The sequence below is a fragment of the Exercitatus varius genome, assembly GCF_029577735.1.
GTDB classification, from domain to species: domain Bacteria; phylum Pseudomonadota; class Gammaproteobacteria; order Enterobacterales; family Pasteurellaceae; genus Exercitatus; species Exercitatus varius.
In genome coordinates this window covers 115343-173013 of the sequence record NZ_JARQTO010000009.1, presented here as the reverse complement: position 1 = coordinate 173013, position 57671 = coordinate 115343, and the positions used below count along the sequence as shown (strand labels likewise).

54 protein-coding genes and 2 tRNA genes (2 of these 56 running past the window's edge) are annotated in these 57671 nt (G+C 46.9%); 32 read left to right on the top strand and 24 right to left on the bottom strand.

Annotation, left to right across the window (positions count from 1 at the left end; translation table 11 throughout):
- The 6 genes from P7M01_RS07885 to P7M01_RS07860 all read right to left on the bottom strand — a co-directional run.
- Nucleotides 1-73: the 5' end (the start) of a YciI family protein gene (locus P7M01_RS07885; RefSeq protein WP_317483482.1), read on the bottom strand. It extends 212 nt beyond the left edge of the window; the window shows 73 of its 285 coding nt (coding positions 1-73); its start codon is at nt 71-73; its stop codon lies off the left edge, out of view.
- Nucleotides 74-98: 25 nt separating this feature from the next.
- Nucleotides 99-542: an acyl-CoA thioester hydrolase YciA gene (yciA, locus tag P7M01_RS07880; protein ID WP_317476153.1), complete on the bottom strand. Its 444-nt coding sequence runs from the start codon at nt 540-542 to the stop codon at nt 99-101.
- A gap of 2 nt (nt 543-544) precedes the next feature.
- Complete coding sequence (locus tag P7M01_RS07875; RefSeq protein WP_317483481.1) at nt 545-1081, bottom strand: septation protein A; 537 nt, start codon at nt 1079-1081, stop codon at nt 545-547.
- Between the two features lies 1 nt (nt 1082).
- On the bottom strand, nt 1083-1850 hold the full coding sequence (locus P7M01_RS07870) for a hypothetical protein (protein ID WP_317483480.1): 768 nt from the start codon (nt 1848-1850) through the stop codon (nt 1083-1085).
- Between the two features lie 184 nt (nt 1851-2034).
- Entirely contained in the window at nt 2035-3711 is a 1677-nt protein-coding gene (recN, locus tag P7M01_RS07865) for a DNA repair protein RecN (protein ID WP_317476150.1), read from the bottom strand.
- Between the two features lie 79 nt (nt 3712-3790).
- Nucleotides 3791-4702: an NAD(+) kinase gene (locus tag P7M01_RS07860; protein ID WP_202935902.1), complete on the bottom strand. Its 912-nt coding sequence runs from the start codon at nt 4700-4702 to the stop codon at nt 3791-3793.
- A 125-nt stretch (nt 4703-4827) separates the two neighbouring features.
- Between P7M01_RS07860 and grpE the strand changes: the two genes are divergently transcribed.
- On the top strand, nt 4828-5427 hold the full coding sequence (gene grpE, locus P7M01_RS07855; protein WP_202935901.1) for a nucleotide exchange factor GrpE: 600 nt from the start codon (nt 4828-4830) through the stop codon (nt 5425-5427).
- Nucleotides 5428-5494: 67 nt separating this feature from the next.
- On the opposite strand, the gene mnmC is transcribed toward grpE, so the two are convergent.
- A complete protein-coding gene (gene mnmC / locus P7M01_RS07850) occupies nt 5495-7531 on the bottom strand; it encodes a bifunctional tRNA (5-methylaminomethyl-2-thiouridine)(34)-methyltransferase MnmD/FAD-dependent 5-carboxymethylaminomethyl-2-thiouridine(34) oxidoreductase MnmC (RefSeq protein WP_317483479.1) in 2037 nt (678 codons plus the stop codon).
- 164 nt (nt 7532-7695) lie between these two features.
- Here mnmC and fabB point away from each other — a divergent pair, with 164 nt between their 5' ends.
- Nucleotides 7696-8916 (top strand): beta-ketoacyl-ACP synthase I, encoded by a 1221-nt coding sequence (gene fabB, locus P7M01_RS07845; RefSeq protein ID WP_317476147.1) that lies wholly within the window; start codon nt 7696-7698, stop codon nt 8914-8916.
- Between the two features lie 109 nt (nt 8917-9025).
- On the top strand, nt 9026-10279 hold the full coding sequence (gene proA / locus P7M01_RS07840) for a glutamate-5-semialdehyde dehydrogenase (RefSeq protein ID WP_317483478.1): 1254 nt from the start codon (nt 9026-9028) through the stop codon (nt 10277-10279).
- Between the two features lie 56 nt (nt 10280-10335).
- Here the strand turns inward: proA and P7M01_RS07835 are convergent.
- Both P7M01_RS07835 and P7M01_RS07830 read right to left on the bottom strand, forming a co-directional pair.
- Nucleotides 10336-10412 (bottom strand) — tRNA-Met (locus P7M01_RS07835).
- A gap of 85 nt (nt 10413-10497) precedes the next feature.
- Nucleotides 10498-10905 (bottom strand): DNA polymerase III subunit psi, encoded by a 408-nt coding sequence (locus P7M01_RS07830; protein ID WP_202935897.1) that lies wholly within the window; start codon nt 10903-10905, stop codon nt 10498-10500.
- Nucleotides 10906-10966: 61 nt separating this feature from the next.
- On the opposite strand from P7M01_RS07830, the gene rsmC reads away from it, so the two are divergent.
- Complete coding sequence (gene rsmC / locus P7M01_RS07825) at nt 10967-11968, top strand: 16S rRNA (guanine(1207)-N(2))-methyltransferase RsmC (RefSeq protein ID WP_317476145.1); 1002 nt, start codon at nt 10967-10969, stop codon at nt 11966-11968.
- A gap of 42 nt (nt 11969-12010) precedes the next feature.
- On the opposite strand, the gene manA is transcribed toward rsmC, so the two are convergent.
- From manA to manX, 5 genes are all read right to left on the bottom strand, one after another.
- A complete protein-coding gene (gene manA / locus P7M01_RS07820) occupies nt 12011-13216 on the bottom strand; it encodes a mannose-6-phosphate isomerase, class I (RefSeq protein WP_317483499.1) in 1206 nt (401 codons plus the stop codon).
- Nucleotides 13217-13229: 13 nt separating this feature from the next.
- Nucleotides 13230-13682 (bottom strand): DUF986 family protein, encoded by a 453-nt coding sequence (locus P7M01_RS07815; protein ID WP_317483477.1) that lies wholly within the window; start codon nt 13680-13682, stop codon nt 13230-13232.
- A gap of 100 nt (nt 13683-13782) precedes the next feature.
- Entirely contained in the window at nt 13783-14619 is an 837-nt protein-coding gene (locus P7M01_RS07810; RefSeq protein ID WP_202935893.1) for a PTS mannose transporter subunit IID, read from the bottom strand.
- A 13-nt stretch (nt 14620-14632) separates the two neighbouring features.
- Complete coding sequence (locus P7M01_RS07805; RefSeq protein WP_317483476.1) at nt 14633-15433, bottom strand: PTS mannose/fructose/sorbose transporter subunit IIC; 801 nt, start codon at nt 15431-15433, stop codon at nt 14633-14635.
- A gap of 10 nt (nt 15434-15443) precedes the next feature.
- Nucleotides 15444-16412, bottom strand: coding sequence for a PTS mannose transporter subunit IIAB (gene manX / locus P7M01_RS07800; RefSeq protein WP_317480425.1), 969 nt, complete (start codon nt 16410-16412; stop codon nt 15444-15446).
- Between the two features lie 252 nt (nt 16413-16664).
- Here manX and P7M01_RS07795 point away from each other — a divergent pair, with 252 nt between their 5' ends.
- From P7M01_RS07795 to P7M01_RS07765, 7 genes are all read left to right on the top strand, one after another.
- Entirely contained in the window at nt 16665-16868 is a 204-nt protein-coding gene (locus P7M01_RS07795; protein WP_202935890.1) for a glycine zipper 2TM domain-containing protein, read from the top strand.
- Between the two features lie 101 nt (nt 16869-16969).
- Nucleotides 16970-18283, top strand: coding sequence for an NCS2 family permease (locus P7M01_RS07790; protein ID WP_317476142.1), 1314 nt, complete (start codon nt 16970-16972; stop codon nt 18281-18283).
- A gap of 18 nt (nt 18284-18301) precedes the next feature.
- Nucleotides 18302-18799 (top strand): hypothetical protein, encoded by a 498-nt coding sequence (locus P7M01_RS07785; RefSeq protein ID WP_202935888.1) that lies wholly within the window; start codon nt 18302-18304, stop codon nt 18797-18799.
- A gap of 319 nt (nt 18800-19118) precedes the next feature.
- Complete coding sequence (gene aceE, locus P7M01_RS07780; protein ID WP_317483475.1) at nt 19119-21779, top strand: pyruvate dehydrogenase (acetyl-transferring), homodimeric type; 2661 nt, start codon at nt 19119-19121, stop codon at nt 21777-21779.
- Nucleotides 21780-21839: 60 nt separating this feature from the next.
- Complete coding sequence (gene aceF / locus P7M01_RS07775; protein ID WP_317483474.1) at nt 21840-23729, top strand: pyruvate dehydrogenase complex dihydrolipoyllysine-residue acetyltransferase; 1890 nt, start codon at nt 21840-21842, stop codon at nt 23727-23729.
- A 58-nt stretch (nt 23730-23787) separates the two neighbouring features.
- The gene (gene lpdA, locus P7M01_RS07770) at nt 23788-25212 is read left to right on the top strand and encodes a dihydrolipoyl dehydrogenase (RefSeq protein WP_202935885.1); all 1425 of its coding nucleotides are present in this window, start codon (nt 23788-23790) and stop codon (nt 25210-25212) included.
- A gap of 229 nt (nt 25213-25441) precedes the next feature.
- Nucleotides 25442-26008, top strand: coding sequence for an NlpC/P60 family protein (locus P7M01_RS07765; protein WP_317483473.1), 567 nt, complete (start codon nt 25442-25444; stop codon nt 26006-26008).
- Nucleotides 26009-26120: 112 nt separating this feature from the next.
- On the opposite strand, the gene P7M01_RS07760 is transcribed toward P7M01_RS07765, so the two are convergent.
- Nucleotides 26121-26558: a LexA family protein gene (locus P7M01_RS07760; protein WP_317476139.1), complete on the bottom strand. Its 438-nt coding sequence runs from the start codon at nt 26556-26558 to the stop codon at nt 26121-26123.
- Between the two features lie 252 nt (nt 26559-26810).
- Here P7M01_RS07760 and sstT point away from each other — a divergent pair, with 252 nt between their 5' ends.
- Genes sstT through P7M01_RS07735 form a run of 5 tightly spaced genes read left to right on the top strand, consistent with a single transcriptional unit; the run spans nt 26811 to nt 31568 of the window.
- The gene (gene sstT / locus P7M01_RS07755) at nt 26811-28055 is read left to right on the top strand and encodes a serine/threonine transporter SstT (RefSeq protein WP_317483472.1); all 1245 of its coding nucleotides are present in this window, start codon (nt 26811-26813) and stop codon (nt 28053-28055) included.
- A gap of 58 nt (nt 28056-28113) precedes the next feature.
- A complete protein-coding gene (modF, locus tag P7M01_RS07750; protein ID WP_317483471.1) occupies nt 28114-29559 on the top strand; it encodes a molybdate ABC transporter ATP-binding protein ModF in 1446 nt (481 codons plus the stop codon).
- A gap of 47 nt (nt 29560-29606) precedes the next feature.
- Nucleotides 29607-30524, top strand: coding sequence for an SPFH domain-containing protein (locus tag P7M01_RS07745; protein ID WP_202935880.1), 918 nt, complete (start codon nt 29607-29609; stop codon nt 30522-30524).
- A gap of 9 nt (nt 30525-30533) precedes the next feature.
- Nucleotides 30534-30980 (top strand): NfeD family protein, encoded by a 447-nt coding sequence (locus P7M01_RS07740; RefSeq protein WP_202935879.1) that lies wholly within the window; start codon nt 30534-30536, stop codon nt 30978-30980.
- A 3-nt stretch (nt 30981-30983) separates the two neighbouring features.
- A complete protein-coding gene (locus P7M01_RS07735) occupies nt 30984-31568 on the top strand; it encodes an NAD(P)H-dependent oxidoreductase (RefSeq protein WP_317483470.1) in 585 nt (194 codons plus the stop codon).
- 107 nt (nt 31569-31675) lie between these two features.
- Here the strand turns inward: P7M01_RS07735 and P7M01_RS07730 are convergent, their stop codons facing one another.
- Nucleotides 31676-33130 carry a leucyl aminopeptidase gene (locus P7M01_RS07730; protein WP_317483469.1) on the bottom strand — a complete coding sequence of 485 codons (1455 nt, stop codon included), beginning with the start codon at nt 33128-33130 and terminating at the stop codon, nt 31676-31678.
- Nucleotides 33131-33274: 144 nt separating this feature from the next.
- Here P7M01_RS07730 and lptF point away from each other — a divergent pair, with 144 nt between their 5' ends.
- The 4 genes from lptF to rarD all read left to right on the top strand — a co-directional run bounded on the left by lptF (nt 33275) and on the right by rarD (nt 36648).
- Nucleotides 33275-34381, top strand: coding sequence for an LPS export ABC transporter permease LptF (gene lptF, locus P7M01_RS07725; RefSeq protein ID WP_317481531.1), 1107 nt, complete (start codon nt 33275-33277; stop codon nt 34379-34381).
- Between the two features lie 3 nt (nt 34382-34384).
- Nucleotides 34385-35449, top strand: a complete 1065-nt coding sequence (lptG, locus tag P7M01_RS07720; protein ID WP_317476134.1) for an LPS export ABC transporter permease LptG — start codon at nt 34385-34387, stop codon at nt 35447-35449.
- A 164-nt stretch (nt 35450-35613) separates the two neighbouring features.
- Nucleotides 35614-35700 (top strand) — tRNA-Leu (locus P7M01_RS07715).
- 69 nt (nt 35701-35769) lie between these two features.
- Nucleotides 35770-36648: an EamA family transporter RarD gene (gene rarD, locus P7M01_RS07710; protein ID WP_317483468.1), complete on the top strand. Its 879-nt coding sequence runs from the start codon at nt 35770-35772 to the stop codon at nt 36646-36648.
- A 112-nt stretch (nt 36649-36760) separates the two neighbouring features.
- Here rarD and P7M01_RS07705 read toward each other — a convergent pair whose 3' ends face one another.
- Together P7M01_RS07705 and fumC are read right to left on the bottom strand one after the other, a co-directional pair.
- Nucleotides 36761-37366: a chalcone isomerase family protein gene (locus P7M01_RS07705; protein ID WP_202935870.1), complete on the bottom strand. Its 606-nt coding sequence runs from the start codon at nt 37364-37366 to the stop codon at nt 36761-36763.
- Nucleotides 37367-37465: 99 nt separating this feature from the next.
- A complete protein-coding gene (gene fumC, locus P7M01_RS07700) occupies nt 37466-38860 on the bottom strand; it encodes a class II fumarate hydratase (protein ID WP_202935869.1) in 1395 nt (464 codons plus the stop codon).
- 162 nt (nt 38861-39022) lie between these two features.
- Here fumC and P7M01_RS07695 point away from each other — a divergent pair, with 162 nt between their 5' ends.
- On the top strand, nt 39023-40105 hold the full coding sequence (locus P7M01_RS07695; RefSeq protein WP_317483467.1) for a TIGR01620 family protein: 1083 nt from the start codon (nt 39023-39025) through the stop codon (nt 40103-40105).
- 78 nt (nt 40106-40183) lie between these two features.
- Nucleotides 40184-41158: a sigma 54-interacting transcriptional regulator gene (locus P7M01_RS07690; protein ID WP_317483466.1), complete on the top strand. Its 975-nt coding sequence runs from the start codon at nt 40184-40186 to the stop codon at nt 41156-41158.
- A 58-nt stretch (nt 41159-41216) separates the two neighbouring features.
- Here the strand turns inward: P7M01_RS07690 and fur are convergent, their stop codons facing one another.
- The 4 genes from fur to P7M01_RS07670 all read right to left on the bottom strand — a co-directional run bounded on the left by fur (nt 41217) and on the right by P7M01_RS07670 (nt 43399).
- Nucleotides 41217-41651, bottom strand: a complete 435-nt coding sequence (gene fur, locus P7M01_RS07685) for a ferric iron uptake transcriptional regulator (RefSeq protein WP_202935866.1) — start codon at nt 41649-41651, stop codon at nt 41217-41219.
- A 9-nt stretch (nt 41652-41660) separates the two neighbouring features.
- The gene (gene fldA, locus P7M01_RS07680) at nt 41661-42185 is read right to left on the bottom strand and encodes a flavodoxin FldA (RefSeq protein ID WP_202935865.1); all 525 of its coding nucleotides are present in this window, start codon (nt 42183-42185) and stop codon (nt 41661-41663) included.
- A 9-nt stretch (nt 42186-42194) separates the two neighbouring features.
- Entirely contained in the window at nt 42195-42485 is a 291-nt protein-coding gene (ybfE, locus tag P7M01_RS07675; protein WP_202935864.1) for a LexA regulated protein, read from the bottom strand.
- Nucleotides 42486-42601: 116 nt separating this feature from the next.
- Complete coding sequence (locus P7M01_RS07670; RefSeq protein ID WP_317483465.1) at nt 42602-43399, bottom strand: alpha/beta fold hydrolase; 798 nt, start codon at nt 43397-43399, stop codon at nt 42602-42604.
- 74 nt (nt 43400-43473) lie between these two features.
- Between P7M01_RS07670 and seqA the strand changes: the two genes are divergently transcribed.
- The 9 genes from seqA (at nt 43474) to dnaX (ending at nt 55442) form a co-directional block, all read left to right on the top strand.
- Nucleotides 43474-44136 (top strand): replication initiation negative regulator SeqA, encoded by a 663-nt coding sequence (gene seqA / locus P7M01_RS07665; protein WP_317483464.1) that lies wholly within the window; start codon nt 43474-43476, stop codon nt 44134-44136.
- Between the two features lie 4 nt (nt 44137-44140).
- Nucleotides 44141-45550 carry an o-succinylbenzoate--CoA ligase gene (gene menE / locus P7M01_RS07660; RefSeq protein ID WP_317483463.1) on the top strand — a complete coding sequence of 470 codons (1410 nt, stop codon included), beginning with the start codon at nt 44141-44143 and terminating at the stop codon, nt 45548-45550.
- On the top strand, nt 45550-48903 hold the full coding sequence (gene mscK, locus P7M01_RS07655) for a mechanosensitive channel MscK (protein ID WP_317483462.1): 3354 nt from the start codon (nt 45550-45552) through the stop codon (nt 48901-48903). Before menE ends, mscK begins: the two co-directional genes overlap by 1 nt.
- Before the next feature lie 12 nt (nt 48904-48915).
- Complete coding sequence (aroC, locus tag P7M01_RS07650; RefSeq protein ID WP_317483461.1) at nt 48916-49998, top strand: chorismate synthase; 1083 nt, start codon at nt 48916-48918, stop codon at nt 49996-49998.
- A 105-nt stretch (nt 49999-50103) separates the two neighbouring features.
- Nucleotides 50104-50961 (top strand): penicillin-insensitive murein endopeptidase, encoded by an 858-nt coding sequence (gene mepA / locus P7M01_RS07645; RefSeq protein ID WP_317481539.1) that lies wholly within the window; start codon nt 50104-50106, stop codon nt 50959-50961.
- A 26-nt stretch (nt 50962-50987) separates the two neighbouring features.
- Nucleotides 50988-51752: a TSUP family transporter gene (locus P7M01_RS07640; RefSeq protein WP_202935858.1), complete on the top strand. Its 765-nt coding sequence runs from the start codon at nt 50988-50990 to the stop codon at nt 51750-51752.
- Nucleotides 51752-52705, top strand: coding sequence for a lauroyl-Kdo(2)-lipid IV(A) myristoyltransferase (lpxM, locus tag P7M01_RS07635; RefSeq protein ID WP_394853255.1), 954 nt, complete (start codon nt 51752-51754; stop codon nt 52703-52705). The genes P7M01_RS07640 and lpxM overlap by 1 nt, the downstream gene beginning before the upstream one ends.
- Before the next feature lie 66 nt (nt 52706-52771).
- A complete protein-coding gene (apt, locus tag P7M01_RS07630; protein WP_317477295.1) occupies nt 52772-53314 on the top strand; it encodes an adenine phosphoribosyltransferase in 543 nt (180 codons plus the stop codon).
- 25 nt (nt 53315-53339) lie between these two features.
- The gene (dnaX, locus tag P7M01_RS07625) at nt 53340-55442 is read left to right on the top strand and encodes a DNA polymerase III subunit gamma/tau (RefSeq protein WP_317483460.1); all 2103 of its coding nucleotides are present in this window, start codon (nt 53340-53342) and stop codon (nt 55440-55442) included.
- A gap of 271 nt (nt 55443-55713) precedes the next feature.
- Here dnaX and P7M01_RS07620 read toward each other — a convergent pair whose 3' ends face one another.
- Nucleotides 55714-56064: a RidA family protein gene (locus tag P7M01_RS07620; RefSeq protein WP_317483459.1), complete on the bottom strand. Its 351-nt coding sequence runs from the start codon at nt 56062-56064 to the stop codon at nt 55714-55716.
- Between the two features lie 89 nt (nt 56065-56153).
- Between P7M01_RS07620 and P7M01_RS07615 the strand changes: the two genes are divergently transcribed.
- Nucleotides 56154-56879, top strand: a complete 726-nt coding sequence (locus tag P7M01_RS07615) for a YwiC-like family protein (RefSeq protein WP_317483458.1) — start codon at nt 56154-56156, stop codon at nt 56877-56879.
- 43 nt (nt 56880-56922) lie between these two features.
- Here the strand turns inward: P7M01_RS07615 and parC are convergent, their stop codons facing one another.
- A protein-coding gene (parC, locus tag P7M01_RS07610; protein WP_317480336.1) for a DNA topoisomerase IV subunit A crosses the window boundary here: on the bottom strand, nt 56923-57671 show its 3' portion. The gene runs 1507 nt beyond the window's last position; the window shows 749 of its 2256 coding nt (coding positions 1508-2256); its start codon lies beyond the right edge, outside the window — the gene reads right to left on this strand; its stop codon occupies nt 56923-56925.

The following is a 57671-nucleotide window of genomic DNA, read 5'->3' as shown; positions in this document are numbered from 1 at the left end:
GTTGCGGACGTACCGCCAGACGCTGTTCCAAAGTGTTAGGTCTGTCTTGAGCAAAAATAACAAAATATTCCATTTCATTTCTCCTTTATTATTAAAAATCAGGCATTCATTAATGCGAGCGCTTGCTCTAATTCCGGGTTGTTTTCTTGCGGTACGGCGCGCGGTTTCCCTTTTTCGTCTATTGCAACATAGGTGAACAGGGCTTCGGTTACGCAATGGCGATCACGTACGCCGGCGTATACCTGTTTGATCCAGACTTCTACTTTGACCTGCATGGAGGTGCGTCCGACTTTAACCAGTTTACCGTAACAACAGACCACATCTCCCACGGAAATCGGGCGTAAAAAAGTAATTTTATCGACGCAAACGGTGACCACGCGTCCTTTAGCGATTTCTTTTGCCAGAATCGCGCCGCCCATATCCATTTGTGACATAATCCAACCGCCGAAAATATCGCCGTTAGCATTGGTATCGGAAGGCATCGCCAATGTACGTAAAATCAGAGAACCTTCGGGTTGGCGGGAAACAATGTGTTCTGTCATGATTAGTCCTTATCCTTTGGAAGGTAACGGTAAATATATACGCCTGTAATCAGTGTTGCAATAAGGGTCATGCCGATAATGCCGAATGATTTGAAATCAACCCAGATTTCTTCCGAATAATATTGGCTGATATAAATGTTAGTCAGCATACAAAGCACAAAAAATCCGGCCCAGCCTAAATTGAGTTTTTGCCAGGCGGGATCGGGTAATTCGATTTCTTTGCCGAGTAATTTCCGGATTAACGGGATTTTGAATACAAATTGTCCGATTAATAGAATGGCGGCGAATAACGCGTATATAATGGTTACTTTCCACTGTAAGTATTTGACTTCATTGAAATAAGCCGTTAATAAACCGAAAAAGACTACGGCGATACCCATAATGATTTGCTGTTTTTCGATTTGACCGTATTTGATTTTAAGAATAATCAGCTGCACGACGGTGGCGATAACTAAGGTTATCGCCGCATCGCGAATGCCGGATAATTTGTAAACCGCAAAAAAGAGGACGAGCGGGATAAATTCGAGTAATTGCTTCATATTACGTCGCCTGGTTGCTGAAAATAGAATAAAAACGATAAGTGAAAATCAATGAAAACAGGCTGACTAAGGCAATAGCCGCCAGTACGATCACACTAAACAGCATATTAATTGCCATCGCGGAGAGCTGCAACCCGATAAGCGGCAGGAAAAAGTTCACGATTAAACAATAGAAAAACAGCGTGCCCGTCCGTTTCGTACCAAAAACTAAAATATTTTTGACCGCACTTTGCATGGAAACCGGTTGAATCAGATATTCCACCGGCCCTAAACAGAGACGAATAAACAGAATAAGACCGGCAATCATCAAAACTAAAGACAGAATTGACGGTGCTTGGTTGTTGCTCATGTCGCCGAATGCGAACCATAATCCGATGAATAACGGCAATACGCTCAAGATGCTCAGCAACGCAACGCCAATAAAACGACGGGCCGTGAAAGCGGCCGAGACTATAAGATTCATACCGCGTTGCCGGCTGATTGAGTGAATCACCGTTAGCGCCCAACTGGAAATGAAAAGCGTCACGCCCTGATTCAGTAAGAAAAACAGTTGTTTGGACGGTTGCTGTGACTGTTCAATCATGGATTGAGCCAATTGGGTTTGATCCATCTGAGCCGGGTTGGTTACCGAAGATTGCAGTATCGAAGCAAGAGCGCTCATTCCGGCGGAAACGACCAGAAATATCAGCATGAATTTTATGACGAACTGACGTTGGTTCCGCATAAAATTCCAACTGTCGCGAAAAAGTTGGGTAAAGTTAATTGGCATTGCTGTCCTTAAACATAGAGTTGTTACAAAATTGATAAGATTATACTCATTTTATGGTGAAATCACTAAGGTTATTCATTTTGAAAGCTATTCTTGATTGTCTATGAACTGTTCTGAGTATTCGGAAAAACGAATTAGCAAAGGAGGATGAAAAAACATCCTCCCAAATAATAAACCCGAAGCGTTAACCGGCTAAATTTAATAATTCCTGAGCATTGGCTAAGGCGTTATCGGTTATCTTTGTGCCGCCTAATAGTTTTGCCAACGCTTTTACTCGTTGTTGCGGGGAAAGTGCGGTCATATTTGTTTCCGTTTTTCCGTCAATGGTGAGTTTCTCAACGGAAAAGTGTTGATTGCCCTGGCAGGCAACTTGCGGGAGATGCGTGACACACAGTACCTGACATTTTTGTCCTAAACGGCGTAATAATTTGCCGACCACACTGGCGGTGGCGCCGCTGATACCTACATCAATTTCATCGAAAATTAAGGTTGGAATTGCGCTCTTATCGGAGGTTAAAACCTGTAACGTCAGAGCGATACGCGATAATTCGCCGCCTGATGCGGTTTTTGCCAGCGGTTGAGCATTTTGTCCCGGATTACTTTGCAGATTAAAAATAACGCTGTCGGCACCGTTTGCATTCACTTTGTTGAAATCCGTTTTAAGTTCGATAAAAAATTGTGCGTTTTCCATAGCTAATTGCTTAATGGATTTTGTAACGCTTTGGGCTAATTTATCGGCACCGGTTTGGCGACTGCGGTGAAGTGCCGCTGCGGTTGTCTGCATTTTATCAAACGCCGCTTTTTCTTGCGCCAGTAATTCGTCTTCGCCTCCGGAAAAATCCACCAACTGCATTAATTCGCTCTTCAAAGTGCGGTGAAATTCTACGAGATTTTCCGGCTGCACGCGATGTTTCCGGGCTAAATGAATGGCTTGGCTCATTCGGTTCTCAATTTCTTCAAGCGAATGGGGATCCTGTTCGATAGCGGAAGCCAGAGTCTGCATCTCATTCACTGCTTCCTGCACCTGAATCAGGGCTTCGTTCAACATGCTTTGTACGCCGCTATATTGCCCGTCCAGTTCGACTAATTCGTCTAGCTGCTGAAGGGCGCGATAGAGCAAACCGTCTGCGCTGACCGTTTCATTTTCGCTGAGTATTTGTAAAACCGATTGCGTTAAAGAAGTTAATTCTTCGCTGTTTGAGAGGCGTTTGTGATCCTCTTCCAATTCCAAATATTCGTTATCCTGCAGATTAAACTCATCCAGTTCGTTTACCTGATATTGCAATAGTTGTTTTTTTGCTTCGTTTTCGGCAACTTTTTGTTTGAAGACGTCGAGTTGATGCTGTAACGCTTTCCAGTGTTGATAATCTTTGCGCATTTGTGCTAATAAATCCTGATGAGCGCAGAAATTGTCCAGCAGTTGCAGTTGATGATCGGCTTTCAGGAGTAATTGAGAGGCGTGCTGACTGTTAATCTGGATCAGGTATTGGGCTAATTCTTTCAATGCGGCGGCGGAAACCGGCGTGCCGTTAATAAAAGCCTTTGAATGCCCTTCATTGCTGATAATACGGCGCAAAATACAGCTTGTCGGATTATCCTGATCTTCCAATTCCTGCGTTTTCAACCAAAGCGCGGCAGGGCTACGAGGCTCAATGCGAAAAGTTGCACAGACTTCCGCCCGTTCTTGCCCGTTGCGTAGCATGGAAGCGTCCGCTCGTTGACCCAAACATAAACCCAACGCGTCGATAGCAATGGATTTCCCCGCGCCGGTTTCGCCGGTAATCACGGACAAGCCTTTTGCCAGTTCAATGTCTAAATGGCGAACGATCGCAAAATTATTGATAGTGAGTTGTGTAAGCATCTGTAAAAATCCCCTCTAACTGTATGGATGTGATTTTATATTAAATAAATATACAGTAAAGTGTTTTTTTACAGTAAATTTAGAATAATTTTTTTAACCAGCCTAATTTTGAGCTTAACACATTGTAATAATTATAATTTTGCAGATGAAGCAGGCGTAAAGGATGAGGCGCTTTTTTTACGGTCACAATATCATCACTGGTAAAATTTAAAGCGAGTTGGCTGTCGCAGTTAACTTCCAGCTGCGGTGTATTGTATTCGGCGAAACTCAGGGAAATTTTACTGTTGCCGTCGATAACTAACGGGCGGGAAGACAAGGTGTGCGGGAACATGGAAACCAGCGCGATAGCATTTAGTTGCGGGGTTAAAATCGGCCCGCCGGCGGAAAGCGAATAAGCGGTGGAACCTGTCGGCGTGGCGATAATTAAACCGTCGGAACGTTGTGAGAAAGCAAATTTATCGTCAATGTGCACATGGAAATCAATCATATGCGCGACTTTTGCCGGATGGATAACCGCTTCGTTAATCGCATTACCGCCGGCAATGATTTCGCCGTTACGCACGATATTGACATCAAGCTGGAAACGTTCTTCCACAAAAAATTCACCGTTCAGACAAGCCTGCAGCTGAGAATAGGCGTTTTTCGGGTCAATATCGGTCAGAAACCCGAGATGACCGCGGTTGATGCCGATCATGACAATATCGTATTTGGACAACACGCGGGCGCGCCCCAGCATATTGCCGTCTCCGCCGATGACAATGGCAAGCTGGGCCTGACGACCGATTTGTTCCAGCGAGGCGATATGATTTGCCGATAACTTTAACGCTTCGCCCACGCTGTCTTCCACCAAAACTTCATATCCGCGTTCGCGCAGCCATTGGAAAATATTGCGGTGCATTTGCAGGGTGACGTCATTACGCGGGCGTCCCACCAAACCGATGGTTTTAAAGGAAGCGTGCAATGTATTGACGGGCTTTTTTTGCGTTTTCATAGATTTCTCTTGAATAATCGGGATTAGCCCTTATATTACATCGAAACGACAAACGCGCAAAGATTAACATTCCCGAAATCCTTTGTTAGAATGACCGCACTTTTCGCTATTGAATGGAGTAAAACATGTCAGAACAAGAGCAAAAACAAGAACAACCGATTGAAAATGTAACAGAAAATGCCGCGCCGAATACCGAAGATTTAACCGAAACGGAAGCGCAAACCGAACAAAACGCTACGGATCCGTTAGAGGAAGCCATTGCGCGGGTACAGGAATTGGAAGAACAACTGGCGGACGCCGCGAAAAAAGAGCAGGACGCTTTATTACGCGCCCGGGCGGAAGTGGACAACATGCGTCGTCGTGCGGAACAGGACGTGGAAAAAGCGCACAAATTCGCCTTGGAAAAATTTGCCAAAGACATTTTAAATACTATCGATAATCTTGAACGCGCCCTGGCAACGCCGGCGAACAAAGAAGACGAAAGTGTGAAAGGCTTATTTGACGGCGTGGAATTAACCCTGAAAGAGTTGCTTGCCACGGTGGCGCGCTTCGGCATTGAACCGGTAGGTTTAGTGGGCGATACCTTCAACCCGGAATTGCATCAGGCTATTTCCATGCAGCCGGCGGAAGGATTTGAAACCAATCAAATTACCGCCGTTTTGCAGAAAGGTTATTTATTAAACAACCGAGTCATTCGTCCGGCGATGGTGATGGTTGCGGCATAATTTATCTGTGCCGACAAAATTCGGTAAAAGTGCGGGCAAAAAACGAAGGATTTTTTTCCCGCACTTTTTATTTCGCCGGCGTGCCTTTTAACAGTTTGCGCATCCAGCTGCGATTCGGGCTGAGAGCGTGAATAATATCTTCGCTTAAAGGCAGCGGTTCGCCGTAAATCAACGATGCCACGCATTCGCCTAAAATCGGCGCGGAGGTTAATCCGCGCGATCCCAACGCGCCGACTAAATACAGGTTCTCGAAATTTGCCGCTGCGGGAATCGGTTGTTTGCGGCGGCGCAAATTGAACAGATTGCGGTATTCTTCCGCCTGGCGCTCGAAATCCGGCACGTTGCCCATCATCGGAATGCGATCCCGCACCGCGCAACGCACGCCGATTCGCGCGCGATTGTCCGAGGTATCCACTTCCCGCGTCCAGTCCATAGCGAGATTGTGCTGAATTTTCATTTGATTTTCTTGCTGTTCCGTTATGCTGAAATCGCGGTTTTCACAGTCCCGTACATGGCTGGCGCCGATGCAATGGCTGGTTTTAGCCTGATCCGCCGGCGTCATGTAGCCGTCATAACAAATCACGCTGTTCAGTTTGATTAAATTTTCGCCGGTAGCAATTTGACTGACTTGCCCCCGTACGGGATAAAGCGGTAAATGCGCAGTTTGTTCGAAGCGGTGTAAGCGGTGGCCGTTTGCCAATACCACGATGTCATGCCGGAATGTTTGACCTTGCGCATTTTGCAGCGTCCAGTGTTTTTGAATCGGCGAAAGTGCGGTGATTTTTTGCGCCGTTTTCACGGATAAGCCCATCGTTTCCAACAAGGCAAAGGCATTTTGAACGAATTGCCGCGGCGCCAGCCAAGCACCGTTCGGGATAAATCCGCCGCCGCAGGGCAACGGTAAACCGACGGTTTGGCTGAGTTCTTCCCGATTCATGCCGACATACAGTTTTTTATCCCACCGATAAGCGGAAATTTTGTCTAATTTGACCGCACTTTTGTCGTCATAGCCGCATAAGGCCACGCCGCAGAATTGATATTCAAAGGAAATGCCTCGTTCAATGGCCCATTGCAGCCGTTGCAGGCCGTAAGCGAAGGCGTGGACGTAAAAACGAATATTGCGTTCGTCATCGTCGCTGAGCTGCGGATAGAAGGCGCCTTGTTTGTTGCCGGAGGCATTGAGAGCCAATTCGTCGTCTTCGCAATAAAGCGTCACGTTGGCACCGCGTTCGAGTAACGACAGCGCGGCGAACAGCGAGGCGATGCCGCCGCCCACGATGCCCACATTCGCTATGCCGTCAAATTTCGCGGGTTGCGGTAAATACCAAGGCGTATCAACCTGAGGATCGGTTAAGTGCGGTACGTTTTTCGCAAGTTTTTTGCCGTGCAGACATTCTCGTTTCTTGCCGAATCCCGGGCGTTTTTCGACGCTAAATCCTGCGGCTTCCAGCCCTTTTTTGACCGCGCCGGCGGCGGTGAAAGTGGCGAAAGTGCCTTGCGGCTTGGTGTAACGGTACATTTGATGGTAAACCGTTTCGTTCCACATATCGGGATTTTTGCTTGGCGCGAAGCCGTCTAAAAACCAAGCGTCAATGCGGTTTTGCATATAATCGCCCAGCTGCGGTAATTGCGTATTGATGTCGCCGAACCAGAGATCCAGCGTCGTTTCGCCAAAATGATAGCGATAACAGCCTTCAATCGGCAGGCCGTTGATTTGCCAGCATTTTTGTAATTGTTCCGCCAGCGCGGAAAATTCAGGAAGCGGTCGATAGATTATCGATAACTGTTCGGCGGAAACCGGGTATTTTTCGAAGGAAATAAAGTACAATCGTGACAACGGCGATTGCGGATTTTGTTGACGGAACTGACGAAACAGAAGCGTGACGGCGAAGAAATTCAATCCGGTTCCGAATCCCGTTTCCGCAATCACAAAATGCGTATCCTGACAGATCAGCCAGCGTTCCCACAACGCATTGCCCTGCTGAAACACATAACGGCTTTCCGCCGCGCCGTCCTGGGTGGAGAAATAAATGTCGTCAAAACGGTAGGATATCGGCGTGCCGTCCGCATTGAAACGTAAATCGGCGGGTTGAAGATGAAGCATGTATTTATTCCTTTTTTCTGATTTTGGAGTTTATTATAATCCTGTGTCGGTATAAAGTGGTCGAATATGGCAATAAATGCTTGCAATATTTCGATTTCATAGTAAATTAGCATTCAGCTTACAAGTGTAAGGTGAATTTATTTAATCCAACAAAGGAAGACAGAATGAAAAGAGTGGTTATCACCGGTTTCGGGGTTATCTCTAGCATCGGTAACAACAAAGAAGAAGTGTTAGCGTCATTGAAATCGGGTAAATCAGGGATTGAAACCGTTCCGGGTTTTATCGAAATCGGCATGCGTAGCCATATTGCGGGAACGATTAAGTTAAATCCTGCGGAATTAATCGACCGTAAAATTTATCGTTTTATGGGCGATGCGGCGGCATACGCTTATCTTTCCATGAAAGAAGCCATTGAGGATGCGGGTTTAACGGAAGATCAGGTTTCTAACGAACGTACCGGTTTGGTTATCGGTGCGGGTATCGGTTCCGCCCATTATCAGGTAAAAGCCGCCGATGCGGCGCGTAGTGCGCGCGGCGTGAAAGCGATCGGTCCTTATGCAGTAACCAAAACCATGTCTTCAAGCGTGTCAGCCTGCTTGGCGACACCGTTTAAAATCAAAGGCGTGAACTATTCAATCAGTTCGGCTTGCGCCACTTCCGCGCACTGTATCGGAAATGCGGTGGAATTAATTCAGTTGGGCAAACAGGATATCGTTTTTGCCGGCGGTGCGGAAGAATTGTCCTGGGAAGGTGCGGCGCAATTTGATGCCATGGGCGCGATTTCAACCAAATATAACGAAACGCCGGAAAAAGCTTCCCGTGCGTATGATGCAAACCGCGACGGTTTCGTTATCGCAGGCGGCGGCGCAGTGGTGGTGGTTGAAGAACTGGAACACGCTTTAGCGCGCGGTGCCAAAATTTATGCGGAAGTGGTCGGCTACGGCGCCACCTCCGACGGTTACGACATGGTGGCGCCAAGCGGTGAAGGCGCGGAACGTTGCATGCGTCAGGCAATGCAAAATGTGGATACGCCAATCGATTATATCAACGTGCACGGCACTTCAACTCCGGTCGGCGACGTCAAAGAATTAGGCGCAATCAGAGCGGTATTCGGCGATCAAACGCCGGCGATTTCGTCCACGAAATCCATGACGGGGCACTCATTAGGCGCCGCCGGTGCGCACGAAGCCATTTATACGTTGTTAATGTTACAAAACGACTTCATTGCGCCGAGTATCAACATCGAAACCTTGGACGAACAGGCGCAAGGCTTGAATATCGTTACCGAAACGAAAGAAAATGCCGGCTTAAAAACCGTGATGTCCAACAGTTTCGGCTTCGGCGGTACCAACGCGACGTTAGTTTTCCGCCGTTATGAAAAATAATTCCGGAACGGCATGATAAAGTGCGGTCAAAATCTTGCATGTTTTTGACCGCACTTTTTTTGTATTTTGAGATCGGGTATGCTGTGCAAAAAGTCGAATAAGGATAAAAATGATGACGAATTTAGAGGCAATGGGAAAAGCGGCACGCCAGGCGGCATTTGAGTTAAGCCAGTTGTCCGCGCAAGAAAAAAATCGCGCATTACAGATTATTGCGGAACAGCTGGAATCCCAGCAGCAGCGGATTTTAGCCGCGAACGCGCAAGACATTGACGCCGCGCGAGCAAGCGGATTAACCGACGCCATTATCGATCGTTTATTGTTAACCCCGGAACGGCTGCAAGGAATGGCAAAAGACGTACGCCATGTGGTGTCATTGGCGGATCCGGTGGGCAAATTAATCGACGGCGGTATGCTGGACAGCGGCTTGAAACTGGAGCGGATTCGTGTGCCGGTGGGCGTTATCGGCACGATTTATGAAGCGAGACCGAACGTGACGATCGATGTGGCAAGCCTTTGTCTGAAAACCGGGAACGCGGTGATTCTGCGCGGCGGTAAAGAAACCCGGCATTCTAACCGGATTTTGGTGGAGGTCGTGCAACATGCGTTAGAAAAAGCCGGTTTACCAAAAACGGCGGTGCAGGCGATTACCGATCCCGATCGCGCACTGGTGATGGAATTGCTGAAATCGGATCGTTACGTGGATATGATTATTCCGCGCGGCGGGGCGGGGTTACACGCATTGTGCAAGCAACACGCGACGATTCCGGTCATCGTGGGAGGAATCGGCGTTTGTCACACTTTTGTGGAACAAAGTGCGGATCAACATCGTGCGATTTCGGTGATTAAAAATGCCAAAACCCAGCGCCCGAGCACGTGTAATACGCTGGAAACTTTATTAGTGCAGGAAAGTATCGCACACGAATTTCTGCCGAAACTTGCCGCCGAATTATCGGTGAAATATTATGCCGATGCGGCGGCCTATGAAATTTTGCATAATGCCCGCGCGGATGTTTCGCCCGTTACGGAAGAAGAATTGCGGCAAGAATGGCTGTGTACCAATTTAAACGTCGTGATTGTGAAAGATATTGAGGCGGCGGTAGCGCATATTCGCGAATACGGCAGCCAGCACTCGGAAGCGATTTTAACGGAATCTCCGCACTTGGCGCGCCGATTTGTGGCGCAGGTCGACGCGGCGGCGGTTTATGTGAACGCCAGTACGCGCTTTACCGACGGCGGCCAATTCGGGCTTGGCGCGGAAGTTGCCGTCAGCACGCAGAAGCTGCATGCGCGCGGTCCGATGGGCTTGGAGGCGTTAACTACCTATAAATGGGTGGCCACCGGCGATTACACGGTGCGAAGTTAACTCGGATTGATATCGGAAAGCAAAAAGGCGTTCATCATGAACGCCTTTTTTGAATTTGGTTGCGGGGGCCGGATTTGAACCAACGACCTTCGGGTTATGAGCCCGACGAGCTACCAAGCTGCTCCACCCCGCGTCTGATGGCGGCTAATATACTCGTTTCAGCACATATTGCAAGGAAAAACTGAAAAACGGCGTTTGTTTGCCGTAAAACTGTACAATCAGACCGCGCAAATCTGTTTCCACAAGGCGCGTTTGAATTTCGCATTGTTTTTCAGTTGCGACAAATCGGCGGATTGCCAGATTTTTTCCGCCTGTTTGCACAAAGGTAAAGTGCGGTCGATTTTTTCCTGATTTTCGCTCAGAATCCAATATTGCAGCGAATGTTGAATATTCAGATGTGACGCATGAGCGAAATCGGTAAGCAGACAGTCGGTATCGTTCAAATCGACGCTGCGCAAAATGTCCTGCAAAAGCGGATTTTGCCGGTCGATGGGGCTGTCTGAAATCACGACCAACTTGATATTTTCCGAAATAGGAATATTCACCGCGCCTTTTAATACGTCGGGGCGGACGAGTTCCCATTGAATAATGCCCATTTTGTGTAAGAGAAGATCACGTCTGTTCATTCGGCTTTCGTTTTCCATTATAATGCCGATGATTTTAACGTATCTCTCAGGATTTCCCAACATGATTTCTCTCGAAAGCCAGGTTTTAGAACGCCATTTGTCTCTTTTCCGCGATAAAACCTTATTATTCGCCGGCGGCGTTCACGATGATTTTCCCGCTCAAATCCAGAAAACGGCCAAAGCCGTGACGGTGTGGTCTTGGTATTTTGACTATGCGAACGGGCTAAACCGGAAAAGTGCGGTCAAATTTTCGCCTGTTTTTGACACGCAGGCGGATTTGATTGTGTATTACTGGACGAAAAACAAAGCGGAAGTGCAGTTTCAGTTAATGCAGTTGTTGGCGAACGGGCGGGAAAATCAGGAAATTCTGATTATCGGTGAAAACCGTTGCGGCGTGCGTTCGGCGGAGAAAATGCTGGAACCTTTCGGCGAAATCGGGAAAATCGATTCGGCGCGCCGTTGCGGGTTGTATCATTTTTGTTTGAAAAATCGACCGCACTTTGATATCGCCGATTACTGGAAAACCTATCGGAATCCTAAATTGGGCGAATTAACCGTTTACAGCCTGCCGGGCGTGTTCAGCGCCAACGAATTGGATGCGGGCACCGAATTGTTGTTATCAACGATTAACGAACCCGTTCGCGGCGACGTGTTGGATTTGGGATGCGGCGCCGGCATTCTCGGCGCATATGTGAAGTGTCGGAATCCGCAAGTCCGAGTGACGTTGACCGATATTCACGCCATGGCGCTGGCGTCCGCCGAACGTACTCTGGCGGAAAATCATTTGGCGGGCGAGGTGCTGGCGAGTGATGTTTTTTCTCACGTGCAGGAGAAGTTCGATCTGATTATTTCTAATCCGCCGTTCCACGACGGCATTGACACCGCTTATCGCGCGGTGAACGAATTAATCAAAGAAGCCCGCCGGCGATTAAAAGACGGCGGTGAACTGCGCATTGTGGCAAACGCCTTTTTGCCGTATCCCGATTTGCTTGACGAGCATTTCGGCGGTCACCGCGTGTTGGCGAAAACCAATAAATTTAAGGTTTATTCGGTTCGCGTTTAAATTTAGCAGAAAAAATCCGCCGGCTCGGCGGATTTTTATGGATTAAGGCAGTTTAGCCAACACGCAGTAACCGTTTTCTACGCCGCTGATTCGGTAATCGGTTTGTGCCCCGATAAAAGCGGATTCGCCTTGTTTAAGTTCGAGCGCGGCAGACTTTTCGCTCAATTGCAAAGCGCCTTCCATGACGAACAAAATCATTCCGTTTTTTGCAGTGCCGTTCAGGTTGAAATCTGCATCAAAGCGCACGTTTTCCAACGCAAAATCTTCGGCCGGCGTTTGATAGGTGAAAGAACCGTTATTTTGCGGGGCGGCGGGAATAATTTTCGGTTCGACTTCTCGACAATCCACTATTTTCAATAGTTCGGGAATATCTACGTGTTTCGGCGTTAACCCGCCGCGAATCACGTTATCGGAACAGGCCATTAATTCGATATTTTGTCCGCGCAGATATGCGTGCGGAATGCCCGCGTCCTGAAAAATGCCTTCGCCCGGTTTGATATGCACGATGTTAAACAAGTAAAAACAAACTAAGCCCGGATCCAGTTTCTGCGGCGCAATTTCCATGGCTTCCATGGTATACAGCACCCAATAATCCGGATTTTCTAAGGTTAATTCGCCGTTGGCGTAAGCGGCCTGATTGGCTTCAATAATCGGCAATAACCAACCTGCCAGTTCCGCTTGTCCGGCCTGCATGATGTCGGCGTAGAAATCGTGTAAGTTCCGCTCTTCAAGTTTGCTTAAAAGTGCGGTCAAATTTGAGCGAGTTTTTAAAGTTTCAATAATTTTAACTTTGGTTTTAAAACCGTGTAATAGCCAGAAATCCGACAGCGCAATCATCATTTCGGGTTTGTGATTGTTGTCTTTATAGGTGCGTTTCGGATCCTTTAAATCCACGCCTTTGGCATTTTCCGCGGCAAAGCCCGATTCCGCTTGCCGTTTGGTCGGATGAAGTTGAATGGAAAGCGGTTTTTTCACATCCAGAATTTTCAGTAAGTAAGGCAGTTCATCGCCAAAAGTTGCACGGCTTTGCGCGCCAAGTGCGGTCGGATTTTGCATTAAAAATTCCATGAGCGATTGCGACTTGCCGTCAATTTTAATCGTCGACGGCGAGGAAGCGTGCGCGCCGAGCCACCATTCCGCGTAATGAGTGTGCGGTTGTTTGGCGAAACGGAGCAGTTCGGGAAGATAATCTTCGCCGCCCCAAGCGTAATTTTGTAATGTGCCGGTTATGGGATAAATGCCCGCCATGGAATGTCCTCCGTTATTTATAGCCGCCCAGCAGGGTAACCACCGCATCGGTGTCCGCTTGATTAGTGAGCCACGCGATAATGCGTTTGCCGTTTTTGAGATCGAAAACCAGTTTGTAGTCGTTTGCTAAATTAATGGCCTCGATTTTATCAAAAGTGATGAAAATATTCTCGAAGAAAAAACCGCCGTTTTTGATTACTAACATCGGCGTACGGAAAAAGGCGGCGTAGATGCTGAGAATAATCAGAAAACCGAGCAGATAAACGGTATAAGGTTCGATATTTCCTTCCGCCTGCCAAATAATAATGCCGATTAATGCGATAAAAATCAGGCTGTCTAATTTTGCACGTTTTTTTAACCGCACTTTTAAGCGGGTTTTGCCTTTGAGTCGGTCGATACCGAATTGTTCGAAGAAGGCGTAAGCGAAATAGGCGATGACGGAGAACGTTAGGATGGTGTTGATCATGGTGTTTATGGGTCGTTTATGAGGGCGAATGATATTCGCCCAATCAACTTAAATAAGCAGGGCAAAATAATTTGCCCCGACAGATAAAGTGCGGTCGATTTTACGCAAGAATTCCCGTCCATGCGCCTAAAATGCCGATGACGAAGAAACCGACGATAATCCAGAGCGCATTGACGCGGTTGCGTAACAACCACATACAAGCGAAAGTGAGCAGTAATGCGAGTAAACCCGGCATTAAGCTGTCCAGAATGCTTTGGACGGTGGTAACTTCGGTCGTTCCGTCTTGTTTTTGAATGGTGGAAACCACGAGCGGAACGTTAATGCTGGTCCATTTTTGCACCAACGCGCCCATAATAAACAAGCCGAGAATAGAAGCGCCTTCGGTTAATTTTTGCAGCAGACCGCCGCTCATATCCTGCACCACGTCCAACCCTTTTTTGTAGCCGTAGGTTACGCCGTAGTAACGGGTTGCCAAACGTACAAAGTTAAATAATACGAAGAAAAGTAACGGACCTAAAATGCTGCCGCTTAATGCAAGACCCGCACCGAGCGCCGCAAATACCGGACGCGCCGTTCCCCAATAAATCGGGTCGCCCACACCGGCTAACGGGCCCATCAGACCGACTTTGATACCGTTGATGGCGGCGTCATCGATTTCTTTACCGTTGGCACGTTCTTCTTCCATGGCGATGGTGACGCCTAAAACGGGTGCGGCAACGAAAGGTTGCGTGTTAAAGAATTCAAGGTGACGTTTAATGGCGTCTTTGCGTTCCTGTGAATTCGGATCCGGATATAAGCGTTTGATCACCGGCGAAATCGAATACATAAATCCGAGAGCCTGCATACGTTCGAAGTTCCATGAACCTTGGAAAAGGTTAGAACGAAGAACAACGGAATTTAAATCGCTTTGTGTTACTTTTTTGATTTCGGTTGTCATTTTGTTTTCCCCATTAATCTAATCTGTTGTCAAGGTCGTTGTTGGAAGACGCCGCAACTACAATCTGTTGGCTTTTGTTGTATTTAGGATGAATTTGGATATAGACGACGGCCATAATCGTTCCTAATACGCCAAGCGCGACTAAGTTGAAATCGGTGAATGCCGCAATAACAAAACCCGCATAGAAAAATGGCATTAAGTGGCCAGCGCGCATCATATTGATCACCATCGCATAACCGACCACCGCAATGAAACCGCCTGCGATTTTAAGACCGGTCGTCACAACCGGCGGAATGGCATTCAACATGGTTTGTACCACATCCGTACCGGCGGTTAAGGCAACGATTAAAGCCGGGATTGCAATACGCATCGCTTGCAACATTAAGGCGCCGAAGTGAATCCAGTCTAAACGGGCAAGATTACCGTCTTCAATGGATTTATCCGCCGCATGTTGAAAACCGACGGTAATTGCACGAACCACATAGGTTAATACCTGACCTGCCGCCGCAAGCGGAATGGCCACCGCAATACCCGTTGAAATATCCTGACCGCCGACAATGACTAAAATGGTGGAAATCACGGAGGCAAGCGCCGCATCCGGTGCAAGCGCCGCGCCGATATTCATCCAGCCCAGAGCCAGTAATTCAAGAGAACCGCCGACGATAATTCCTGTTTTCATATCGCCGAGTACGAGACCGATTAGAGTACAGGCGATTAACGGACGGTGAGTCTGGAACTCGTCAAGAATTGAGCCTGCGCCGCAAACACAGGATACAAGGAATACAAGAACGACTTGTAAAGTTGAAATTTCCATTTGCTTTTCCTTAAAGTAAGTTGTTTTTCTTTAATAAATCCATCATATGTTGACGCGTATCATTTGATACTTTACGGACATCCAATTCAATGCCTTTGGCGTCAAGCGCTTTGAATGCCGCAATATCTTTATCGTCCACAGATACGGCGCTGGTAATCATTTTCTTACCGTCTTTATACGCCATACCGCCGATATTGATGGATTTGAACTCGACACCCGCTTCCATTAATTTGACTACGTCGCTCGGATTGGTGAATAGCAACATCATGCGTTCGTCCGCATATTCGGGGTTGTTATAAACGCGGATCATTTTATCCACATTCACTACATGAGCGGTCACACCCGGAGGTGCTACGCTTTTCAGCATGGTTGAACGTACGGAATCTTTCGCTACCTCATCGTTTACTACCACGATACGGGTGACACGGCTTTCTTTGGTCCAGCGGGTCGCCACTTGGCCATGAATCAAACGGTCGTCGATACGCGCCAAACCGATCACTAAATGACCTTCTTTATTGGTGACGACGGCAGGCGCGGCCTGAGCTTGCGGCGAAGCCGGCGCAGTCGGTTTTTCTTCCGGCTGATTGTTTAACGCTTTAATGCCCGTTGAGCCCGATTCCAATGCCACGGCGACAAGCTCTTCAAGCGTTTCCACATCGTCGCGTGCCATACAGGTATTTACCAGCATCGGGATATTTACGCCCGCTACCACATCCATATTGGTTTTTCCTTCCAGGAAACGATTGGCGGCATTAAACGGGCTGCCGCCCCACATATCTACCAGGAATAACAGATGATCGCAGCTTGCTAGAGGACCATCCGCTAAAGCCTGATATTTACCAATGATCGTTTCGGCGTTTTCACCGGGAACGAAGTCAATGGTTGCCACATTTTCCTGCTCACCGATCAACATCTCGGTAGTTTTCAGCAATTCCTTTGCCGCCGTACCGTGAGTTGCGATGATAATCGCAATAGTCATAACCGACTCCTTTATTAGTTTTAAAAATGTTCGTATTCTAAAGACTATCAATTTGCTTTGCACGTTTCAGCAATAGTTATTTTTCTAAAATTTGAAGTAGATCACATTTTTTGTTTTTTTGATTAAAAGTGCGGGAAAAAAAATAATAGTTTTTTTGATATTTTCTAATGAACTTTTGAATTCTGGCTATGTCTTACGCAGTGTAAACGGGAGTGATCGTTTACGTTACTCGGAAAAATGGAGTTTATTTTAATGAAGACAATCGTAAAATTATTAGCAGTTGCCTTGGTTGCAACCGCAGTCACAGCATGTAGCGGCATGAGCAGAACTCAAAAAAATACCGCAATCGGTGCGGCGGTCGGCGGAGTAGCCGGTAATGTAATCGGTAATTCAACCGGCGCAACACTGGGTGGCGCGGCATTAGGCGGCTTAATCGGTAGCCAAATCGATAAATAATAAAATATTATCTGATAATAAAAAGACCTGCTTCGGCAGGTTTTTTTATGGACGAAATAAGGTAAAATACGCGCAATTTTCACTTAATCAATAGGATAGTTATGTCTTTAGAAAAAACTTTCGAACTTACGGCGCGCGGCTCCAATGTTCGTCAAGAAATTATTGCGGGATTAACCACATTTCTCGCCATGGTATATTCCGTGATTGTGGTACCGAATATGTTGGGCGCGGCAGGTTTCCCGGCGGAAAGCGTATTTATCGCTACTTGCCTGGTATCCGGTTTGGGATCCGTTTTAATCGGTTTGTGGGCGAATGCGCCGATGGCTATTGGCTGCGCCATTTCCTTAACCGCCTTTACGGCGTTCAGTTTGGTGTTGGGGCAGCAAGTCAGTATTCCAGTGGCGCTTGGTGCCGTATTCCTGATGGGTGTGGTGTTTACCTTAATTTCGGCGACCGGCGTTCGTTCCTGGATTTTGCGTAATTTGCCGGCGAGCATTGCACATGGCGCCGGTATCGGCATCGGTTTATTTCTATTGTTGATTGCAACGGGCGGCGTAGGCATTATAAAAGCCAGTGGAACCGGCACACTTGTAGCATTAGGCGATTTTACCTCATTTCCCGTTTTAATGTCGTTGATAGGGCTGGCAGTTATTATCGGATTGGAAAAATTACGGGTAAAAGGCGCCATTTTATGGGTGATTATTGCCGTTACGATTATCGGTTTGATGTTTGATCCGAAAGTAACATTCGGCGGTGAAGTGTTCAAAATGCCGAGCTTCGGTGAAAAATCGCTTTTCCTGGCATTAGATATTCCGGGAGCGTTACAGCCGGCAATTTTACCGGTGGTATTCGCTTTAGTCATGACCGCGGTATTTGACGCGACAGGCACCATTCGCGCCGTGGCGGGACAGGGAAATCTGCTGGATAAAGACGGGCAGATTATTAACGGAGGCAAAGCGTTAACTTCGGATTCCGTCAGCAGTATGTTCTCCGGCTTATTGGGTACGGCGCCGGCGGCGGTTTATATCGAATCTGCGGCAGGTACCGCAGCGGGCGGGAAAACCGGGATTACCGCCATTGTGGTAGGATTGGGCTTCCTGCTTATGTTATTTTTCCAGCCGTTAGCGACGCTTGTCCCGAATTATGCTACGGCACCGGCGTTGATGTATGTGGGGTTATTAATGCTCAGCAACGTCAGTAAACTGGACTTTAACGATTTTGTCGGCGCAATGTCCGGATTGGTTTGCGCGGTATTTATTGTGTTGACCGCCAATATCGTTACGGGTATTATGCTAGGGTTCGCTACGCTGGTTATCGGACGTATTGTTTCCGGCGATGTGAAAAACTTAAATGCAGGAACAGTAATTATTGCCGTTGCGCTGGTTGCGTTTTATGCATTTGGATGGGCTATTTAATTTAATAAGGGCTAGTACATGAAAAATTTATTAAAAATGGGTGCAGTGGCACTTTTTGCGGTGACTTTAGCGGCTTGTAATAACGAAGATCCGAAAGCCGATTACAAAAAATTGGTCGAATGGAATCAACAGCAAGCCGAGCCGCAACAAAAAATTGTTGCCGAGTTACAACAAAACATCGCAACTGCAAAAGAAAACGCAAATGCTCAGGCTGTAGATGAAGCGATTAAAACTTACGAAACGGCTACCGACGCAATTATTCAATCACTGGATAAAGTTGAAGTGAAAAGTAAAGAAATTGCACCATTCAAAGCAAAAACCAAAGATGTTTTGTTACGTTCTAAAGCCGTAACATCGGCAGGCGCTAAAGCGGCCATTACACAACCTTCTCCGGAAGAAATGCAAAAAATCCAGGGTGAAGTGGCGGACTTGCAAAAAGCCGTGAAAGAATTTGCCGATCTGGGTGCGGAGTTAGATAAAAAATACGGTGAAAAACCGGCTCCTGCGGCGAAATAATTCTTTATTTGAATTTAACCCTTTAGTTTTTAAACTGAAGGGTTTTTTATTATGTTAAAGCGGTTAAATTGATGCGGAGATTAGATTTCGTTCTTTGCCAGTTTTGTTAAATGGCTTGGATTTTCGCACAAAAGTGCGGTCAAAATTTGGTGCGTTTTTACTGAAATGTAATTAAATTGTTAAAAAACATGAAATTTAGCTATCTTTCGCTCAAATTTTTTTATAAAATTTATCTGATTTGTTAAGTATTTAGTGATCATCCGTGTTTAGGCTTCCGGTCTAAATGATTCATCAACTAATTAAGAAGAAGGAAAAAACTATGTCAGAAATGTTAAAGAATGACGTAGATCCAATCGAAACTCAGGATTGGTTATCAGCCATCGATTCCATCATCCGTGAAGAAGGAGTGGAACGCGCTCAATATATTATTGAAAAATTAATGCACCGCGCACATAGTCAGAATGTCAGCTTACCGGTGGGCGAAGCCATTACCACGGATTATGTCAATACCATTCCGCTTTCCGAACAACCGGCCTATCCGGGCGATTTAAAAATTGAACGCCGAATTCGTTCCGCCGTGCGTTGGAACGCTATCATGGCGGTTCTTCGCAGTCAGAAAAAAGATCTTGATTTAGGCGGTCATATTTCCACTTATCAGGCTGCGGCAACAATGTATGAGGTTTGCTTTAACCACTTCTTTAGAGCGGCGACGGAGCAGGATGGCGGCGATTTGGTCTTTTTCCAGGGACATGCCGCACCGGGGATGTATGCGCGCGCATTTTTAGAAGGTCGCCTCACCGAAGAACAAATGGATAATTTCCGTCAGGAAGCCTTTGCCGACGGTTTATCCTCTTATCCTCACCCGCGTTTAATGCCTGAATTCTGGCAGTTTTCTACCGTGTCCATGGGGCTAGGTCCGGTTAATGCCATTTATCAGGCCCGTTTCTTGAAATATCTTGCCAATCGCGGATTAAAAGATACGTCTAAACAAAAAGTTTACGCTTTCTTGGGCGACGGCGAAATGGATGAAATCGAATCTAAAGGCGCATTGGCGTTTGCCGCCCGTGAAAAATTAGACAACTTAATTTTTACCATCAGCTGTAACTTACAACGTTTAGACGGCCCGGTCGACGGTAACGGTAAAATCGTGCAGGAATTAGAAGGTTTGTTCACCGGTGCCGGCTGGGAAGTGATTAAAGTGATGTGGGGCGGTAACTGGGACAGATTATTCGCCAAAGACACTTCCGGTAAACTCACGCAGTTAATGATGGAAGTGCTGGACGGGGATTATTTAACCTTTAAATCTAAAGACGGCGCTTATGTTCGCGAACATTTCTTCGGTCGTTATCCTGAAACCGCAGCATTAGTGGCGGATATGACGGATGATGAAATCTGGTCGTTACGTCGCGGTGCGCATGATGCGGAAAAAATGTATGCGGCTTATGCAAAAGCCCAGACCGCAGGCAAACCGGTGGTTATTTTAGCGCATCAGGTAAAAGGATATAAAATTCCTGAAGCGCAAAGTAAAAATACCGCTCATCAATCTAAAAAAATGTCACAGCACAGCCTTAAAGGTTTCCGTGACTACTTTCAATTACCATTAACGGACGAACAGGTAGAAAACTTAGAATACGTTAAATTCCCTGAAGGTTCCGACGAATACAACTATTTACACAACCGACGTAAAGCGTTAAACGGTTATTTACCGGCGCGTCGCGCGAAATTTGATACTGAGTTTAAAGTGCCGGCATTAACGGATTTCGCTCAGTTATTAGAAGCGCAAGCGCGTCCGATTTCAACAACCATGGCGTTTGTTCGTGCGTTAAACACTTTGCTGAAAGATAAGAATATCGGCAAACAAATCGTACCGATTATTGCGGACGAAGCGCGTACTTTCGGAATGGAAGGGTTATTCCGTCAGATCGGTATTTATAACCCGCACGGACAAAATTATGTGCCTTCAGACCGCGATTTAGTGGCTTATTATCGTGAAGCGACAGACGGCCAGGTGCTACAGGAAGGGATCAACGAATTGGGCGCGACCTCATCCTGGGTGGCGGCGGCGACATCTTATTCCGTGAACAACCTGCCGATGATTCCGTTCTTTGTTTACTACTCCATGTTCGGCTTCCAGCGGGTTGGCGACATGATGTGGTTAGCCGGCGACCAATTGGCCCGCGGTTTCTTTATCGGCGGAACTTCAGGTCGTACAACGTTAAACGGCGAAGGTTTACAGCATGAAGACGGTCACAGCCACATTCAATCGGCGGTGATCCCGAACTGCGTATCCTATGATCCGGCGTTCGCATTCGAAGTAGCGGTGATCATGCAAGACGGTATCAATCGTATGTACGGCGAACAACAGGAAAATGTGTTCTACTACATCACCACATTGAGCGAAACTTACGACCAACCGGCAATGCCGGCCGGCGCGGAAGAAGGTATTCGTAAAGGTATCTATAAATTCGAAACCGTCGGTCAAGGCGAAGCGGCGGTTCAATTGATGGGTTCCGGCGCGATCTTACGTCATGTCCGCGAAGCTGCTCAGATTTTGGCCAATGACTACGGTATTACTTCCGACGTATTCAGCGTACCGTCGTTCACCGAAGTGGCCCGTGAAGGTGCGGAAGCCGCCCGTTGGAACTTATTACATCCGACGGAACCACAACGCGTACCTTACATTGCGCAAGTGATGTCCGATAAACCTGCCGTTGCCGCAACCGACTATATGAAACTCTACGCGGAACAAGTTCGCGCGTTTATTCCGGCGCAAAGCTATCATGTATTGGGTACCGACGGTTTCGGTCGTTCCGACAGCCGGGCAAATTTACGTGAATTCTTTGAAGTAAATGCCCATTATGTTGTGGTTGCCGCGTTATCGCAATTAGCGAAACAAGGTAAAGTTGATGCGAAAGTCGTGGCGGAAGCCATTGCCAAGTACGACATTAAAGCGGATCGTGCAAACCCGTTATACGCGTAAGAGAGAAACTGCGGTCAAAAAACAATGAAAATTTTGACCGCACTTTAAAAGGAATAAAACATGTCAAAACAAATTCAAATTCCGGATATCGGTGCGGATGAAGTAACCGTTACCGAAGTGATGGTAAACGTAGGCGATACCGTTGCGGCGGATCAATCAATTATTAATGTTGAAGGCGATAAAGCTTCAATGGAAGTGCCTTCGCCGGAAGCGGGCGTTGTAAAAGAATTGTTAGTAAAAGTCGGCGATAAAGTAACGACCGGCACGCCGATGTTTGTATTGGAAACGGCGGACGCCGCCGGCGCCGTACCGGCGCCTCAGGCTGAAGCCGCACCGGCCGCCGCAGCGGTTGCCGAAGTAAAAGACGTGCATGTACCGGATATCGGCGGTGATGAAGTCAACGTGACCGAGATTATGGTGAAGGTCGGCGATTCCGTTACGGCAGAACAATCGTTAATTACCGTTGAAGGCGATAAAGCCTCCATGGAAGTTCCGGCGCCGTTTGCCGGTGTGGTGAAAGAAATTGTCGTGAAATCCGGCGACAAAGTTTCAACCGGTTCATTAATTATGAAATTCGAAGTGGCGGGCGCGGCTTCGGTTGCCGCTCCGGCGCAACCTGAGGCGGCTCAGGCTCAGGCTCAGGCTTCGGCAGCGGCGGCAAGCGCGGTAAAAGATGTGAACGTGCCGGATATCGGCGGTGATGAAGTCAACGTAACCGAAATTATGGTGAAAGTGGGCGATTCCGTGAAAGAAGAACAATCTTTGATCACCGTTGAAGGCGACAAAGCGTCCATGGAAGTTCTGGCGCCGTTTGCCGGTGTGGTGAAAGAAATTGTCGTGAAATCCGGCGATAAAGTTTCAACCGGTTCGTTGATTATGCGTTTTGAAGTGGTGGGCTCGGTACCTGTAGCGGCACCTGCGGTTCAGGCTTCGGCTCCGGCGCCGGCGGCACAACCGGTGCCGGCCGCCGCTGCGGTTTCCGCTCCGACAGCCGCCCAGGAAGCGGTGACATCAAGCGCGACCTTTGCGCATGCAACGCCGGTGGTTCGTCGTTTAGCGCGCGAATTCGGCGTAAATCTGGATAAAGTGAAGGGGACCGGTCGTAAAGGTCGTATCCTGAAAGAAGACGTTCAGGAATACGTGAAAAACGCGCTTAAACAGCTTGAAAGCGGTGCGGCACCGGCAGGCGCGGCAAACGGCGCAGGTTTGGGCTTATTACCGTGGCCGAAAGTGGATTTCAGCAAATTCGGCGAAGTGGAAGAAATCGAATTAACCCGTATTAATAAGATTTCCGGGGCGAATTTACACCGTAACTGGGTAATGATTCCGCATGTCACTCATTTTGATCGTGCGGATATCACGGATTTAGAAGCTTTCCGCAAAGAACAAAACGCTTTAGCGGAAAAACAAAAACTGGGCGTGAAAATTACGCCGGTTGTGTTTATCATGAAAGCGGTAGCGAAAGCATTGGAAGCGTTCCCGCGTTTCAACAGTTCAATCACCGAAGACGCACAGCGTTTGATTCTGAAAAAATATGTCAATATCGGTGTGGCGGTGGACACGCCGAACGGTTTAGTGGTGCCGGTCTTTAAAGACGTGAACAAAAAAGGGATTATCGAACTCTCCCGTGAGTTAATGGAAGTTTCGAAAAAAGCCCGCGAAGGCAAATTAACCGCATCCGATATGCAAGGTGGCTGTTTCACCATTTCCAGTATCGGCGGCTTGGGAACGACGCACTTCGCGCCAATCGTGAACGCGCCTGAAGTGGCAATTTTAGGCGTGTCTAAATCTGAAATGGCGCCGGTGTGGAACGGTAAAGAATTTATACCGCGTTTAATGCTTCCGTTGTCGTTATCTTTCGATCATCGTGTGATCGACGGTGCGGACGGCGCGCGCTTTATTACGTTTATTAACGGCGTACTTTCCGACTTACGTCGCCTGGTTATGTAACGATTATTCCGAAAAGTGCGGGCAAAAATCCGCACGTTTTTTGAACTGAGGAAAACAAATGAGCAAAGAAATTAAAACACAGGTTGTTGTCCTGGGAGCCGGTCCTGCGGGCTATTCCGCGGCATTCCGTTGCGCGGACTTAGGATTGGAAACCGTATTGGTGGAACGTTATTCGACGCTTGGCGGGGTGTGTTTAAATGTGGGCTGTATTCCGTCGAAAGCCTTATTGCACGTCGCAAAAGTGATTGAAGATGCAAAACATGTTGAACACCACGGCGTGGTATTCGGCGAACCGACCATCGATTTAGATAAAATCCGCGCCGGTAAAGACGGCGTGGTAAGCCGTTTAACCGGCGGTTTGGCGGGCATGGCGAAAATGCGTAAAGTGACCGTGGTGGAAGGTTTGGCAAAATTCACAGACAGCCATACTATGGTAGCGAAGGATCGTGACGGCAATCCGACCACAATCAAATTTGATAATGCGATTATTGCCGCGGGATCCCGCCCGATTCAACTTCCGTTTATTCCGCATGAAGATCCCCGCGTGTGGGATTCCACGGACGCCCTAGCGTTGCGCGAAGTGCCGAAAAAATTACTGGTTATGGGCGGCGGCATCATCGGTTTGGAAATGGGAACCGTTTACAGCGCATTAGGTTCACAAATTGATGTGGTGGAAATGTTCGATCAGGTGATTCCGGCGGCGGATAAAGACATTGTTAAAATCTTTACCAAACGCATTGAAAATAAATTCAATTTGCTGCTCGAAACCAAAGTAACCGCAGTGGAAGCGAAAGAAGACGGTATTCATGTTTCCATGGAAGGCAAAGCGGCAAATGAAACCCGAGTTTATGACGCGGTGTTGGTTGCTATCGGCCGTACGCCGAACGGTAAACTGATTGATGCGGAAAAAGCCGGCGTGGCGGTGGACGAGCGCGGTTTTATCCGTACCGACAAACAAATGCGCACTAACGTACCGCATATTTTCGCTATTGGCGATATCGTGGGACAACCGATGTTGGCGCATAAAGGCGTGCACGAAGGCCATGTCGCCGCCGAAGTGATTGCAGGCAAAAAACACTATTTTGATCCTAAAGTGATTCCGTCTATCGCTTACACGGAGCCGGAAGTGGCTTGGGTTGGCAAAACCGAGAAAGAATGTAAAGCCGAAAACTTAAATTACGAAGTGGCGACATTCCCGTGGGCGGCATCCGGTCGTGCGATTGCTTCCGACTGTGCGGACGGGATGACGAAATTGATTTTCGACAAGGATTCGCATCGCATTTTAGGCGGCGCGATTGTGGGAACCAATGCCGGCGAATTACTGGGTGAAATCGGCTTAGCCATTGAAATGGGTTGCGACGCGGAAGATATCGCGTTAACCATTCATGCACACCCGACCTTGCACGAATCCGTAGGTTTAGCGGCAGAAGTGTTTGAAGGTTCGGTCACGGATTTACCGAATCCGAAAGCGAAGAAAAAATAAGCCGTAAAAAAACGTTGAAAAATTTGACCGCACTTTTCTCAGAAAAGTGCGGTTTTTTGTATTTGAACCGTAAAAAAGCCGTTTACTTATATTTGTTTAATTATAAAAAATGTGATTTATCTCACAAAATATGATAAAAAACGGAATAAAAGCTGGCAATGGTTAGATGTATTTGGTATAGTCCTACCGCTTTATTCGTATTTATTCAAAATATTCTTCTTTTTTACTCATGTTAAAGAAACTGTTAGTTATCACCGGTGCATTATTTTTAGCGGCTTGTTCGTCGTCTTCCAGATTGGATACGGCGGCTTATCCGTCAGTTGATGAAAGAAATGATGCGGAATTAACCTCTTTTATTGGTCAGTTGAAAACAAACCGTCCGTACCAATCATCCCTTTCTAACCAATACGTTCGTCAATATTCAACCGTTTCTCCGGCGCAAAGCGCACAAAGACTCGCCCAAGTTTATAACAAATGGGTGGGAACGCGTTATCGTTTGGGCGGTACGGGACGCGGCGGCATTGATTGTTCGGCATTTATGCAAACGGCATTTGCCACTGCCTTCGGCGTGAATTTGCCGCGTTCGACTTCAGAACAACGTTCTTTAGGACAACGTATTCAAAAACATCAACTCAAACAAGGCGATTTGGTTTTCTTCCGCGGTAATTCTCACGTAGGCGTGTATATAGGAAATAATAAATTTATGCATGCCAGCTCAAGCCAGGGTGTCACAATCAGTTCATTGGATGAAAATTATTGGGCAAGAACCTACACCCAATCTCGTCGGATTCTATAACACTTAACGTTGAAGCTTGTTGTGTATAAAGTGCGGTCAAAATATTGAATATTTTGACCGCACTTTTACATGGTGTCGCACCGAATTAATTGGTACTCGGTTAATAGAATGGTTATGCCACGAATTTCATGGTGTCGCGACGAGGTTTGACTTGATGAATCGTATTGGTTACCACGCCAACGATATTTAAATCCGTTAAGTTATGGGTTTTGATATTGGCCGCTTTGGCACTAAGTGAAAACAAGACAAATTCGCCGTTGTTGTGGGTGACGAATTCGTAGATGTCCATTTTATTCCGGTTTTCAATGACAACCAGATCGCCGACCGTCAATGATTCGCTTTTTTCGACCACCAACATATCGCCTTGTTCGATTCCCCATGCCAGCATATCGGGATTGGTTACGCGAATAAAACAGGTTTGTTGCGGACGTTTGATGCAATATAAATTCAGATCCAGTTTTCGGCTGTAATTTGACGTCATTGCATGATCTTCGAAAAACGGCATAGGTTGATAAGAAAAATCGTTTTGAGCCTGAATCGCATAGTTCATGACGGATCTCCTTAGGGATACTAAAAATAAAATCAGGGTGATTTAATTTACAGGTGTATGTTACTGTTTTCTTAAACAGGTTGTCAACAGTGTTTTTAGATCTTTTTTAACCGGCGAGCATTGAATGTTAGAAAATCTTAATTTTTTGTTTCCAACCGCTGGATTTTCCGTTATCTTTAGTGTGCTTTATCGGATCGCGGGATCCTTGTGTTTAACTGGCAGGCAAACGCTTGCATAACTTTATGCTTTATTATGAATACTTCACGTTTTATTTCTCTCTTTTTTCATGGCAGTTTGGTGAAACGTATTATAGTCGGGTTAATTCTTGGTGTAATTACGGCATTAATCAGTCCAGATCTGGAACCGGTTCTTAAATTTAATCTTGCTGAAAAAGTCGGTATTTTAGGTTCTTTATTCGTTAAAGGTCTGCGTGCCGTTGCGCCGATTTTAATTTTCGTTTTGGTGATTGCGGCCATTGCGAATAAGAAAGTGGGCTCCAAAAGCAATATGAAAGATATTGTGGTGCTTTATGTCCTCGGTACCTTCGGTGCTTCCATTGTGGCCGTTTTAGCAAGCTTTGCCTTCCCGATGCATATTCCGTTAACCATCACGGCGGATTCGTTATCGCCGCCGAGTAGCGTTTCGGAAGTCTTTGTCGTGGTTATTTCAAATATTTTTGCCAATCCGGTTGAAGCATTGGCAACCAGTAACTTTATCGGTATTTTAACTTGGGCCATCGCTTTAGGCATTGCATTACGTCACGCTGCGGAAGGCACGAAAAATGTTATGAATGATTTCGCCGAAGCCGTATCGAAGATTGTGCATTTGGTCATTAGCCTTGCGCCGTTCGGTATCTTCGGCTTAGTTGCTGCAACGCTTGCCGACAAAGGATTAAGCGCGCTTTGGAATTATGGACATTTACTGCTTGTGTTGCTTGGTTCTATGTTCTTTGTAGCATTTGTAGTTAATCCGATTATCGTTTATTGGAAAATTCGCCGCAATCCGTATCCGTTAGTGTGGAAATGTATCAGTGTGAGCGGTTTAACCGCATTCTTTACCCGCAGTTCGGCAGCAAATATTCCGGTGAATATCGATCTTGCCGAAGAATTGGGTTTGGATGAAGAAACTTATTCCGTTTCTATTCCGCTAGGCGCGACAATCAATATGGCGGGCGCGGCAATTACCATTACGGTATTGACTTTAGCGGCGGTACAAACATTAGGTATTCCGGTATCTATTTGGACAGCGATTTTATTAAGCGTTGTATCGGCCGTATGTGCGTGTGGCGCTTCGGGTGTTGCCGGCGGTTCGCTTTTGTTAATTCCGTTGGCCTGTAGCTTGTTCGGTATTCCCGGTGATGTGGCGGCGCAGGTGATTGCGGTAGGTTTCGTTATCGGCGTATTGCAGGATTCAACGGAAACCGCACTCAATTCGTCCACCGACGTATTATTTACGGCAGCGGTCTGTATGGCGGAAGAACGTAAAAATAACGCATAATTCTATTGATTGAAAAAGCGGATTTTTTATCCGCTTTTTTTGTATTCGGAGAAATGACATGCTTAATTTCGAAAATGCACGATTCAAGCTACGGCAAAATCGTTTCTTAATTTTACCGCACTTTGAGATTTTCCCGCGCGATTATTGGGTGATCGTGGGCAGCAACGGCAGCGGTAAAACCGCATTTTCATTGGCGTTGGAAGGCGCTTTGCCGCTTTATTCGGGTGAGCGTCACAATAGTTTTCAACACGTTCATTTGCTTTCCTTTGAAAAGCAACAGCAGATTTTAGAGCAAACTTTTAAGGATCGAAATAACGATATGGTGAGTCCTGACGATTTCGGTAAAACCGCGCGTCAGATGATTTTAAACGGTTCGGATAAAAACGCCTTGTGCGAAGAATATGCCGGAAGTTTGCATATCGAACAATTGCTGGAACGTCCGTTTATGCAGCTTTCTACCGGCGAAAGCCGTAAAGTGTTGCTGGCGCAGGCATTGGTGAGCGAGCCGGATGTGTTGATTTTAGACGAACCTTTCGAAGGGCTGGATAAGCAGTCCGTACAGGATTGGGTTCGGCTGCTTGAGCGGTTGGCGGAAAAAATGGCGTTAGTGCTGATTGTCAATCGTTTCGGCGATATTCCGAAGGCGGCGAAGAAAATTGCCGTTTTGGAAAATCTCGAATTGATCCTGCAGGGCGAACGAGAGGAAATTGAAGGGCAAAGTATTTTTCAGCAGCTGGCTTATGCGGAAAATGCGGTGGATGCGGCGTTACCGGAAGCGGCGGCACCGTTACAAAAACTACCGGAAAATCGCCCGCACTTTGATTTACGCAATGTGACGGTTCGTTACGGCGATAATGTGATTCTGAATAATCTTTCGTGGCGGGTTGAGCCAAAACAACATTGGTGGATTAAAGGGCCGAACGGCGCGGGAAAATCAACCTTGCTGTCGCTGATTACCGGCGATCATCCGCAAGCGTTCAGTAATCATGTGGTGCTGTTCGGTCGTCAACGCGGCAGCGGCGAAACCGTTTGGGACATTAAATCTAAAATCGGTTATGTCAGCAGCCAGTTACATATGGATTATCGTGTCAATTGCTCCGTGTCGGACGTTATTATTTCGGGCTTTTTTGACAGTATCGGCGTTTATCAACAGACGCCCGACGCATTACGGGTAAAAGCCTTGCAGTGGTTGTCCCGCCTGAATTTAAGCGCGTTGGCGAAAAAACCGTTTCGCTCGTTGTCCTGGGGGCAGCAGCGGTTGCTGTTAATTACCCGCGCGATGGTGAAGCATCCGCCGGTATTGATTCTGGATGAGCCGCTGCAGGGTTTGGACGGCGTAAACCGTAAGCTGGTGAAAAGTTTTATCGAACAACTTGTGAGCAACAGCAAAACTCAATTATTGTTCGTTTCTCATCAGGATCAGGACGCGCCGAATTGTATCACCGATATCTTTGAATTTGTGCCGGACCGCGACGGTTATAAATATGTACAAAGTGCGGTCTGATTTGTTATAGTTTTTTAGGTATTTTTTATTTATAAAAGGAACGGATTATGGATATTTTTGATCTTTACCCCGCCGCGATTGTGTTTGTCATTTTGGTGTTTGTCGTTCTGTTTTCCACCATTAAAGCGGTGCCGCAAGGCTATCACTGGACGATCGAACGTTTCGGACGTTATATTAAAACCCTTACGCCCGGTTTGAATTTCGTGGTGCCTTTTGTGGATCGCGTGGGACGCAAAATCAATATGATGGAGCAGGTGCTGGATATTCCGTCTCAGGAAGTGATTTCAAAAGATAATGCCAATGTTTCCATTGATGCGGTGTGTTTCGTGCAAGTGATTGACGCGCGCAGCGCCGCCTATGAAGTGAATCATTTGGAACAGGCGATTATCAATTTGGTGATGACCAATATTCGTACCGTTTTAGGGGGCATGGAACTGGACGAAATGCTTTCCCAGCGCGACAGCATTAACGGTCGTTTGTTATCTATCGTCGATGAAGCGACCAATCCGTGGGGCGTGAAAGTGACGCGAATTGAAATCCGAGACGTGCGTCCGCCGCGTGAATTAAGCGAGGCCATGAATGCGCAAATGAAAGCCGAACGAAACAAACGGGCGGAAATTCTGGAAGCGGAAGGGGTGCGTCAGGCTCAAATTCTGCGTGCGGAAGGGGAAAAACAATCCCGTATTTTGCGCGCGGAAGGGGAAAAGCAAGAGGCCATTTTGCAGGCGGAAGCCCGCGAGCGCGCGGCTCAGGCGGAAGCCAAAGCAACCCAAATGGTGTCTGAGGCCATAGCCAACGGTGATACCAAGGCAATTAATTACTTTATCGCTCAGAAATATACCGAAGCCTTGAAAGACATCGGCGGCGCCAATAACAGCAAAGTAGTATTAATGCCGTTGGAAGCGGGTAATTTAATCGGTTCTGTGGCGGGTGTCGCAGAATTATTGAAAGGCGATAAAAAATAAGGAAAAAAGATGGAATGGTTAACGACCTGGACGGCTTGGCACTGGCTGATTTTAGGCTTTGTGCTACTGATTGCCGAAATTCTCATTCCGGGCATTTTTTTGCTTTGGTGGGGGCTGGCGGCCGTCGTGGTGGCGGGGCTGATGGCGTTCGTCACCGCGCTGACGTTGCCGCTATTGGGCATTATTTATGCCGTGCTAGCCACGATTTTCAGCATTATGTGGTGGAAATATCAGCACGGACGGGATCAGGCGGATGAAAAGCATTCCGTGCTTAATCAGCGGAATCACGCGATGCTGGCAAGTCGCGGCGTGGTGCAGGAAATGGGCGATAACGGTATCGGGCGCGGACGTTTCGGCGACACTACCTGGCGGATTCAGGGCGCCGGGCTTAATATCGGCGATACCGTTGAAGTCCTTGCGGTGCAAGGCATTACATTAATTGTGAAAAAGATTTAAATTATGGCGACACATCTTATTATTTTTGCCCATCCTAATCCCGACAGTTTTACCAACGCGATGGTTGCGCGCGTGGCCGATGTCAGCGCGCAGCAAGGTGCTGAAGTGATTGTAAGAGATTTATACGAGATGAATTTTAATCCCGTGCTGCCTTTGCACGAACTGAAAGGCAGCATCCCGCCCGATATTCTGCAGGAGCAGCAATATATTCGCCGGGCGGATTTAATCACCTTGATTTATCCGTTATGGTGGATGGGCTTTCCCGCTATCCTGAAAGGTTATCTCGATCGCGTATTAACCCACGGCTTCGCTTATCAAACCGACGAAACGGGGTCTGTAGGATTGTTGCGCGGCAAGAAAATGCAACAGTTCATTAATCTGGGCAGTAATGCGCAAACTTATCGGGAAAACGGCTATGCGCAGGGTTTAGACGTGTGTTTGGTGAACGGTTTGTTTAATTTCTGCGGAATCATGGATATTCAGCATATTTTATTCGGTAGTCTGTATTTGATTGATGACGCCGCCCGCCGCGCAATGTTGGACGAAACGGCGGAAAAAACGCGTAACGGTTTGTCGCAGATAGGCTAAAATAAGACGAACAGCTGAAAAGTGCGGGCAAAAAAATAAACGTTTTTTTGCCCGCACTTTTGTCTATGTTAAACGAAGATGAAAGGGCGCCGATGGCGTCCTTTCGGTTAGCGGCATTGATTAATCAGGAATTGCGTTAATAATCCGACCGGACGGCCCGTCGCGCCTTTATTGGCGCCTTGCAACCACGCGGTTCCCGCGATGTCCAAATGCGCCCAACGGTATTTTTTGGTGAAATTCGACAGGAATGCACCCGCGGTAATGGCGCCGCCCCAACGTCCGCCGATATTGGCAAGATCCGCAAAAGGGGATTTCAGTTGTTCCTGATATTCCTCGCTTAAAGGCAAACGCCAGGCTTTATCCTGCGTTTGCTGCGAAGCTTGCAACAGTTGTTCGGCAAGCGCATCGTCGGTGGCAATCAGGCCGCTGTTGTGCTGTCCCAACGCCACGACGCAAGCGCCGGTTAACGTCGCCACATCGATCACGCATTCGGGCTCGAAGCGCTCCACGTAAGTGAGAGTATCGCATAACACCAAACGGCCTTCCGCGTCGGTATTCAGCACTTCGACGGTTAATCCGTTCATGGCGGTTAAAATATCACCGGGACGATAGGCGTTGCCGTCCGGCAGATTTTCACAACCCGCCATAACGCCAATCACATTCAGCGGCAGCTGTAATTCCACCAGAGCGTTCATTACACCGAAAATCGACGCCGCGCCGCACATATCGTATTTCATTTCATCCATATCCGCGGCGGGTTTCAGCGAAATGCCGCCGGCATCGAAGGTTAATCCTTTTCCGACCAAAACGATGGGTTTGGCGTGAGGATTCGGATGATTTTTATATGTCATCACAGCAAGCTGCGCTTCATTTTTTGAACCTTGCGAAACGCCAAGGTAAGCGTGCATGCCCAATTCCGCCATTTCTTTTTCACCCAGCACGGCGACGGTTAAAAGTGCGGTACGTTTTTCCAACGTTTTTGCCTGCGCCGCTAAATAACTCGGGTTACAGACGTTCGGCGGGCAGTTTGCAAGATCGCGCGCCGATTTTACCCCTAAGGCGATGGCGACGGCATGTTGAACGGCAAGCTGCGCCTGTTTGTCGTCGGTATGAAAAATTACGTTCTGCAATTTGATTGGATCGGTTTTTTTGCTTTTAAATCGGTCGAAAACGTAACTTTCCGTCGCAATGGCTTCTAATCCGAAGCGGACGTTCCAATACAGATCGCGATCTTTAATCGACACTTCCGTTAAAGCGTTGACAAGGGTTTGAGCGGAGGTGGCTTTAACGGCTTGAAACGCTTTTTGACTGATTTGTTTGAATTGACGCTCGTTGATTTCACCCGGTTTGCCGGCGCCTACCACGATAATGTGTTGATTTTGTCGGCGAAATGCGGTGATTTCGTCGATTTTGCCCGAAATATCACCGCTTTTGATTAAGTCGGAAATTTCGTTTCGGGTATCCAATTGTTGTGCGCTCGGTGACAATGTGCCGTCTTCAAAAACGGCGACAAAAACGGCATTCGCCTGCGAAAGTGCGGTTGAATTTGCTGAGTATTTCATTTTTCTTCCTACTGTTTTTAAAGGTGAAAATAGGCTATGATATGCGGTCAAATCCTATAGCGCCTCGTGAAGGAACTTCATAGCCGATGTGCGGTCGTAGGATTAACGAAATTTCAATAAATTGCAAGCGGAAAAAAAGATAACGTGATTTTAACCAGATATTTAACCCGGGAAGTGTTCAAAAGCCAGGTGGCGATTTTGTTCATTTTGCTTTTAATTTTCTTCAGCCAGCAACTTGTTCGCGTATTGGGTTCGGCGGCTAACGGAAATGTGCCGGCGGATCTTGTTTTTTCCCTGCTGGGACTAGGAATGCCGACCATGGCGCAGCTGATGTTGCCGTTATGTTTGTTTATCGCGATTTTATTGACGTTCGGCCGGTTATATGCGGAGAGCGAAATCACCGTTATGCGCGCATGCGGCGTGGGACAGCGGATTTTAGTGCGCGTGGTTTTATTGCTTTCGTTTTTTACCGCCATACTTGCCGCTTATAACGCATTATGGCTGTCTCCCTGGGCAATTCAGAAACAAACGGAAATCGTCGAAGATGCAAAAGCGAATCCGCGTATGGCGGCGTTATCAGCGGGACAGTTTATGATGTCGAATAATAACGATTTTGTGTTATTTATCAATAAGATAAAAGATAATCAAATCAATGACGTATACTTGTTCCAAACCCGCCAGAAGGGGAGCGCCAAACCGTCGGTTGTGACGGCGGAAAAAGGCGAACTTAAATCCTTACCGAACGGTGATCAAATTTTGAGCTTGGAAAATAGTCAGCGATTTGAAGGTTCTGCCGCGTTACCGGATTTCCGGATTACCCGTTTTGAAGAATATCAGGCTTATTTGGGGCATCAGTCCGCCGAAGCGACGGAAAATGAAGCGGAAGTATTGGATTTCAATACGTTAACTCAATTAAATACGCCGGCGGCCAAAACCGAATTACATTGGCGTTTAACCTTAATTCTGGCGGTGCCTTTAATGGCGTTGATCGCCGTGCCGATGAGCCGCGTAAACCCTCGGCAGGGACGTTTTGCTAAAATGTTGCCGGCGCTGTTGCTGTATTTAATCTATTTTTTAGCACAGAGTTCGCTGAAATCGGCCGGCGCGGCGGGAAAACTGGATGCCGCTTTTTTTATGCCGTTGGTGAATGTGGCGTTTTTATTGCTGGGGATTTTGCTTAATAGCTGGGAAAGCTCGTTTATGTACAAAGTTCGCAATATGTTTGGCAGCGAAGCGACGGCAGGGAAGTAGCCTATGAATACATTGGAACGTTATATCGGCAAAAGCATTTTAGGGACGATTTTTGCCACTTTGCTGACTTTGGTTGGATTGTCCGCCATTATTAAATTCGTGGAACAATTCCGTTCGGTAGGAAAAGGCACTTACGACAGCTTGCAGGCGGTGCTTTTCACGGTTTTAACCATACCGAAGGATGTTGAAACCTTTTTCCCGATGGCGGCGTTGCTCGGCGCGTTGATTGCGTTGGGGAATCTGGCAAGCCGCAGCGAATTAATCGTGATGCAGTCGGCCGGATTTTCTCGACTGAAAATTGGCATTGCCGTCATGAAAACCGCTATTCCCTTGGTGCTGATTACCATGGTAATTGGCGAGTGGGGGATTCCGCAAACGGAACAATACGCCCGCGATATGCGTGCGAAAGCCATTTCGGGCGGTTCTTTAATGTCCGTGAAAAACAGCGTGTGGGCGAAAGACGGCAATGATTTTATTTTTGTTCGCCAAGTGCGTGAAGATGCCAATCTGAAAGACGTATACATCTACCATTTCGATAATCGCCAGTTACAACGCCTCAGCCACGCCAATAGCGCGACTTACGAGAACGGAAAATGGCAGTTGCAGCAGTTGAATGTGTCCGATATTAAGCCGGATCAAATTTCCACGAAAAATTATATTTCGCAGGAATGGCAGACTTCTTTAACGCCGGACAAATTAGGCATTGTATCTTTGCGGCCGACTTCGCTTTCTATTTCCGGTTTGTCGGAATATATCGCGTTTTTGCACCAAACGGGACAGGACAGCAAAAAGTTCGAGCTGACCTATTGGCGGAAATTGTTTCAACCGATTTCGGTGGGCGTGATGATGATGTTAGCGTTGTCGTTTATTTTTGGGCCGTTACGTAGCGTCACGGCAGGCGCTCGCATTGTGACGGGGATTTGTTTCGGCTTCCTGTTTTATGTGATCAATGAGATTTTTGGGCCGTTAAGTTTGGTTTATAATGTGGCGCCTATTGCCGGCGCGCTAATGCCGAGCGTCCTTTTCTTGATTATTACCTGGTGGTTGCTCAGCCGTAAACGGGATTAAAAATGGCTCAAAATTTGCCCGCACTTTTGTCGTTATATGATAAGTGCGGTCAAAATTTGGCGAATTTTACAGCGAACGAATAAAAAATAAAAATTTCTGCTTGCAAGCCCGGTGAATACCCGTATAATGCACAGCACACAAACCAGATGATGTTTATCAGTGAAGCCTGGGTGGCGAAATTGGTAGACGCAGCGGATTCAAAATCCGCCGCCTTTGCGGGTGTGTCGGTTCGAGTCCGACCCTAGGCACCACCGATAAATATCATTCCAAAGCCACTGTAATAGTGGCTTTTTTCTTATCTCTTTTCTGGTTGATTCCGTATGCTAAAAGGTGTTTTACTGTCTGTTTTCGCTTCTTTGCTTTTTGGTGTGGTCTATTTTCTTTCAACGGTTTTATATCCGATTCAAGGTGCCGGGCTTTTCGGATGGCGAACGTTGGTTACCGTTCCTTTCGTGATTGCCGCTGTTTTTCTATTGAAACAACAGCAAGAGTTTCTGGCTTTTTTAACCCGTTTAATGCACGAACCTTATCTCATTGTTATTCTTTTGTTTAATAGTTTGAATATCGGCGCGCAAATGTGGCTGTTTTTATGGGCGCCGGTGAATGGCAAAGCGATTGAGGTTTCTATCGGTTATTTACTGATGCCGCTGGTAATGGTGTTAATGGGGCGTTTTGCGTTCCGTGAACGAATGAGTCGAGTTAAAGGCGTCGCTGTTATTTTTGCCGCATTAGGCGTTTTCAGTAAGATCTGGATAACCGGTGTGTTTTCGTGGGAAACGGCTTTTGTTTGCGTAGGTTATCCCGTTTATTTCGCAGTGCGTAAGCATTTTAATATTTTGCATCTTTCCAGCTTTTTGCTTGAGATGTTATTGATGATTCCGATTTCTGTCTATTTTGCCGCACAGGTGGAGATGTCTTGGGTTCTGCAACAAAATCCTTTCGCTTATGAATGGTTGGCATTATTGGGATTGGTGGGCGGTATTGCGTTTATCGCTTATATCATGGCAAGTCAACGAATTCCCATTAATATTTTAGGATTGTTGGGTTATTTGGAGCCTTTTACAATGTTAGTGGTTTCCTTTCTAATCGGCGAACGTTTAGAGCAGGATTCTTATATTTTAATGGGCTGTTTATGTGTTGCGGTATTCTTGCTGATATCAGACGGTATGGCTAAAACTAAAATAACGGCATTTTCATAGGGTTTGATCATATCTATTGAGGGAAAAACGGAGTGTTGGAATCCGGATGATAAAAAAGAGTTGATTAAATCAACTCTTTTATTTTTTGAGGAATACTTTGATGAAATGAAATTTAAATTTCCGGGATTCGTTCCTGTTGTAATTCGTAAGTCGGCGGAATTTGCGGATTAGCGTCATCTTCCATCATCGGCACTTTAGGCGGTTCTTTATGATGAATTTCCGTCGCAGTGGATTTTTCTTTACCGATAAGTTGATTTTTTAACGCCGCAAAATTCGTTTTGCCCGATAACCAGATGTCGATAAAAGCCTGATTAAAGGCTTTATCAAACTGTTGTTCCAACACTTGATCGTTCACAATGAAATAACCTGTATCAGGTAAGGCAATATAATTCAAACGATCATTAGGCGATAAATCCGGTAAGGTTTGTTGTAGCTGAGCAAGCCAGCTTTCAGACTGTTTGGGATCGACATCAAGCGCCGCCATTTCTTTGATCAGAATAATGGCAAAATTTTTACCTTCGACGGGCTTACCAAAGTCAAAAGAGAGCATAACCGGAGTTTGATTTTCTTTATAATGACCGTTTTCCGTAAATAACGATATGGTATAAACGTGGAACGGGCCCCAGTTATAATCTGCTTTGCCCACAGGCAGCCAATTCGCCGAAAGTGCGGTAGGAATTAAGCATAAAATGGCGATAAAGAGTGATTTCAATTTCATAAAGCGTCCAACATAAACGAATTGGCAAAATTATACCAACTCTAGCCAGAAAAAAAAGGCGACTTCCGTCGCCTTGCAATTTTTATTTATATTTACTGCTTATTTTAAGCTGCCGACCATGTCTTCCGGACGAACCCATTTATCGAAGTCTTCGGCTGATACCAAACCTAAGTTAATGGCCTCTTCGCGTAATGTAGTGCCGTTTTTGTGCGCAGTTTTTGCAATTTTCGCCGCATTTTCATAACCGATGTGAGTGTTTAACGCGGTCACTAACATTAATGAGCTTTCAAGCAAGTGCTTAATGCGCGGAGTATTCGGTTTGATACCGCTTGCACAGTGTTCGTCGAATGAGATACAAACATCTGCGATTAATTGTGCGGATTGCAAGAAGTTTGCCGCCATTACCGGTTTGAATACGTTCAATTCGAAGTGACCTTGAGAGCCGGCAAACGAAATAGTCGTATCGTTACCTAATACTTGCGCCGCAACCATTGTCATGGCTTCGCATTGAGTCGGATTCACTTTACCCGGCATGATGGACGAACCCGGTTCGTTTTCAGGGATTAAGATTTCCCCGATGCCCGAACGCGGACCGGATGCCAATAAACGAATGTCGTTGGCGATTTTGAATAATGACATAGCGACCTGTTTCAGTGCGCCGTGAGTTTCAACGATGGCATCATGCGTTGCTAACGCTTCGAATTTGTTTTCGGCGGTAATGAACGGAAGTCCTGTGAATTGAGCGATGTATTCCGCTACTTTTACGTCATAACCTTTAGGCGTATTCAAGCCGGTACCGACCGCCGTACCGCCCAATGCCAATTGACGTAAGTGCGGTAACGTGTTTTTAATGGCGATTAAACCGAAGTGTAATTGCGCCGCATAACCACTGAATTCCTGGCCTAATGTTAATGGAGTGGCGTCCATTAAGTGAGTACGACCGATTTTCACCACGTCTTTAAATTCTTCGGATTTCGCCGCTAAGGTTTTTTGTAAACGTTCGATAGCGGGAATGGTCGCTTCAACGACTTTTTTATATGCCGCAATGTGCATAGCCGTCGGGTAAGTATCGTTTGAGGATTGAGATTTGTTTACATCGTCATTTGGGTGGATGATGGATTTTTCGCCTAATTTACCGCCGTTAAGCACATGTGCGCGATTAGCGATAACTTCGTTCAGGTTCATGTTGGATTGCGTACCTGAACCGGTTTGCCAGATAACCAACGGGAATTGATCGTCTAATTTATGCGCCAGGATTTCATCGCAGGCTTGTGCGATTAAATCGCGTTTTTCAACCGGCAATACGCCTAAATCCGTGTTGGCATAAGCGGCCGCTTTTTTCAAGTAGCCGAATGCTTCGATGATTTCGTGTGGCATGGACGCTGCAGGGCCGATTTTAAAGTTGTTGCGTGAACGTTCGGTTTGCGCCGCCCAATATTTATCCGCAGGAACTTGAACTTCGCCCATAGTGTCTTTTTCAATACGAAATGTCATAATAATCACCTATTTATTATTGTGTTAAAGTAAAATACATTGCACGAATTCTAACACTTCATAGTTAGGTCGGATAGAACGAATTACAGTTTTTGTGATTTAGATCATTAAATCGGAGCACCGATAATTTTTTCGCTAAAATCACGAAAACAGGAGAAAAAAATGAACGATAAACGTGTTTTTAATCATGCGGAAAATCATGCAGGTAATGAAGAAGAGGCTTTTCAAGCAAAGCGTGAGTTTTCCGCAACGGCAGAAATTACGCCGGATTTGACCGCACTTGATGAGAAAAACGAAGAAAGCGAGGCGCTGGAAGGCGAATTGCTGACCGCACAATTCGAACGGGCGATACGACCAAAATCCCGCTGGTGGAAACGAGCGGTGATCGCCGTCGTTATATTGTTTTTGGGCGCGACGGTGGCGCAATCGGTGCAATGGTTGATCGATAGCTGGCGGGCGAATCAGTGGATTTATTTTGCTTTTTCCGTTGTCGGTTGTTCTGTCGTCGGATTAGGTTTGACGGCGCTTGGCAAGGAATTTTTACGCTTGCGTAAATTACGCCGGCATCTGGCTTTACGGGCTGAAAGTGCGGTCGAATTTAAAGAAGATTTTGATGCGGATAAAGCCAAAGAATTATGTGAGAAAATCGCCTCTTCGCTGGATATGGATGAGCAACATCCTGCTGTTGAGTTGTGGCGGAAGCAATTGAACGACGGCTTGACGGCGCGCGAAGTGGGAGAACTGTTCACCAAAAACGTATTGTATCCGATTGATAAAAAAGCGAAAAAACTGATTACCCGAAGCGCCGTCGAAAGCGGTATTGTGGTGGCGGTCAGCCCGCTGGCGGTGGTGGATATGCTGTTTCTGGCTTGGCGTAATACGCGGTTAATCAATCGTATCGCCAATATTTACGGCATTGAATTAGGTTATTGGAGCCGCTTGCGTTTAATGCGCATGGTGCTCATCAATATGGCTTTCACCGGTGCAACGGAATTGGTGCAGGATATCGGTTTGGATTGGTTGTCGCAGGACATTACCGCCAAGCTTTCCGGCCGCATCGGACAAGGCTTGGGCGTAGGTTTGCTGACGGCGCGATTAGGGTTGAAAACTATGGAGTTTTGCCGTCCGTTGGCCTTCAATAAGGAAGATAAGCCGCGCTTAAGCCATATTCATCGGGAATTGTTAAGCGGTCTGAAAAATGTAGTATTGAAATCCGCTAAAAACCGGGAAAAACAAAACGTGTAAAGATAAGTTGACGTTTCGCTTTTAGGTTTCCGTTTTTTTCGGTATGATAAAGCACAATTTTGTCACGGGACAAACAATATGACTGAAAATACGACACGCGTGCAGCCGACTGAAATCAGTTTTAACGATTTCATCGCCGAAAGTCCGCAAATGAAGGCGTTAGTGGAAAAAGCAAAGAAATTTGCGTTGCTTGACGCGCCTTTATTAATTCAGGGCGAAACCGGAACCGGAAAAGATTTATTGGCGAAAGCTTGTCATCAGCACAGCGAGCGCCGCCATAATAAGTTTATTGCGGTGAATTGCGCCGGGTTGCCCAACGAAGACGCGGAAAGCGAAATGTTCGGTCAGGCGAAAGGCGATAAAACGACACAAGGTTTTTTTGAATACGCCGATGGCGGAACGGTGTTGCTGGACGGTGTTGCCGAGCTTTCTTTGTCGTTACAGGCGAAATTATTGCGTTTTCTGAATGACGGCACCTTTCGTCGGGTGGGAGAAGAACAGGAACATTATGCGAATGTGCGGGTGATTTGTACCTCGCAAGTTCCGTTGGCGCGATATGTGGAACAAGGCAAAGTGCGCAACGATTTGTTTCATCGGTTGAACGTTCTGAGCCTTGAATTGCCGCCGCTGCACGCGCGACAGGACGATATTGCGTCGCTAACCGATTTGTTTGTCACGCAAATCAGCAAAAATCTCGGTATTTTTCGACCGCACTTTGATCAGTCGTTTATTGATTATCTGAAGAATTATCAGTGGCAAGGCAATGTACGGGAACTTTATAACGCCCTGTATCGCGCCTGTTCATTGGCGGAGAACAATCGGCTTACCGTTGCCGGTTTGAATTTGTCGCCGACTACGCCTGGCGCTGAAAACGGCTTTTCCCTTGAGCAATTTGATAATTTGTCGTTGGAGCAAATTATGGCGAATTTTGAAAGCCGGTTGTTACGTGAATTTTATGCTCGCTATCCGAGCACCCGCAAACTCGCCGCCCGATTAGGCGTTTCCCATACGGCGATAGCTAATAAATTGAAGCAGTATGGAATCAGTAAATAGCGATAAAAAAACGTTGAATCCGAATTCAACGTTTTTTTAGTTTTATCTTGTTTGCCGTTTATTTATCTTTATCGCAGTTTTTAATGTCGGCACATTTTCCGTACATATATAAACTGTGAGATTCCAGCTGAATGCCGTGTTCTTTGCTGATTTCTTTCTGGCGTTCTTCAATGACTTTATCATTAAATTCAAAGACTTTACCGCAATCTACACAAATAATATGGTCGTGGTGTTCCAGCGGCGCTAATTCGAAAACGGATTTATTACCTTCAAAATTATGACGGACAAGAATATGCGCTTCATCAAACTGATTAAGTACGCGGTAAACTGTCGCCAGACCGATTTCTTCCCCTTGTTCCAGCAAAAGTTTATACACGTCTTCCGCTGAAAAATGCTGCATTTTGTGTAATTGCATTAACGCTAGAATGGTCAGGCGCGGCTCAGTAATTTTTAAGCCCGCTTTTTTTAATAATTTAATGTTTTCTTCCGACATAATTGCTCCTTAAGCAAGTTCTGCTAAGCACATCTCGTCATAAATCTGTTTTACCCAATTTTCGACGCGCGTCGAAGTGAGTTCGGGTTGGCGATCTTCGTCAATGCATAATCCGACGAAAGTTTTATCGTCGATCAAGGCGCGGGATGCTTCGAAAGTATAACCTTCCGTTGAAGTATTACCGACGATAATCGCACCGCGGCTTTCGACGATATCGCGAATAGTGCCCATCGCATCGCAGAAATATTCCGCATAATCCTCTTGGTCGCCGCAACCGAAAATTGCTACCAGTTTGTCGGTGAAATCAATTTCTTCCAGAGTCGGGAAGAAATCGTCCCAATCGCATTGCGCTTCACCGTAATACCAGGTCGGAATGCCGAATAATAAAAAATCGTAAGCTTCGATATCTTCTTTTGTGCTTTTGGCGATATCGCGAATATCCACTAATTCGTTGCCTAATTGTTTTTGGATCATTTTGGCAATATTTTCCGTATTGCCCGTATCGCTGCCGTAAAATAAACCAACAATAGCCATTCTGTTTACCTATTTATTCTTGTTTTCTTGAGTATGAAAATAATCTTGTAAAATGTTTTCGATTAATTCCGCCCGGCAAATGTCGAGCCTAAACGCTAATTCTTCTAACTGCCGAACTAACGAAGCGTGTAATTTTAATTCTACGCGCTTTAAACCGCTTGATTTATCCCGGCGCAGCTGATTCCGTTTATTCACCCGGATTTGTTGTTCCCGGCTCAGCGGATTGCTTCTGGGACGGCCAACTCGGCGTTCATCCGCAAACAGATCAAGCGTAATACAATCTGCGTCTTGTTTTGCCATGTGTAAATTTGCTGATTTGTTAGAAATCATTCTCATGCTGAGAATGATTTTCTACTATATAAAAGTTGGGCGAACTATAGCATAATTCCCCGGGGATTTAAACCGTCAACTCTCGATTAATTCGATTGGATAAATTTTGTGATTGCGCGGGCGACAAGCTCGGGCTTTTCCGCATGTACCCAATGGTGCGCTCCTGCAATGGTGAATGATGTCGCCTGCGGGAATTGCGCCAGAATGGTATCGCCGTATTGCGGTAGAATATAATTGGATTCGCCGCCTTTGATAAACAGGGCGGGTTGGGTATAACGCACCTTTTCCCAGCCCATAATCTGCCTGTAATGAGTGTAAAGTGCGGTCAAATTAAAGCGCGTTTTTTCCGATGCGTCGGCATCAAAAGATTTCAATAAAAACTGGATGGTGGCTTCGGAATCCAGGTAATTTTCCAACACGGTTTTCGCCTGTTGACGGGTTTGAATATCCGCCGCTTTCAGCGCGAATAGCGCCTGAAACTCCTTCGCATGGGCGTTATCGTTATACAGAACGTTATAATCCACCGGCGCAATATCGATCACCGCTATTTTTGAGATTAAATCGGGACGTTGCGCCGCCGCGGTCATGGCGGTTTTGCCGCCCATGGAATGCCCGATCAGAATGGCGTTGGAAACGTTTAAATGTTCCAGCAAACGAATCACATCCGCCGCCATTGCCGGATAATTCATTTCGTCGGCATGAAAACTCCGTCCGTGATTGCGCAAATCCGCGCGCAAAATGGCGTAATCCTCCGCAAAGGCTTTGGCGATCACGCCGAGATTATTCATATCGCCGAATAACCCGTGTAAAAAAACTAAAACCGGATTGCCGGACGAACGGGAAGCGGGCTGAAATTGATAATTAAGTTGTCGTTTTGCCGTCATTTTTTTGATAGAGAATTCATAAAGAAAACGTTATAATGCGGAAAAATTGTTTCTAATTCAAGTCAGAGCTAAAAATGAAGATTATCGAAGTTGACGAAGAACTCTATCAATTTATCGCAAGCCATACCCAATCTATCGGTGAAAGCGCTTCGGATATTCTGCGCCGCTTATTGAATTTGCCGACTTCCAGCGTCAGTTCGGTCGCCTTGGGCGCGGTGGCCGCCGAATCTGCCGTCGCGGCGGAAAATCCGGTGTCGGAAGCGAAAAGTGCGGTAAAAAATGACTTCGTTTTAGAACCGTCGGTAGAAAAACCGGCAGTAGAAAAAACAGTGGTCGAAAAAACGGTGAAAAAACAACCCGAACAGTTCATTTCGCACATTGTCAATAAAGTGCGCCAGGTAATTGAATCCGATGCGTTTCAGGAAGAAACCAAAGCCGTGGTCAGATTTCTGTCTATTTTAACCGCACTTTACCGCACCAATCCCGAAGGTTTTTCACTGGCGATTGAAAGCGAACAGGTGCAAGGCCGCACAAGGGTTTATTTCGCACGGGACGAAGCCACGTTATTGGCGGCGGGCACCCATACCAAACCGAAACAAATCCCGGACACGCCTTATTGGGTGATTACGAATAATAACAGCGGACGCAAAATGATTATGCTGGAAGGCGTGATGCGCGGCATGCAGTTGCCCGAGGCGCTGATCGAAGACATTCGCGGCTACTTCATTGTAAATTGATTTTATGCTAAGCCATCCGTTTCCTTGGCGCATTCATGCCGAGTCGAGCTATCAACATCACATCGCCTTGCGGGATTTTTCGCAGGGCGAAGTTTTTACTTGGGTGCAGCTGGCCGATGAAATCCGTCGGACGGCTGAAACGCTGACGGCGCAGGGGGTGACGGCGCAATCCGGGGTGGCGTTGTGCGGTAAAAACAGTTTTCCGCTGTTGTGTTGTTATTTGGCCGCGCTGCAACTGAATGCGCGGGTTTTGGGATTAAATCCGGCATTTTCGGATGAAAAACGTACCGCACTTTGCCGCCGGAATGGGATTCGTCTGATGATCGATTTTACCCGGCCGCAACCGGTTTTCAGCGAAGTCAAAGACGTTGATTTTGCCGAATTCGATAGCGTCGATCATGCCTTGTTCTCAGCTTGCACCATGACGCTGACTTCCGGTTCTACCGGCGCGCCGAAAGCGGTGTTGCATTCTATGCGGAACCATTTGGAAAATGCGCGGGGCGTTTGTGAATTAATGGATTTTTCCCGCGATTCCTCTTGGTTGCTTTCTCTGCCGTTGTACCATGTGTCCGGGCAGGGTATCGTCTGGCGTTGGCTGTTGCAGGGCGCGGAATTACAGTTGCCGGGCGAAGATTTTTACCGCAGCCTCACGCAGGCGAGCCATGCCTCTTTAGTGCCGACTCAGGCGCAGCGTTTATTGCAATATTTGGCGGATTGCCCTTCGAATGAGATGAAAAGTGCGGTCAAAATTCGGCACATTTTATTGGGCGGTTCGCATATTCCTGAAAAAATCTCCGAAAATTTGACCGCACTTGGTATTCAGGCTTATGTGGGATACGGCATGACGGAAATGGCGTCTACCGTATTTGCCAAAAAATGCGACGGCAAAGCGGGCGTCGGCCGGCCTTTGTGCGGTCGCGAATTTCGGTTGGAAAATGATGAAATCCGGTTACGCGGCGCCGGATTGGGCTTAGGTTACTGGTTAAACGGCAAGCTCGTTTCGCTGACCAATTCCGACGGCTGGCTGCAAACCAAGGATAAAGGCGGTTGGGACGGCGAAAATTTGCAGGTTTTAGGGCGCTTGGATAATATGTTCATTTCCGGCGGCGAAAACATTCAACCGGAAGAAATCGAGCGGATTCTGCAACGCCACGAACAGGTCGAGCAGGCGTTTGTTTTGCCGATCGATGATGCGGAATTCGGGCAACGTCCCGTGGCGATGGTAAAATTTAAAACCCGTTTCAGCGAAAGTGCGGTCAAAAATTTACATGTTTTTTTGGCTGACAAATTAGAGAAATTTAAACAGCCGGTGCGGTATTTCCCGCTCGATACGACGATATCGCAGCAAGGCGGAATTAAGCCGTCCCGCATTCAATTAAAACAAAAATTAAATGAAATATTAGGAATGAAATAATGCAGTTAGCTATTTGGACACGACGTGTCGCGACACAATTATTATTGAGCGCTTTGTTAGTCGTAGCATGGCCGCATGCGGCTTATTCCGCTCTGCCGTCGGCGCGCGAGATTGAAAGTCAGCTCGAAAAGGCAAAACAGGCGGAACAAACTGATGACGCCGCCAAGGATTTGGTTAAAGATTTGGAAGAAACTCAGCGTTTTATTGCGGATATTGCCAAGCAGAAGGAACAAAACGCTAAGTTGGTGAAAAATATTGAAAATGCCGATAAAGGCATTTCCGCTTCGCAATCGAATATTAGCAAACTGAAAGCGGATAAACTGCCGACGGCGGCGGATTTAAGTAAGTATTCTTTAGCAGAATTGCAACAACAACTGGAACAAAAACAGATTACTTTACAGAATGTGCAGGACGAATTAGCGCAAGTGAACGCCGATTTGGTTGCTCAACGTTCCGCGCCGGAACGCGCCCAACAAACTTTAGCGGAAAATGCTAAACGGGCGCAGGCCATTAATCAGGTGTTTATTAACGATAAGTTGTCAAAGTCAAGAAAAACGCGGCTTGAAGCGGAACAGACGTTGCTTGATTTGCAAAATACTTATAATCAAACGTTATTACAGGGAACGGCGCGCTTAACGTCGCTTTATTCCCTTATTGTGGAAGAACGTACTTTGCAGCAACAACAGTTGCAGAGCGAACTGAATACTTTGCAATCGGCGATTAATGAAAAGAATCTGCAGCTTTCCAAAGAACAGGTAGAACAAGCCACCCAGAATCAGGAAAAGAACGCGGAAGCCAACACCAATCCGGTGGTTGCGGGGCAGCTGAATTTTAACACGCAAATTAGTAAAGGCATTCTGGAAGAAACCACGCGGATGAACAGTTTGTCACAGGACAACTTGCGCATTAAAAATGTGTTGGGCAATTTGCAACAAACTCAGCGTAATATCGAAGAACAGATCAGTTCGTTGCAAGGCACGTTGGTGCTTTCCCGCATTATTAATAAACAGCGCCAGTCGTTGCCTCAGGATGAAATGATTTCGGGGCTGGGAAAGCGTATCGCCGATTTGCGGGTAAAAATCTTCGATATTACCGAATTCCGCGACAAACTTTATGATACGGATGCATACATCAAAGATTTAGAACAAACGGAAAAAGTGACATTTTCGGCAAAAGATCGCGCGCAGTTAGTCGATTTGGTGGAAGAACGCCGCAAGTTGTTGGCGGATTATTTAAGTTTATTAAATAATCAACTGAATTTGTCCATTAATATTGAATTAAACCAGCAGCAGGTTCAGGCAATCAGCGATTCGTTACAAAATAAATTGCAACAGCAAAGTTTCTGGGTGAAAAGTAATTCGGTGATGGATTGGGAGTGGTTTAAATCTTTTCCTGACAGTATGAATTTTCAACGCCGGGCATTAAAGAAAAACTTTGATTTTTCCAATTGGAAAGAAAATTTGTTACCGGGATTAGGCGCGATTGCTTTGTTGCTGATTTTGACCGCACTTATTCGCCGTAAAAAAGAAAATATTAAGAAGCGTTTAAACAAATTGAATCAGCAAATTAATGTTTATGCCACGGATACTCAGTGGCATACGCCGAAAGCGATTTTCTGGGTTGCCGTATTAAGCTTGCCGAGTACTTTCTTGTTTCTGGCCGGCTTTATTCTGGTGACGGGAATTTGTTTTAAAGATCCCGCAACGGTTTGGCCTTGGGGGCTGAAAATGGCGGCTTATTGGTGGAGTTTCGCTTTTATGCTGGGCATGCTGCGTCCGAACGGTATCGGACACCACCATTTCAATATGCCGAAAGAAAGTAATGAAGCGTTCCGTAATATGCTGAAACGCTCGGCATGGATTATTGCATTATTGTTGAATGTGTCGATTTTCAGCCATATTGATTTGGGATTAAGTTATGACGTTATCGGTCAGGCGTCGATGATCATCGTGCTGGTGACGGTGCTGTTAATTATGGTGCCGCGCTTCCGTCAGGCGGTGTCGAGTTATCAGAAATCGGCGAAAGAACAAACGGTAATGAGCCAGTATTTTCTGCCGATTTTACGCGTGGTATTGTTGCTCGTGCCGGTTGTGCTGATTGTTTTAACCGCCATGGGATATTATTACACGGCGATTGTTTTGATCGAGCACTCGATTTCGTCTTATTTCGTGGTGATGACCTGGTGGCTGATCCGTAATCTGGTATATCGTGGTTTTGCGGTGGCGGCTCGCCGTATGGCATATCGTCGCGCGAAGGAAAAACGAGAACAGTTGCAGGCAAAAGTGATTGCGGAAGCCAACAGTTCGCTTAATCCGGATATGCAGGAAATTCAGTACGATGACAGTATCGCCATCAGCGAGATTAAAGCCCAGATGCTGCGGGTGGCGGATTTCTTGCTTTGGATCGCCTTATTCGGCATGTTTTATTGGGCATGGTCGGATTTAGTTACGGCGGCTTATTATTTGGACAGTATTTCCCTTTGGCGACAGACCACTTCAGGTGAAAACGGTACGACGGTAACGGAATCCATCACGTTGCTGAATTTATTTGTCGCCATTGCCATTATGGTTGTCACTTACGTATTGGTGCGGAATATTTCAGGCTTGCTGGAAACCTTAGTTTTCTCCCATACCAGACTGTCACAGGGTACGCCTTACACCATTACAACCTTGCTTACCTATGCCATTATCGCATTAGGCGCAACCTCTGCGTTCGGCGCGTTGGGCATGTCGTGGAGCAAACTGCAATGGCTGTTCGCCGCACTTTCCGTCGGGCTGGGCTTCGGTATGCAGGAAATTTTCGCGAATTTTGTTTCCGGTATCATTATTTTATTTGAACGTCCGGTTCGGATCGGCGATATTATTACTCTGGGAGAATTCAGCGGAACCGTATCGAAAATCCGTATCCGCGCGACGACATTGGTGGATTTTGACGGTAAAGAAGTGATTGTACCGAATAAGTCTTTCGTTACGGAACGATTGGTGAACTGGGCGTTGTCCGATACGGTGACAAGGGTTATCGCTCGCGTCGGCGTGGGATACGGCGCAGACTTGGAATTAACTAAAAAGTTGTTGCTGCAGGCTGCCGCCGATTGTGAATTGGTGTTGAAAGATCCTGCGCCGGTGGTTTATTTTCTGAATTTCGGCGCCAGTACGCTGGATCATGAATTGCGGGTATATGTCGGTCATGTGGGAGATCGTAATCCGACCCTGGATTACCTCAACCGACGGATTAACCAATTACTGACGGAAAATAATATTGAAATCGCATTCAATCAGTTAGATATTTACATTAAAAACCTGACCACCAACGAAGAGCTGAAAGTCGGTGAAACGGTAGAATTAAAAAAATAAAAGGAATCATTCATGGCAGGAAATACTATCGGACAGTTGTTTCGGGTGACGACATTTGGTGAATCCCACGGTATTGCTTTAGGCTGTATCGTAGATGGCGTACCGCCGAATATGGCGCTGAGCGAAGCGGATATTCAGCCTGATCTGGATCGCCGAAAACCGGGCGCTTCCCGTTATACCACGCCGCGTCAGGAAGCGGATGAAGTGCAGATTTTATCCGGCGTATTTGAAGGAAAAACCACCGGTACCAGTATCGGCTTAATCATTAAGAATACGGATCAGCGTTCAAAAGATTACGGCGATATTATGGATAAATTCCGCCCCGGCCATGCGGATTACACTTATCAGCAAAAATACGGCATTCGCGATTATCGCGGCGGCGGGCGTTCTTCCGCGCGGGAAACCGCAATGCGAGTGGCGGCGGGAGCGATTGCAAAAAAATATCTGCGTGAGCAGTTCGGCATTGAAATTCGCGGTTATTTGTCTCAAATCGGTAATGTGAAAATTGATCCCAAAACCGTATCGGACGTAACAAAAATCGACTGGGAACAAGTGGCGAGTAATCCGTTTTTCTGTCCGGATAAAAGTGCGGTGGAAAAATTCGACGAATTAATTCGTAGCTTGAAAAAGGAAGGCAATTCTATCGGCGCAAAATTAACCGTTATCGCGGAAAACGTGCCGGTAGGCTTGGGTGAACCGGTGTTTGATCGCCTGGATTCGGAACTTGCTCATGCGTTAATGGGAATTAATGCGGTGAAAGGCGTTGAAATCGGCGACGGTTTTGATGTGGTCGCACAAAAAGGCACGCAACACCGCGATGAAATGACATCGGAAGGCTTTCTCTCGAATCATGCGGGTGGCATTTTGGGCGGCATTAGCAACGGTCAGCCGATCATTGCCACGATTGCGTTAAAACCCACTTCCAGCATTATGATTCCGGGCAGAACGGTGAATGTGAATAACGAACCGGTAGAACTGATTACCAAAGGCCGGCACGATCCTTGTGTCGGCATTCGAGCCGTGCCTATTGCGGAAGCCATGGTCGCGATTGTTTTGCTGGATCATTTATTACGGTTTAAAGCGCAGTGTAAATAAGCAAAAGTGCGGGCGATTTTACGATAGTTTTTGCAAAATCGCTGTGCAGGTTGAGCCGGAGCGCGTCTGCACGGCGTCATTGCAACTTATTTAGCGAAGGAAAGTATGAAAAAAATTCTAAGTGCGGTCGTTTTTTTCAGCGTTTTTAGTACGCTGACGGTGCAGGCTTCACCGGCGGACTGGCAGGCGATTAAACGTCCTATTCCAAGTACTTCGGGACAGGCGGAACCGATCGGCTCATACAGTAACGGTTGCATTCTCGGTTCCGTGCCGATGCCGGCAAAAGGTGACGGTTTTCAGGTGATTCGCATGAATAAAAACCGTTTTTACGGTCATCCTAACATGATTCGTTATCTTGAACGTCTCGGCAAACAAGTGAAACAAGCGGGATTGCCGACGATGCTAATCGGCGATATTGCCATGCCGGGCGGCGGACGCTTCCTGACCGGTCATGCCAGTCATCAAATGGGGCTGGACGCCGATATTTGGTTGCGAATGGGCGAAATGTCCGAGCAGGAAGCCTTAAATTCCGACGGCAAAGGCTTGTTGGTGGTGAATCGCACTTTACAACGAGTGGATGAGAACGTTTGGAATCAAAATCACTTTGAGCTAATTAAATTGGCCGCGCAGGATCCGGCGGTTACCCGTATTTTCGTGAATCCGGCAATTAAGCTGAAATTGTGCCAATCGGAGCGGACGGATCGCGGCTGGTTGCGCAAAATTCGTCCCTGGTTTGGTCATGACAGCCATTTTCATGTGCGTTTAACCTGCCCGCCGGGCGCCCTCCATTGTGAAAACCAGGCGCCGGTTCCCGCCGGCGACGGTTGCGGAGAGGAACTTTATTCCTGGTTCGAGCCGAAAGCGCCTTCCGTCACGGAAAACAGACCGAAAGTGATTCCGCCCGAGCCGTTCTTATGCCGACAAGTATTGAATTCGCCTAATCGCCATGAGTGGTTGAACTAATTTTCGAATCAAATAAGGAAAGTGCGGTGGAAATCAGCGTTGAATTAATCGGAATTCTATTTGTCGTGGCAATGATTGCCGGCTTTATTGATGCTTTGGCGGGCGGCGGCGGTTTAATTACCATTCCCGCTTTATTGATGACGGGAATGCCGCCGGCAATGGCGTTGGGCACCAATAAATTACAATCGTGCGGCGGTTCGTTTTCCGCCAGTTTGTATTTTATTCGCCGGAAAGCGGTTGATTTAGGTGCGATCTGGTTTATTTTGTTATGTACTTTTACCGGGTCCGCTATAGGTTCCGTTTTGATTCAGCTGGTGGACAGTTCGCTGATAAAGAAAGCGATTCCTTTTCTGGTGTTGGCGGTCGGTCTGTATTTTTTATTAACGCCGAAATTGGGCGAAGAGGATCGTCGCCAGCGTTTGTCATTCCGTACTTTTGCGTTGACCGCCGCTTTTGGCTTGGGTTTTTATGACGGTTTTTTCGGCCCCGGAACGGGATCTATTTTAAGTTTGGTTTTTGTGACTTTGCTGGGATTTAATCTCACTAAAGCCACGGCTTATGCCAAAGTGTTGAATTTTACCTCGAATATTGCGTCACTGATTTGTTTTTTAATCGGCGGACAAATTGTGTGGTCGGTAGGCATTGTTATGATGTGCGGACAGATTGTCGGCGCACATCTGGGAGCAAAAATGGTACTCAGCAAAGGAAAACGATTGATTCGCCCGATGGTTGTGCTAATGTCGTTTGTGATGACGGCAAAAATGGCGTATGAGCAAGGATGGTTTGGCTAATGGCAGAGCAGGAAAATGTACGTTTAACGGCGCGGGTAGGCTATGAACCCCGTTTCTCATGGTCGTATTTGCAGCCGAAATATTGGGGAACCTGGCTGGGTGTGGCGGTTTTGCTTATCCTGGCGTATGTGCCGTTTCGTTGGCGCGATCGTTTGGCGGCAAAATTGGGTATCATCATCGGACGTAAGGCGCGTAAGCAGCGTCGCCGCGCACAAATTAACCTCGCCTATTGCTTTCCCCAATGGACGGAACAACAGCGCGAGCAGGTTATCGACAAAATGTTCGTGACGGTCACGCAGGTGATGTTGGGCATCGGGGAAATCGCCGTTCGTTCCAAAGCGCATTTGCAAAAACGCAGCGAATTTATCGGTATCGAACACATCAAGCAGGCAAAAGCCGAAGGTAAAAATATTATTTTAATGGTGCCGCACGGTTGGGCGATTGATGCTTCGGGGATTATTCTGCATACTCACGGCATGCCGATGACTTCCATGTTTAATCCGCACCGAAATCCGTTGATAGACTGGCTTTGGACCGCCACCCGCGAGCGTTTCGGCGGCAAAATGCATGCCCGCCAAAACGGGATAAAGCCGTTTTTAACCATGATTCGTAACGGCGATATGGGTTACTATTTGCCGGATGAAGATTTTGGTGCGGAAGCCAGTGAGTTTGTAGATTTCTTCGGCACCTATAAAGCAACCTTACCGGGGCTGAATAAAATGGCGAAACTGGCGAAAGCGGTGGTGATCCCGATGTTCCCGCGTTACAACGCAGAAAGCGGAAAATATGAAATGGAAATTCATCCGCCCATGGAATTAAGCGATGATCCCGTACAATCGGCACGGGCCATGAATGCGGAAATCGAGCGTTTCGTTACCCCGCAGCCGGAGCAGTACGTGTGGATTTTGCAATTATTAAGAACCCGCAAAAACGGGGAAGATATTTATCATTAGCTATGATAGAATTCGGTTCCAATTAAATTCGGTCGAAATTTTGACCGCACTTTTGTTATCAACATTATGAACAAACAATTAGATCTTATTAAATCATCGATTAAATCCATTCCCAATTACCCGAAACAAGGGATTATTTTCCGTGACATTACCAGCTTAACGGAAATTCCGGAAGCCTTTACCGCAACGGTTAATCTGATTGCCGAAGCGTTTCGCCATAAAGGCATCACAAAAATTATCGGCACCGAATCCCGCGGGTTCATTTTCGGTGCGCCGGTTGCCGTTGTGCTGGGCTTGCCGTTTATTTTGGTGCGTAAGCCGGGCAAGTTGCCGCGTGAAGTGATTTCGCAGAGTTATCAACTGGAATACGGCGAAGACAAATTGGAAATCCACGCGGATGCGATTCAACAAGGCGATAACGTGTTGGTGATCGATGATTTGCTGGCAACGGGCGGTACGGTGGAAGCTTGTATTAAACTGGTGAACCGTCTTGGCGGCGAAGTGAAACACGCGGCATTTGTTATCAGTCTGCCTGAATTAGGCGGCGAAGCGCGGTTACGTAAACTCGGTGTGGAACCGTTCACTTTAGTGGATTTTTCCGGGCACTAATCTTATTCTTCATCAGGAAAGAAGCGTGAGTTATCAGGTTTTAGCCCGTAAGTGGCGTCCCCAAAATTTTCATCAGGTTGTCGGACAAGAGCATATCTTGACCGCACTGGCGAACGGCTTGAAAGAAAACCGTCTGCATCACGCTTATTTATTTTCCGGTACGCGCGGGGTGGGAAAAACTTCCATTGCCCGCTTGCTCGCCAAAGGATTGAACTGTATTCATGGCGTTACCGCCGAGCCTTGCGGTGAATGCGAACATTGCAAGGCTATTGAAAACGGTAATTTCATCGATTTGATTGAAATCGATGCGGCGTCCCGCACTAAAGTGGAAGATACCCGCGAATTGCTCGACAATGTACAATATAAGCCGGTGCAAGGGCGTTATAAGGTTTATCTTATCGACGAAGTGCACATGCTTTCCCGTCATTCTTTCAATGCGTTATTGAAAACGCTGGAAGAACCGCCGGAATACGTGAAATTTCTGCTTGCCACCACGGATCCGCAAAAACTGCCGATCACCATTTTATCGCGTTGTATGCAATTTCATTTGAAAGCCTTGGATCAACAGCAAATCGCCCAACATTTGGCGCACATTCTGACGCAGGAAAAAATTCCGTTCGAATCGCCCGCACTTGATAAAATCGCCAAGGCGGCGCAGGGCAGTATTCGCGACAGTTTAAGTTTAACCGATCAGGCTATCGCCATGTCTAATGTCGATATTCGGACGGATGTGGTAAATACCATGTTGGGTTTGCTGGATGATAATCAGCCCGTCGAAATTCTTTATGCCTTGCACCAGGGAAACGGCGAAAAACTGATGCACTGTATTCAGTCCGTTGCGGATAAAGGCGCGGATTGGGACGAATTGCTGATTGAAGTGGGAGAGGCATTGCATCAAATCGCCATGTTGCAACTGCTGCCGAATCGGATTGACGAAGAAAGTCAGCTCGGTTTTTTGGCAAAACATATTTCACCGGAGAACATTCAATTTTTCTACCAGATTGTCACCGTCGGGCGCAAGGAATTGGCTTTCGCGCCGAACCGTCGGGTCGGGGTAGAAATGACATTATTGCGAGCGTTAGCTTTTCACCCAAAGTTTAGTCGGGCGGAGCCCGCAGAACATAGCGCAAATCTCGCCGCACAACCCCGTCCGGAAAAAGAAAGTGCGGGCAAAAAAACGGAAGATTTGGTGGAAATGCCCGTTTATAATCAGCATTTACGTGCTTCCGCCTCGCCTCAAAATGCGTCGGCAAATCCGCCCAAATCCGCTTCAAACGCATTAAACGCCTTGGCTCAAATCGAACGCTTGCGCGCCAGCGTGCAGACGGCGGGATCCGCCGAAAAACAACTTCCGGAGCCGGTTCAACCGAAGGCGCAGGCGCGCGAATTACCTGTGATTTCCATGCCGCAGAAAGAACGCCCGCAAACGGATTTGATTGATCGACTGGCAAGTCTTGCTCAACAATCGCAAAGCAACGGGAATGCCGCCGCGCCGAATCGCAAACCGGTTTCTACGCCCGGCGCCGATAACGCGCCGGATGCGCCTGCCGCCGATAATGTGCAGGAACCGGAAAATGATGACAACAATGACGAAGCCAATCTTGCCGAAACCTATCAATGGGAATGGATAAATCCCGAAATGGCGGAGGCGGAAAACGTGATTCGTCCTTCCGAAATTAAGCAGGCGATTTTAAAAGAAAAAACGCCCGAATTAGTGGCAAAAGTGATTGCCTTGGCGGAAGAACGGGATGACTGGACAAAAGCGGTGGAACATTTAGGGCTGGATCATCTTAAACTGGTCAAACAAATTGCATTGAATTCCGTGATTTTGGCTCAAAGCGAGACTGAAATCGTGCTGGGTCTGCGCTCTAATCAAAAACATCTTCAACGGGAAAGCGCCATGGAAGCTTTACAAGCTGCGTTAAGCGCTTATTACGGCAAAGATTTGCAGTTGAAAATTGAATTGAACGATGACGAACAACGCCTTACGCCATTAGATTTTCGTCGTCAGATTTATCACGAACTCAGCGAACGGGCGCGCCAGGATTTGCAGTCGGATAAGAAGCTTAAACTGTTGCAACAGGCATTTGACGCTCATCTGGATTTGAACAGTATTCGTCCGGTTTGATACTGAATATAAAGTAAAAGTGCGGTAAAAAATATTTGATTTTTTACAGACCAACAGGCGGAGAAATATCTCGGCATTTTGCGAGAGAACAACTCATTCCACACCAAAGCCCGTTTGAAGAGCTTGATGAAATATATTAACCAGCCCAAAGGAGATACGTTGGAAAATCTGCCGCGTATTGTGGAGATTAAGCGACAGTTGGCTTGAAGACGGACTTTGTGTAACGGCTACAAAATACCGTGATTTTTGACCGCACTTTTTATATTTTTCGTTATACCTTTGCGGTTATCACGATTTCCACTTTCCAGCGCGGATCGGCAAGCCGGGCTTCAACAGTGGCTCGACAAGGCGCGTTATCGCGCGCGACCCATTCATCCCATGCCCGATTCATGGCATCATAATCCGCCATATCCGCTAAGAAAATCTGCGCCGTCAGAATATTGTCTTTATGGGTGCCGGCTTCCCGTAACAAGTTATCAATAAGCTCTAGCACTTCTTGAGTTTGTTCGTAGGCGGGCAGATTAACCGTTTTTTCCGGCACCTGTCCTGAAAGATAAATCGTTTCCTGATGAATTACCGCTTCGCAGTAGCGTTTGCTAAGATGTAATCGTTGAATACTCATAAGCTTTTCCTTGAAATAATGCTTTCGGATTATAGCAATTTAAGCTTTTTATCGCTAAAATTCTTTCCATTTAGGAATAATTCTCAATAATGAAATTACTTGTTTCGAATCAACACGGCGCGCTTGTGATGGCAATGTTGCCGTTTTTATACGGTATGTTGCAGGGGCGGCCTCATTGGAGCCACCTGTTTTTATTGCTGGCGTGGACGGCTTTATATCTATTCAGTTATCCTTTTTTGAATCTGTTTAAGCCGCAAATTAACGATAAACGGAAGTATGCGCGCTGGGCCGGTATTTATGCTGCGGCGAGTGTGCTTTTTTGCCTGCCGGTTTTATGGCGAAACTGCTCGATGTTATGGTTTGGCGTCGCGATGTTGCCGCTAATGCTGATCGCCGTTTATTACACGAAAACAAAAAACGAACGCGCCTTATTGAATGATTTCGCCGCCATTGCGATTTTTGCTTTAGCCGGCGTCGCCGCTTATTATTTCGGTACGGAACAACTGAATGCCGAAGCCCTGCAAGTGGCGGTGTATCCCGCATTGTTTTTTGTCGGCGTCACCTTTTATGTGAAATCCATGCTGCGAGAGCGGAAAAATCTGTGGTATTTGCGTATTTCTATCGCTTTCCATCTTGCCTGCGTGGCTTTATTGGGCGTTTACCAATCCTGGCAGTTGGCGCTGACATTTACTCCGGCGCTGATTCGGGCGGTTTGCTTACCGCATAAAAAATTGAACGCCAAACAAGTCGGCTTGATCGAGTTCGCGGTTTCAGGTTTATTTTTAATCATGCTGCTGTGGGCGACGGGTAAATAAAAAGCGTCGAATTAAATCTCGACGCTTTCTTCATTTGCTTAAGTTAAGCCTGTTCGGGTTCGACGATTTCAATTTCCACTCCGCTGTGTAAACCGCGCGGCAGGCTGGAACCCCGACGTCCGCGTTCGGCGCGGAATTTTTGTAAATCTTCCGGTTTTAACGTGATTTTGCGTTTTCCGGAATGGAAGACCAAACTGGCGTTTTCGCTGATGAGCAATAAATTCACCACGAAATCCGACCGCACTTTTGCATCGGCGGCCGGAATACCGATGATTTTATTCCCTTTGCCTTTGGATAGCGACGGTAAATCCCGTACCGGGAAAATCAACATTCTGCCCGCGCGGGTTAACGCCACTAAAAGTGCGGTCGAATTTTCAATGATTTTCGGCGGCAATACTTGGGCGTTTTCCGGCAGCGTCAATACCGCTTTACCGGCTTTGTTGCGGGCGATTAAATCTTCGAATTTACAAATAAAACCGTAACCGGCGTCGGACGCCATCAGCAAATCCTGATTTTCGTTTTCAATCAGGACTTGTTTCATTGAAGCGCCGGCAGGCAGATTCAGTTTGCCGCTCAGCGGTTCGCCTTGCGAGCGGGCGGACGGCAGACTAAGCGGATCCACGGCATAGCTGCGGCCCGTACTGTCAATAAATACCGCCGGTTGATTGCTTTTACCGTAAGCGTGGTCAAGATATTTATCGCCAGCTTTATAATTTAAGCCTTGAACGTCAATGTCATGTCCTTTGGCGCAACGTACCCAGCCCATTTCTGACAGAATCACCGTCACCGGTT

Coding starts and splice junctions, on each gene's coding strand:
- sstT (WP_317483472.1), top strand. CDS start 26,811: ATGAATACTTCACGTTTTATTTCTCTCTTTTTTCATGGCAGTTTGGTG.
- fabB (WP_317476147.1), top strand. CDS start 7,696: ATGAAAAGAGTGGTTATCACCGGTTTCGGGGTTATCTCTAGCATCGGT.
- P7M01_RS07860 (WP_202935902.1), bottom strand. CDS start 4,702: ATGAAAACGCAAAAAAAGCCCGTCAATACATTGCACGCTTCCTTTAAA.
- manA (WP_317483499.1), bottom strand. CDS start 13,216: ATGGCGGGCATTTATCCCATAACCGGCACATTACAAAATTACGCTTGG.
- lptG (WP_317476134.1), top strand. CDS start 34,385: ATGAATACATTGGAACGTTATATCGGCAAAAGCATTTTAGGGACGATT.
- proA (WP_317483478.1), top strand. CDS start 9,026: ATGATGACGAATTTAGAGGCAATGGGAAAAGCGGCACGCCAGGCGGCA.
- menE (WP_317483463.1), top strand. CDS start 44,141: ATGCTAAGCCATCCGTTTCCTTGGCGCATTCATGCCGAGTCGAGCTAT.
- P7M01_RS07810 (WP_202935893.1), bottom strand. CDS start 14,619: ATGACAACCGAAATCAAAAAAGTAACACAAAGCGATTTAAATTCCGTT.
- P7M01_RS07620 (WP_317483459.1), bottom strand. CDS start 56,064: ATGAGTATTCAACGATTACATCTTAGCAAACGCTACTGCGAAGCGGTA.
- modF (WP_317483471.1), top strand. CDS start 28,114: ATGCTTAATTTCGAAAATGCACGATTCAAGCTACGGCAAAATCGTTTC.
- P7M01_RS07690 (WP_317483466.1), top strand. CDS start 40,184: ATGACTGAAAATACGACACGCGTGCAGCCGACTGAAATCAGTTTTAAC.
- P7M01_RS07760 (WP_317476139.1), bottom strand. CDS start 26,558: ATGAACTATGCGATTCAGGCTCAAAACGATTTTTCTTATCAACCTATG.
- P7M01_RS07615 (WP_317483458.1), top strand. CDS start 56,154: ATGAAATTACTTGTTTCGAATCAACACGGCGCGCTTGTGATGGCAATG.
- grpE (WP_202935901.1), top strand. CDS start 4,828: ATGTCAGAACAAGAGCAAAAACAAGAACAACCGATTGAAAATGTAACA.
- P7M01_RS07815 (WP_317483477.1), bottom strand. CDS start 13,682: ATGATCAACACCATCCTAACGTTCTCCGTCATCGCCTATTTCGCTTAC.
- aroC (WP_317483461.1), top strand. CDS start 48,916: ATGGCAGGAAATACTATCGGACAGTTGTTTCGGGTGACGACATTTGGT.
- P7M01_RS07745 (WP_202935880.1), top strand. CDS start 29,607: ATGGATATTTTTGATCTTTACCCCGCCGCGATTGTGTTTGTCATTTTG.
- P7M01_RS07765 (WP_317483473.1), top strand. CDS start 25,442: ATGTTAAAGAAACTGTTAGTTATCACCGGTGCATTATTTTTAGCGGCT.
- lpdA (WP_202935885.1), top strand. CDS start 23,788: ATGAGCAAAGAAATTAAAACACAGGTTGTTGTCCTGGGAGCCGGTCCT.
- ybfE (WP_202935864.1), bottom strand. CDS start 42,485: ATGGCAAAACAAGACGCAGATTGTATTACGCTTGATCTGTTTGCGGAT.
- P7M01_RS07740 (WP_202935879.1), top strand. CDS start 30,534: ATGGAATGGTTAACGACCTGGACGGCTTGGCACTGGCTGATTTTAGGC.
- mscK (WP_317483462.1), top strand. CDS start 45,550: ATGCAGTTAGCTATTTGGACACGACGTGTCGCGACACAATTATTATTG.
- fur (WP_202935866.1), bottom strand. CDS start 41,651: ATGTCGGAAGAAAACATTAAATTATTAAAAAAAGCGGGCTTAAAAATT.
- mnmC (WP_317483479.1), bottom strand. CDS start 7,531: ATGCTTCATCTTCAACCCGCCGATTTACGTTTCAATGCGGACGGCACG.
- yciA (WP_317476153.1), bottom strand. CDS start 542: ATGACAGAACACATTGTTTCCCGCCAACCCGAAGGTTCTCTGATTTTA.
- rsmC (WP_317476145.1), top strand. CDS start 10,967: ATGATTTCTCTCGAAAGCCAGGTTTTAGAACGCCATTTGTCTCTTTTC.
- P7M01_RS07830 (WP_202935897.1), bottom strand. CDS start 10,905: ATGAACAGACGTGATCTTCTCTTACACAAAATGGGCATTATTCAATGG.
- aceE (WP_317483475.1), top strand. CDS start 19,119: ATGTCAGAAATGTTAAAGAATGACGTAGATCCAATCGAAACTCAGGAT.
- P7M01_RS07735 (WP_317483470.1), top strand. CDS start 30,984: ATGGCGACACATCTTATTATTTTTGCCCATCCTAATCCCGACAGTTTT.
- fldA (WP_202935865.1), bottom strand. CDS start 42,185: ATGGCTATTGTTGGTTTATTTTACGGCAGCGATACGGGCAATACGGAA.
- P7M01_RS07730 (WP_317483469.1), bottom strand. CDS start 33,130: ATGAAATACTCAGCAAATTCAACCGCACTTTCGCAGGCGAATGCCGTT.
- manX (WP_317480425.1), bottom strand. CDS start 16,412: ATGACTATTGCGATTATCATCGCAACTCACGGTACGGCGGCAAAGGAA.
- P7M01_RS07785 (WP_202935888.1), top strand. CDS start 18,302: ATGAAAAATTTATTAAAAATGGGTGCAGTGGCACTTTTTGCGGTGACT.
- P7M01_RS07695 (WP_317483467.1), top strand. CDS start 39,023: ATGAACGATAAACGTGTTTTTAATCATGCGGAAAATCATGCAGGTAAT.
- P7M01_RS07870 (WP_317483480.1), bottom strand. CDS start 1,850: ATGCCAATTAACTTTACCCAACTTTTTCGCGACAGTTGGAATTTTATG.
- P7M01_RS07790 (WP_317476142.1), top strand. CDS start 16,970: ATGTCTTTAGAAAAAACTTTCGAACTTACGGCGCGCGGCTCCAATGTT.
- aceF (WP_317483474.1), top strand. CDS start 21,840: ATGTCAAAACAAATTCAAATTCCGGATATCGGTGCGGATGAAGTAACC.
- rarD (WP_317483468.1), top strand. CDS start 35,770: ATGCTAAAAGGTGTTTTACTGTCTGTTTTCGCTTCTTTGCTTTTTGGT.
- P7M01_RS07795 (WP_202935890.1), top strand. CDS start 16,665: ATGAAGACAATCGTAAAATTATTAGCAGTTGCCTTGGTTGCAACCGCA.
- P7M01_RS07875 (WP_317483481.1), bottom strand. CDS start 1,081: ATGAAGCAATTACTCGAATTTATCCCGCTCGTCCTCTTTTTTGCGGTT.
- P7M01_RS07705 (WP_202935870.1), bottom strand. CDS start 37,366: ATGAAATTGAAATCACTCTTTATCGCCATTTTATGCTTAATTCCTACC.
- fumC (WP_202935869.1), bottom strand. CDS start 38,860: ATGACATTTCGTATTGAAAAAGACACTATGGGCGAAGTTCAAGTTCCT.
- apt (WP_317477295.1), top strand. CDS start 52,772: ATGAACAAACAATTAGATCTTATTAAATCATCGATTAAATCCATTCCC.
- P7M01_RS07805 (WP_317483476.1), bottom strand. CDS start 15,433: ATGGAAATTTCAACTTTACAAGTCGTTCTTGTATTCCTTGTATCCTGT.
- seqA (WP_317483464.1), top strand. CDS start 43,474: ATGAAGATTATCGAAGTTGACGAAGAACTCTATCAATTTATCGCAAGC.
- mepA (WP_317481539.1), top strand. CDS start 50,104: ATGAAAAAAATTCTAAGTGCGGTCGTTTTTTTCAGCGTTTTTAGTACG.
- recN (WP_317476150.1), bottom strand. CDS start 3,711: ATGCTTACACAACTCACTATCAATAATTTTGCGATCGTTCGCCATTTA.
- lpxM (WP_394853255.1), top strand. CDS start 51,752: ATGGCAGAGCAGGAAAATGTACGTTTAACGGCGCGGGTAGGCTATGAA.
- P7M01_RS07670 (WP_317483465.1), bottom strand. CDS start 43,399: ATGACGGCAAAACGACAACTTAATTATCAATTTCAGCCCGCTTCCCGT.